Origin of the sequence: Halalkalibacter oceani (genome assembly GCF_023715605.1) — a bacterium.
In the GTDB taxonomy this organism is placed as follows: domain Bacteria; phylum Bacillota; class Bacilli; order Bacillales; family Bacillaceae_D; genus Halalkalibacter; species Halalkalibacter oceani.
In genome coordinates, this window is the sequence record NZ_JAMBOL010000002.1 from 173,015 (window position 1) to 230,685 (window position 57,671).

Sequence of the window (57,671 nt, forward strand, 5' to 3'; positions counted from 1 at the left end):
CTATGATGTGCCGATTGTTGCCAACGTTGCCGGAACGAATATTGATGACTATGTGGAGACAGTGGCCCGCCTTTCTGAAGCCGCCAATGTCGCCGCGATCGAGCTGAATATTTCCTGTCCGAACGTTAAGCAGGGCGGGATTGCCTTTGGAACGATTCCCGAAGTGGCCGCAGAGTTGACTCGTGAAGTAAAAAATGTATCAGCTGTGCCTGTCTATGTCAAGCTCTCCCCGAATGTCGCTGATATTGTCAGCATCGCCAAGGCGGTGGAGGCTGCCGGAGCGGATGGGCTTTCCATGATTAATACATTGTTGGGGATGCGGATTGATCTGAAATCACGCCGGCCGATTTTAGCGAATGGCTACGGCGGCTTGTCAGGACCGGCCGTCAAGCCTGTTGCGATCCGGATGATTCACCAGGTGAGTCAGGCCGTCGATCTTCCGATTATCGGAATGGGCGGGATTCAAACGGCTGATGACGTCATTGAATTCATGCTGGCCGGAGCGAGCGCAGTCGCTGTTGGAACGGCGAATTTCACCGACCCGTTAGTTTGTCCGACGATTATTGAACAACTCCCCCTTCGCTTAGATGAGCTTGGAGTCGAACACGTCACAGATCTTATTGGAGGGAGCTGGAAGGAAACATGCAACGTCCCCTTATGATCGCGTTGGATATTGATAGTAAGGAAAAACGTCGGCAGCTTTTAGCCGAGTTTGATGATGAACGGCTTTTTTTGAAAGTCGGAATGGAGTTATTTTACCGTGAAGGACGCGCGGTTGTGGAAGAGCTGAAGCAGGCAGGGCATCAGATCTTTCTCGACCTGAAGCTGCACGATATTCCAAATACGGTCTCACGGGCGATGAGAAGCCTTGCCGAGCTTGACGTCGATGTCGTCAATGTCCATGCGGCCGGCGGAAAGAAAATGATGACAGCGGCGCGTGAAGGACTGGAGCAAGGGACGCCAGCCGGCAAGCAACGTCCGCTTTTGATCGCGGTCACTCAATTGACAAGCACAAATGCGGAGATGCTTGCGAAAGAGCTGCTGATTGGCGAGCCTTTGCAGGATGTTGTCCGCGCTTATGCGAAATCAGCCGCAGAAAGCGGAATCGAAGGTGTCGTCTGCTCGGCGCAGGAGGTGCCGCTGATTCATGAAGCCTGTGGCCCGGATTTTTACACGGTTTGCCCCGGCATTCGCAGACAAGAGGATGCGGCCGGTGATCAAATCAGGATCGTCACCCCGGGTGAAGCGTACCGGCTTGGAAGCTCGGCAATCGTCGTCGGAAGAAGCATCACAACGGCTGAGCGCCCGTATGAGGTCTACCAAGAGATGAAAAACGAATGGGAGGGAAAAGCATGAGAGAACGTATTGCCCGTTATTTATTAGACATTGAAGCGGTTCATCTCCGCCCAAATCAACCATTTACATGGACATCGGGTATCCGGTCGCCGATTTACTGTGACAACCGCCTGACACTCTCGTACCCGGAAGTTCGCCGGACGATCATTCAAGGATTCGTCGACTATGTGAAAACAGAAAAGATTGACGTCGATGTCATTGCCGGCACGGCAACAGCCGGGATTCCGCACGCTGCCTTGTTAAGTGAGGCACTGGAACTGCCGATGATCTATGTCCGTGGAAGCGCGAAGGGACACGGCAAGCAGAATCAAATTGAAGGAAAAGTCGAGCCGGGACAGAAAGTGATCCTTGTGGAAGATTTGATTTCAACCGGAGGAAGCGTCATTCAGGCCGCTGAGGCACTCCGGGAGAATGACGTCGAAGTCGTAGGGGTTGTCGCTATTTTTACATATGAATTCAAAAAAGCGGAAGAGGCGCTCAAGGAAGCCAAGCTGCCGACGTACATTCTCACCTCTTATTCCGAGCTGCTGAAAGTCGCGATGGAAAACGGCACGCTGACCGAAGAAGAAATGGAACGCCTCGCCGAATGGCGCAAAGACCCAGCCTCCACAGACTGGATTAAAGTAAAGAAATAAAAAAGAGGTGACGTTCCTCTTTTTTATTTCTGAAGCCGCGAGCATAGGCAGCACCATGTTTTAAAGCGAGCAGGAAAACGGGTTTCTTTCCTGCTCGCACGTGCAAGCCGAAGCCGCGGTCTCCTTGGGACAGACTACTAAGTTGGATCAAAAAAAGAGGTGACGTTCCTCTTTTTTATTTCTGAAGCCGCGAGCATAGGCTGCACCATGTTTTAAAGCGAGCAGGAAAATGGGTTTCTTTCCTGCTCGCACGTGCAAGCCGAAGCCGCAGTCTCCTTGGGATAGACTACTAAGTTGGATCAAAAAAAGATAAGAGTCTTACTACATTTTTAGATGTAGCAAGGCTCTTTTGATTTGTTTATGCGATCTGAAAAATAATAGGGCGTCTTTTTTATTTCCGCAATGACCGGACGAGGTCTTCGTCGGGGGTGACGAACAGCGTTGTTTGCTGTTCATAAATGACAAAGCCGGGCTTGGCTCCGTTCGGCTTTTTGACATGGCGGATGCGCGTGTAGTCGACCGGCACAGAGCTTGACTGGCGCGCTTTGCTGAAGTAGGCGGCCACGGTGGCCGCTTCCTGCAATGTCGTCTCGTCAGGGTCGGTGCTGCGGATCAGCACATGAGAGCCGGGGATGTCCTTCGTATGAAGCCAAATTTCATCCTGGCGGCCGAGCGTGTTTGTTACATAATCATTTTGCTTGTTGTTTTTGCCGACAAAAAAGTCAATTCCGGTTGAAGAACAGTACTGCTCTACCTGCGGCTTCGTCTCTTTCTTTTTCTTCTTCGGCGCGTGACGGCGGCGAAGATAGCCCTCCTCCATTAGCTCTTCACGGATTTCCTCTATATCCCGAGGGGCGGCTGATTCGGTTTGCTGAATGAGCTGATCAAAATAAACGATTTCCTCTTCGGCTTTTTTGATTTGCTCTTCGACGACCTTCAGCGAATTTTTCGCCTTGTTATAACGCTTGAAATAGCTTTGCGCGTTTTGCGAGGCGGTTTTTTGCGGGTCGAGCGGAATGATGATCTTGCCCGCATTTTCGTCGTAATAGTCAATCACCTCGATCTCCTTCGCATGGCGTGGAACGAGGTGGAGATTGGCGGTCAACAGTTCGCCGAGCTTTTGATAGAGCGCGGCCTGCTCGGCCTGTTTCAGCGTTTTTTCGAGTTTCTTGATTTTCTTCTCGTTTTTTTGCTTTTCGTTGCGGAGAAAGCGTTCGAGATCATGAGCCTGCTGCTTGACGCGATCGCGCTCAGCCTTGCCGAAATAAAAGCGGTCGAGCAGCTCACTGACCGTGGCAAAATGTCTTCTCTCTCCGTCGACATGCTGCAAAGAAAAAGGGGAAAATAGCTCCTTGCCTTGCTTTGTGACGAGCATTTCCGGCTGATAGCGGTGCTCGCGTGCCATGGAAATGACGTCAAGCACGGCTGGCGGCAACGTCGCTTTATTAACGACAGAGCCGGCGCGGTACAGCATTTCAGCAGCGAGCTGCGGGGAAAGACCGGCAATTTGTTCGACGAGCTGGCGGTCGATTTTCCCGGCGTTGAAATCAATCCGCCGCAACAGCTGCTCCTCATCGAGCGCAAATGGATCAGCTTTCTCCTGGTTTGGCGGCAGCTTATACGCATGGCCCGGAAGCACGGTCCGGTAGCTGCTTTGGGACAGGCTGATATGCTTGATGCTGTCCAAAATAAGGCCTGACTCGGCATCGACGAGCGTGATGTTGCTGTGGCGTCCCATAATTTCCACATAGAGCTTTTTGAACGATTCGTCGCCAAGCTCGTCCTTGCTGCGCAACGTGAAAATGATGATCCGTTCCATCTCAAGCTGCTCGATGCTTTCAATCAGACTTCCTTCCAGATGCTTGCGCAGCAGCATGCAAAACATCGGCGGAACAGCCGGATTGTCATACTTCTCGGTCGTTACATGAATGCGCGCGAAATTGGCGTTGGCCGAAAGCAGGAGCTGGTGGTTTTTTCCGCGGGCGCGAATTGTAAAAAGCAGTTCCGTTTTAAACGGCTGATATATTTTAGAAATTCTTCCTGACGTCAACAAATGGGAGAGCTCGTTTGTGATCGCCCTTGTCATAAATCCATCAAATGACATGGCTTTTTCATCCTTCCTTATGTAAGCGGCGTATAAATTGCGATAATGAATTGCTTATCCGAGTATAGCATGTTTTTCAATTTGACTGAATAAGATGGCTTGTATAAGAAACAGAAAAACATGAGCCGTTCTATCATGGGGAAACAGAGGTGTCGCAATGAAGTGGTATCAAATGCCGGAAAATGACGTACTGCACGCATTACAAGTGGATAAGCATGACGGGCTGTCAGAGCAGGAGGTGAAGAAGCGGCTTCGCACATATGGCGGAAACAAGCTGGAGGAAAAGGAGCGTCCTTCGGCGTTATTCGTTTTTTTCGGCCAGTTTAAAGACTTTATGGTTCTTGTTCTGCTGGCGGCGACCTTGATTTCAGGCTTGCTGGGCGAGTATATCGACGCCCTGACGATTATGGTAATCGTTCTTTTAAATGGGATTTTGGGCTTCGTTCAGGAGCGCAAGGCGGAAAAGTCGCTCGATGCGTTGAAGGAGCTGTCGGCGCCGCAAATGACCGTGCTCAGGGAAGGGCGCTGGGTCAAGGTGCTTTCGACTCAGGTTGTGCCGGGAGATCTCGTCAAGCTGACGAGCGGGGACCGGATTGGGGCCGATCTTCGGCTGCTTGAGACAAGCGGTTTGCGGATTGAAGAATCCTCTTTGACAGGCGAATCTGTTCCTGTGTATAAAATGGAGCAAGTGCTTGTGCCGAGCAATGTCGAAATTGCCGATCAAAGTAATATGGCTTTTATGGGGACGCTTGTGACTCAGGGGAGTGGCGTCGGCGTCATTGTTGCGACTGGAATGAAAACGGAAATGGGAAAAATCGCCCATTTGCTGCAGGAAACGACAACGCTTGTCACGCCTTTGCAGCGGCGGCTTGAACAATTGGGCAAAATTTTAATCGCCGTCGCGCTCGTGCTGACCGCCTTAGTCGTCCTGATCGGGGTAGTCCAGGGGCATGCGCTTTATACGATGATTTTAGCGGGGGTATCGCTTGCTGTTGCGGCCATTCCGGAAGGCTTGCCGGCGATCGTCACCGTCGCTTTGGCGCTTGGTGTACAGCGGATGATCAAACGCAAGGCGATTGTCCGAAAGCTCCCGGCTGTTGAAACGCTCGGCTGCGCGTCGGTGATCTGTTCAGATAAGACAGGCACGTTAACGCAAAATAAAATGACCGTCACCCATCTGTGGGTCGGTGGTGCCGCATGGGAGGTGACGGGCGGCGGCTATGAGCCGGAAGGGACGTTTTTCAAGCATGGCAAGCAGGCTGATCCTCAGCAAAGCCGCAGGCTCCAGCAGCTGCTGAGCTACGGCTGGCTGTGCAACAACGCCACTCTTGAGCTCAGGACAGAAAAACAAGGATTGCTGCGCAGACAGAAGCAGGAATACGTGCTTGACGGTGATCCGACGGAAGGGGCGCTCGTCGTCGCGGCGATGAAGGCCGGCTACGATCAAGAAGAGCTTTCACAGCATTTTTCACGGGAAAAGGAATTTCCGTTTGATTCGACGAGAAAAATGATGTCGGTTATTGTGAAAGGACGGAACGGCCGGCGTTATGTCATAACAAAGGGAGCTCCCGACGTCATCCTGACCCAATGTAGGAGCCTCGTCTACGGGACAGCTGAGGAGCCGCTAACGCCAGCCAGAAAAAATGAAGTCGGCCAGGTTGTGAATCAGATGGCGGCTCAGGCGCTGCGGACGATCGCGATCGCCTATCGTCCGCTCGACCGGGAAGAGGATTGCCGTCAAGCATTTGAGGCGGAGCGCGGCTTAATCTTCATCGGCTTGCAGGGAATGATTGATCCGCCGCGGCCGGAGGTGAAGGAAGCGATTATGGAATGCCGCCAAGCCGGGATCAAAACGGTGATGATCACCGGCGACCATAAAGGGACAGCGGCGGCGATCGCCGGCCAGCTCGGGATTTTAACTGCGGGCGGCAAGGTGCTTGATGGCGCGACGTTATCCAAGTGGAGCGTTGCTGAGCTGGAGCAGGTTGTTGACGATGTTGCCGTTTATGCGCGCGTGTCGCCCGAGCATAAATTAAAAATCGTCAAGGCGCTCCAAGCGAGAGGTCATATTGTCGCCATGACGGGTGATGGCGTCAATGATGCCCCGGCGATCAAGGCGGCAAACATCGGGATTGCGATGGGAATCACCGGCACGGACGTCGCGAAGGAAGCGTCCTCGCTCATTTTGAGTGATGATAATTTCGCGACGATTAAAGCGGCGATTAAGGAAGGACGGAACATTTACGAAAACATCCGCAAATTTATCCGTTATATGATGGCGTCCAATGTCGGTGAAATTCTGGTGATGCTTTTTGCGATGATGCTCGGGATGCCGCTTCCTTTAGTGGCGATTCAGATTCTCTGGATCAATCTCGTCACTGACGGGCTGCCGGCGATGGCGCTCGGCATGGATCAGGCCGAAGGGGATGTGATGAAGCGTCCGCCTAGAAGTCCGACGGAGGGGGTGTTTGCCCGCGGCCTGACGTGGAAAATTTTAAGCCGGGGCTTTATGATTGGCGTCGTGACACTCGTCGCCTTCTCGCTGACGCTTGAGGCTCATCCGGATGAGCTGATTCGCGCGCAAACCGTCGCTTTCGTCACGCTCGTGATGGCGCAATTGATTCATGTATTTGATTGCCGCAGCGAATATTCAATCTATCATCGCAATCTTTTTGAAAATCGCTACTTGGTCGGGGCGGTCCTGATCTCGACATTGCTGATGCTCGCTGTCATTTATTATCCGCCATTGCAGGTGATCTTCCATACGGTCGCTTTGACAGAACGCGAATGGCTGCTCGTTTTGGCGATGGCCTCGATTCCAACCGTCGTCCTTGGCGGCCTTCAATTCATGAAAAGAAGCAAAGCGGCCAGCAAATGAGTGGTGTTGAGAACCGGGACAGAAGTCGGGGAGGAAGGGAAAAAACACGGCAGTCTCTCCGTTTCGTTCCTGCCTCGAGTTTGAGGCAAAACTAGTTAGCGCGGAAGTAGCAAGAAGGACAACATTTGCGGGCAGGCTGTTGTGAGAAACCCGCTTGAACGATCGTGGCGGTTCCGCACCCTGCTTCGAGGATGAGAAAAAAGGGAAAACCAACCTTTTTTTCATCCTCTTTTTGCTTTTCGAGCAGAAGGATTTATCCGGCTGGCGCAATATGATAAACTCCTTGTAGGATGAGCCCGCTCTTTACCACTTGTTCAAAAAAAATACAGCTGTGGATGTGATAATGTGAAAAGTATGACAGGCTATGGCACTGCCTCGGTCAAAACGAGCTTCGGTACGGTGACGGTGGAGCTGAAAGCGGTGAATCAACGTTTTCAGGAATGTCATATTCGTCTTCCCCACCACTTGCTGAAATGTGAAGAAGCGATTCGGAAGCAAGTGAAAAAGCAGATCTTACGAGGAAAAGTCGATCTTTTTGTGACGATTGAGCAGGATGCAACGAGCCTGAAGAAGCTGACGGTTGACACCGCGTTGCTCGACCAGTATATCGAAGCGGCGAATTTGATTGCCGGCCGGCTTTCTCATGGCGAATCGCAGCGGCTCGATGCGCAATCCCTGCTCTTACATACGGAAATCGCTACCGTCACTCTTGATACGGGGGAACGGGCCGAGGAAATGGAGAATGCGATTTTAGAAGCTGTCGCGCTCGCCCTGGCGTCTTTAAATGAAATGCGGCTGCAGGAAGGAGAGCATCTCTTCCATGATATTGCCGAATCGTTGCGGCAGCTTGCCTTGCTTTGTGACCAGGTTGAACGCCAGGCGGCAAGCATGCTCGGAGACTATCAGGAAAAAATCAAAGCGCGTTTGCAGGAGTATTTGAAGGAGGTCGAGCTTGATCACGATCGCCTGCTGACGGAGGTCGCCCTGCTGGCTGATAAAGCCGATATCCGCGAGGAAATTGTCAGGCTGCGCTCGCATCTAACCCAGTTCGACCATTATTGTCAGCTTGATGAGGCGATCGGCAGACGTCTCGACTTTCTCGTACAGGAAATGAACCGCGAAGTGAATACGATTGGCTCGAAGGCTCTTGACACGCAAATCAGGCAGCATGTCGTGGAAATGAAAGGCTTTATTGAGAAAATCAAAGAGCAGGTGCAAAATATTGAATAGACGCTAGAATTCGAACGAATTTTCGTATATAGTAAGATTAGTTTGGATAATACTGTTGAGAGTGTTGCTGCTCTCTGAAGTGGAGGGTATACCCATGAATATTAAATTAATTAACATCGGTTTTGGAAATATCGTCTCAGCAAACCGGATTATTTCGATAGTCAGCCCAGAGTCAGCACCGATTAAACGAATTATTCAAGATGCTAGAGACCGCAATATGCTGATTGATGCGACTTACGGCAGACGGACAAGAGCAGTGATCATCGCCGACAGCGACCATGTTATTTTAAGCGCGGTTCAGCCGGAAACAGTTGCTCAGCGCCTGACGACGAAGGAAGACGGAGCGGAAGAGGCCTAAGGCGCATTGATTCGCTAATCAGCGTTTCTTTTGCTAGAATACATATTAGATAGAGCGTGAAGGATGGTGTAGGAGGTTCCTATGAAGAAGGAGAAAGGTCTATTACTAGTATTATCGGGACCGGCAGGAGTTGGCAAAGGAACTGTCTGTGGGGCATTGCGTAAAGAGAAAACAGCGATTCAGTACTCGGTATCGGCGACGACGAGAGCTCCCCGGGCCGGCGAGGTCGACGGAATCAATTATTTTTTCAAGACAAGGGAGCAGTTTGAAAAAATGATTGAGCAGGATGAATTGCTTGAATGGGCGGAATATGTCGGCAATTATTATGGAACGCCGATCGACTATGTCAGGGAGACGATTAACAAAGGGCATGATATTATCCTCGAGATCGAAGTGCAAGGTGCCTTGAAGGTAAAGGAGCGTTTCCCGGAAGGCGTCTTTATTTTCTTAATGCCGCCGAGCCTGGCGGAGCTCCGCAATCGAATTGTTGGACGCGGAACGGAGACGGAGGATATTATTAATAAAAGAATGACCGTGGCGCGCGAAGAAATCGAGATGATGGAGAAATATGATTACGTCGTCGAGAACGACGAAGTCAATCTGGCGGTTGACCGCATAAAAGCGATTGTCACGGCCGAACATTGCAAGCGGGAACGCTTAATTGAAAAATATAAACAACTAGTGGAGGTTGACTAAATGCTATACCCTTCAATTGATTCATTGCTATCAAAGCTAGACTCAAAATATACGTTAGTGACGGTGTCGTCAAGACGAGCGCGTGAAATTCGCGAAAACGCCGCGCGCGGCCCGATGGTTGAACGTCCGGTCTCTCATAAGCCGGTCGGCGTAGCGCTCGAGGAAATTGTCGGCGATCACTTAAAGTATGAAAGAATTTCAGCAAACGAGAACGAATAGCAGTCTGGCACCCGATTTTTTAAGGGGCAGGGAAGCCGAATGCTATCCTGTTTGCCGCTTGGATATCCATCTGAGCGGCATCGCCGAAAAGCCTTGATGATGCTTGATTCGCAGGCTTTATGCGCTGATTTGAGGTTGTCTCAAAGGGTATCATGTGACCTGTTGAGACAGCCTCTTCTTTTTCTTACCTGGAGGAAGCTAAGGAAAGTAGGGGAAATGCTATGCTTAAAGGAAAGAAGGTATTACTTGCGGTAAGTGGTGGAATTGCCGCCTTTAAGGCAGCTGCGCTGACGAGCAAGCTCGTTCAGGCGGGGGCCGAGGTGAAGGTCATGATGACAAAATCCGCTCAGGAATTCGTCACGCCGTTAACGTTTCAGGCTTTGTCGCGTCAGCCGGTCTATCTCGATACGTTTCAGGAGCCTGATCCGACAAAAATCGCTCATATTGAGATCGCCGACTGGGCCGATGTTGTCGTGATCGCGCCGGCAACGGCCAATATGATCGCCAAGCTGGCACAGGGGCTCGCCGATGATCTTGTGACGACAACCTTGCTGGCGACGAAAGCACCCGTTTATCTCGCGCCGGCGATGAATGTCAATATGTACGAGCATCCGGCTGTCAGCCGCAATTTGGAGACGCTGCAAAAGGACGGGTATCGTCTTATCGAAGGAGAAGCCGGTTATTTGGCCTGTGGCTGGACGGGCCGCGGCAGAATGGCGGAACCGGACGTTTTTCTCGCTGTACTCGACAAGCATTTTGCGATGCTCGAACAGCCGCGACTGAAAGGGAAGAAAGTGGTTGTCACGGCCGGCCCGACACAGGAAAAAATCGATCCGGTCCGCTATTTTACGAACCACTCCTCAGGAAAAATGGGCTATGCGATTGCTGAACAAGCGCAGCGGGAAGGCGCTGACGTCATCTTAATATCCGGTCCGACGGCGCTTCCTTGTCCAAAGGGGGTCAAACGGGTGGCGGTTGAAACGGCGCAGGAGATGTACGAGGCCGTCACCGGTCAGTTTGCCGATGCCGATATCGTTATTAAAGCCGCGGCTGTAGCTGATTACCGGCCGAAGGAAGTGTTTACGGAGAAGCGCAAAAAGCAGCCCGGCGAATGGGCAATTGAAATGGAACGGACGATCGACATCCTGAAAACATTGGGAGAGCAAAAGCAGTCTCAGCTGCTCGTCGGCTTTGCGGCTGAATCGGAAAAGGTCGAAGAGTATGCGGCAAAGAAGCTTGAGGCGAAAAACCTTGATCTGATTGTCGCCAACGATATTTCTGCCAGCGGAGCGGGCTTTAAAGGAGATACGAATATCATTACAATTCTTACCCGTGATGGCAAAACGAAGCAATATCCGCTGCTGTCGAAGCAGGAAGCAGCCCGGCGGATTTTCGATGAACTGCTTGACTACATGAAAAGGCAGCAGCAGTCATGATCGCCCAAATTATTGTTGACGTCCCCAGCTCACAAACGGACCGCGTATTTGATTATTTGATTCCGGCAGAATGGGAAGGCGTGATCGAGCCGGGAATGAGAGTCGTCGTTCCGTTCGGTCCCCGCAAAATTCAAGGCTTTGTGATCGGGCTTTCAGACACGACAAACGTCGAAAAACCGAAGCCGATTTTTGATCTGCTTGATGCGACCCCGGTTTTAACAACGGAGCTGCTCGCGCTCGGCAGCTGGCTGTCAGAGCAAACGCTTTGCTTTAAGGTGTCGGCCTACCAGCTGATGATTCCGGCGGCGCTGCGGACGAAGGTCAAAAAGGAGCTGAAGCTCGCTGACGAACTGCATCAGCTGGCACCGGCGCTGCAGCCGCTGTTTCAGGAACGGGATGTCATGGCCTGGACGGAGGTGATCGGGCAAAATAAAGCGCTGGCGAAGGAGCTGAAGCGGGCGATTAAAGCGGGCCACATCGAGGTTCATTATCAAGTTGAGGAAAAAGGACGGAAAAAAACCGAACGCTATCTTCAGCTTGCCGCCAATTACGAGAAGCTTGAGCCATTGCCAAAGCGGGCGCTCAAGCAAGCCGAGCTGCTTGCATTTATGGAGCGGCAAACCGGGCCGCTTTCCATGGCAAGAGTGATGGCAGAAGGACAAACGACGAGACAGACGGTGAAAGCGTTGCTCGATAAAGGCTATTTGCAGGAAAGCGAGCAGGAGGTGTATCGCGATCCACTCGCTCATGTCGAGTACGAGCGGACGGAACCATTGCCGCTGACGGAAAAGCAGGCTGCTGTCATCCGGCCGATCCTTTCGTCGCTTGATGAAGAGCGGCATGAAACGTTTCTGCTACACGGGGTAACCGGAAGCGGCAAAACAGAAATATATTTGCAGGCGATCGACCATGCGCTGAAGCAAGGGAAGGAAGCGATCGTGCTCGTCCCGGAAATTTCGCTCACGCCGCAAATGGTGCAACGGTTCAAAGGGCGCTTCGGTTCGAAAGTCGCCCTGCTGCATTCCGCTCTTTCCGTCGGTGAAAAATACGATGAATGGCGCAAAATCCAGCGCCGGGAGGTTCAGGTCGTCGTCGGTGCTCGTTCGGCGATGTTTGCTCCATTTACGAATGTCGGCATCATCATTATTGATGAAGAGCATGAAACGAGCTACAAGCAGGAAGAAAATCCGCGCTACCATGCCCGCGATGTCGCGATTTTTCGCGGTCACTATTACAACTGCCCGGTCATTTTAGGGAGCGCGACACCGTCGCTTGAATCATACGCGCGGGCGCAAAAGCAAGTGTATCATCTCCTGCCTCTGACCGAACGGGTTCACAGTCGGGCGATGCCTGTGGTCGAAATCGTCGATATGCGCGAAGAGCTGCGCCGTGGCAACCGCTCGATGTTTTCCGTCCGGCTGCTGGAAGCGTTAAAGGACCGACTGGCGAAAAATGAGCAGTGCGTGCTTCTCTTGAACCGCCGCGGCTATTCGACATTTGTGATGTGCCGTGACTGCGGCTATGTCGCGACATGTGAGCATTGTGACATTTCGCTAACGTATCATCGCAGCCAGCACGCATTAAAATGCCATTACTGCGGGCATGAGGAGCGAATGCCGCAAACATGCGCCTCCTGCGGCAGTGAGCATATTCGCTTTTTCGGTTCCGGCACGCAAAAGGTTGAGGAAGAGCTGGCGAAAGTTTTGCCGGAAGCCCGCGTCATTCGGATGGACATTGATACGACGAGAAGAAAAGGGTCGCATGAGCGGCTGCTGTCCGCTTTTGGCCGGGGGGAGGCCGATATTTTGCTCGGCACGCAAATGGTCGCGAAAGGATTGGATTTTCCGCGGATTACGCTCGTGGGCGTATTAGCGGCTGATGCGATGCTCCATATTCCCGACTTTCGTTCGGCGGAACGAACGTTTCAATTGCTTGAGCAGGTTAGCGGCCGCGCGGGACGTCATGAACTTGAAGGGGAAGTCGTCATTCAATCCTATACTCCGGAGCACTACAGCATTGAGCATGTGAAAGCTCATGATTATGAGCATTTCTTTCAGGTGGAAATGGGTCACCGCCGGCAGGGGCTCTATCCGCCTTATGTCTTTATCGTGCTGATAAATGTTTCTCATCCGGAAATCACGAAGGTGATCGATGTCACGGAAAAAATCGTCGCCTTTTTGAAGCGGGAGCTGGCAGACGAAACGATCGTGCTCGGCCCTGTCGCTTCTCCGCTGGCGCGGATAAAAGATAGATATCGCTATCAATGCATGATAAAATACAGGAATGAACCAGAGTTACGGCAAACGCTGCGGGAAATCCAGCAGCATTTCATGCGCGACATCAATCAGGGGCACTTGCAAGTGTCGATTGACATGCATCCTTATTTGTTCGCGTAAGGAAAGGAACAGTGTTTGAAGAGAAAGGCAGGAAACAACTATGAAGATCATGTTTATGGGAACGCCGGATTTTTCTGTACCGATTTTACGGCAACTGCTTGAGCACGGCTACGAGGTGATTGCCGCTGTAACCCAGCCGGATCGACCCGTTGGCCGCAAACGTGTGTTGACGTCGCCGCCGGTTAAGCGCGAGGCTGAAAAGCACGGCATCCCGGTCTTGCAGCCAACAAAGGTATCAGAGCCCGGTCAGCTGGCGGAAGTGCTGGCTTACGAGCCGGATTTGATTGTGACGGCGGCCTTTGGCCAGCTGCTGCCGAAAGCGCTGCTGGACGCTCCGCGGTTCGGCTGCATTAATGTCCACGCCTCGCTTTTACCGAAATACCGCGGCGGGGCCCCGATTCACCAGTCGATTATCGATGGCGAGCAGGAAACGGGCGTGACGATTATGTACATGGTTGAAAAGCTCGATGCCGGTGCGATTCTCAGTCAGGTGAAAGTACCGATTGAAGAGAGGGATGATGTCGGCAGCATGCACGACAAGCTGAGCGAAGCCGGTGCGAAGCTGCTGCTTGAAACGTTGCCGCGTCTTGTCAAGGGCGAGCTTACTCCGCAGGAGCAGGATGAAAGCAAAGTCACATTTGCCCGCAACATTACGCGGGAAATGGAACAGCTTGATTGGAACAAAACGGGCGAAGCGCTTTACAACCACGTCCGTGGGCTCCATCCTTGGCCGGTCGCCTTTACGCTGCTTGAAGGAAAGCCGCTGAAAATATGGAAGGCCGACAAGGTGAGCGGACAAGCAGCGGAGCCGGGAACGATTATCGCGCTTGAACAGGATGGAATCGTCGTTTCGACCGGAAATGAAGTAGCGCTGAAAATAACCGAGCTGCAGCCCGCAGGAAAGAAAAAAATGCCGGCCGAATCTTTTATTAGAGGTGCGGGGGCTCATTTAACAATCGGAATGAAGCTAGGAGAATGAGATGAACAAAACGATTCGCGAGGTGGCCTTAGAGGTGCTGCTTCAAATTGAAAAAAATCAGGCTTACAGCAATTTGCTGCTAAACCAGACGGTCAAGCGGACAAAGCTTGAGCGGCGAGATGTCGGGCTGTTGACTGAAATTGTGTACGGCACGATTCAACGAAGGGATACGCTCGATTATTATTTGCAGCCATTTGTCAAAAAAGGGGTCAGCTCGCTTGATGACTGGGTCAAGGTGCTGCTCAGGCTTTCGATTTATCAGATCGTCTATCTCGATCGGATTCCGGAGCGCGCCGTCGTTCATGAAGCGGTTACGATCGCCAAAAAAAGAGGGCATAGTGGAATCAGCGGAATGGTCAATGGCGTGCTGCGCTCCTTTTTGCGTCAGGGTGTGCCGGAGCTGTCTGCTGTTAAAGAGCCGCTTGAACGGCTTGCACTGGAAACGAGCTTTCCGTTATGGCTCGTTCAGCGCTGGGAAAGCCAGTATGGCTATGAGGAAACGAGAAAGATGTGTGAAACAAGCCTGCGACCACCTGCTGTCACAGTCAGGGTCAACCGGGTACGAACGACGGTTGCTGAAGCGATCAGCCGGCTTGAGGCGGAAGGACTTGAGGTCCGAGCAGGCGATCTCGCTCCTGACGCGTTAGTGATCGAAAAGGGAAATGTATTCACCAGCTCTCTATATGAAGAGGGGAAGATTACAATTCAGGATGAAAGCTCGATGCTTGTCGCCGGAGCTGTCGGCGCCATGCCGGGGATGAACGTTCTCGATGCCTGTGCGGCTCCGGGAGGAAAGTCGACGCATCTTGCCGAACAAATGAACAATGAAGGAACCGTCTTTGCCTACGATTTGCACGAGCATAAAGTGAAGCTGATCCGCGAGCAGGCCATGCGCCTTGGATTGACCTCGATTCAAGCGGAGTCCTGTGATGCACGAGTACTGCCGCAGCGAACCGGGCCGGAGCAGTTTGATTGTGTGCTCGTTGACGCTCCATGTACGGGACTGGGTGTTATTCGGCGCAAGCCGGATATTAAATGGACGAAAAAAGAAGAAGATATTGGGAAGATCAAAGCCGTACAGGCCGACATTTTAGCTGCTGTTGCCCCGTTGGTCAAAAGCGGAGGGACGCTAGTCTATAGCACGTGCACGATTGAAAAAGAGGAAAATGAAGAGCAGATCCAGCACTTTTTAGCGGCTCATCCTGACTTTCAGCTTGATTCTTCCTTATCTGAACGATTGCCGCAGCGCGTAGTAGACGGTGGGCGATACCGTGACGGTTATGTGACGATTCTTCCTTCAGATTTTCAAACCGACGGCTTCTTTATTGCACGCTTACGCAAGCAATAATGCCCGTCGCAAACGGAAGCACGATTTCGTCATTTTGCCGGAAAGCAGGCTGTATGATAGAACAAAGGTAAAAAGAAGAAACGGGGTGAGCGCTTTATGGATTTTACGTTTCGAACGGATGTTGGCAAAAGCAGACCTCATAATGAGGATAGCGGCGGCGTTTTTAAAAACGAAACCGGAATTTTAGCAATCGTCGCAGATGGAATGGGGGGGCACCGGGCAGGAGATGTCGCCAGCTCGATGGCCACTGACTACTTCCGCTCAATCTGGGAAAAAAATACGACATTTTCTTCTGCGGCTGAAGTGGAGAACTGGGTACATGAGCAATGTATGCAGCTTAATGAGCGCTTGTATCAGCATGCCCAGACCTATGAAGACTGTCAAGGAATGGGGACAACGCTTGTCATCGCTGTTTGTACCGAGGAATTTGTCACGATTGCCCATATCGGCGATTCGCGCGCTTATATTAGCAATCAGCTAGGCTTTCAGCAAAAAACAGCCGATCATTCGCTTGTGCAGGAATTGGTACGCAAAGGCCAGTTGACCGAGGAGGAAGCAGAGGATCACCCACGGAAGAACGTGCTTTTGCGCGCCCTTGGGACCGAAGAGGAAATCGAGATTGATGTCGTGACTCTTCAGGTGGAGGAGCAGCAGAGGATTCTTTTATGTTCGGATGGGCTTTCCAATAAAGTAACTCAGGAAGAGCTTCGTGCCCATGTGCAAAGTGATGAGCCGATTGAGGAGATCGCCAAGCGACTGATTGCGATTGCGAACGAACGTGGAGGAGAAGACAATATTACGGTCGCGCTTGTCGATTATCGATCGCTTCCTGTTGAGGAGAACGAGGCATGATCGGGCAACGTATTAGTGGTCGTTATCAAATATTGGAAGCCATTGGCGGCGGCGGGATGGCCAATGTGTACAAGGCGCTTGATGTCATTCTTGATCGCTTTGTCGCCGTGAAAGTTCTTCAGCCTCAGTTTTCCGATGATGAGCAGTTCATCAAACGGTTTCGCCGTGAGGCTCAGGCGGCAACAAGTCTTGCTCACCCTAATGTAGTTAATATTTTTGACGTAGGTGAGGAAGGAAATACTTATTACATCGTGATGGAGTATGTTGAAGGGCAAACATTAAAAGAGCTGATTCAGTCAAATGGTCCGCTTCCGGTTGAAGAGGCCGTTGACTATATGGAGCAGATGCTCGCGGCGATTGCTCACGCTCATGCCAATCATTTTATTCATCGGGATATTAAACCGCACAATATTTTAATCAGCCATGACGGCACGTTAAAAGTGACGGATTTCGGAATTGCCAGAGCGATTTCCGCGGCGACGATTACGCATACAAATTCGGTGATGGGCTCGGTTCACTATCTGTCACCGGAGCAGGCGCGCGGCGGACATGTCACGTATAAATCGGACATTTATTCATTAGGAATTGTCCTCTATGAAATGGTGACTGGGCTTCTTCCTTTCTCCGGCGATACGGCGGTCTCGATCGCGATTAAGCATTTGCAAAATGATGTCCCTTCAGCGAAAAAGGTGATTCCCTCTTTGCCACAAAGCATTGAGAATATTATTCGCAAAGCAACGATGAAGGATCCACTGAAACGCTATGAAACGGTTCATGATATGGAAGAGGACATCGCGACTGCCTTGTCCCCTGAGAGAATCAATGAAGCGCCGCTTCAGGAAGCAGAGGAAGATGAGGAAGAAACAAAAGCGATCCCGATCATTCGTGATATTCCGGATGAGAAGGACCTGGAAAAGACGGTTGAAGCGCCGCCGGTAAAGACCGGACAAAATGGCGATGAAGCGACGATCCCTCCGGCAAGTAAGAAACCAAAGAAGAAAAGAAAACGTAAATGGCTGATCGTGCTGATCGTTGCCTTCGTCCTGCTTGCCGGGGCGGTCGCTGCTGCCTTTACCGTATTGCCGAGCCTGTTTCGCGTCGCGGAAGTGCAAGTGCCCGATGTGACGGAGTTTCCGTTTGAAGAGGCTGAGCAGGAGTTAACTCAATTGAACTTGACCGTCGTACGGGAGGATATCGAGGATAGCACGATTCCGCGCGATCATGTGGTCAGACAAAACCCGCAATCAGGCTCCGTAGTCAAAGAAAATGCGACCGTCACGCTGTTTGTCAGTCTCGGCGTGGAAGAAGTGGAGCTTGATAATTATGTCGGCCTGCCGATTGAGCGGGCAGAGCAGCTGTTAACCGACCTTGATTTCACGGTCGAAAAGATTGAGCAGGAGACGAATGAACAGCCGCCGGGTATTGTCCTCGCCCAACGGCCGGAAGAAGGCGAGCGAGTGATTGCGGAGGAAACGACGATTTATTTGACGTATAGCGTCGAATCGGAAATCCGCCTGCGCAACCTGGTTGGTGAGCGGGAGGAGGCGGTGCGATCTTATTTTGAATCAACTGGCCTGGTTGGCCGCTTCCAGTCGCAACACCACGCGTCCGTCGCTGCCGGTGAAGTCATCAGTCAAACGCCGGGTCCTTACACGATGCTGAAGCCGGGTGATGAAGTAACGATTGTCCTTTCGCAAGGTAGAGAGCCGGAGCGGCCACCTGAGCCGCCGCAACAGGAAGAAGAACCGACGCGTTTGTTTGAAGTGAACCAGGACGTTGTCGTGACAGAGGAAGACCAGGAAGCCGGAAAGACATTTGATATTCGCATTGTCTATCGTGATGCGACAACGAACGGGGAAGATCAAGTGTTTGTCGAGGAGACGATTCAGGAAACAAAGCATTATGCCGTGCCTCTTCGCGTCAGCCCATCCCAAAGCGGATCATTTGAAGTGTACGTCAATGGCCAGCAAATTCACACGTCCAGACAATACACGTATGAATAAAACAATGTTTCGGCGGTGCAAATGATACGGATAACAAATGAAGGAGGAATTCAGGTTCAGTGGCAAAAGGAATGATTGTGAAAGCATTAAGCGGATTTTATTATGTTCGAAATGAGGAAGGGCTGTTTCAATGCCGGGGACGGGGCAATTTCCGGAAGCGGCAAATTAAACCACTTGTTGGAGATGAGGTCGAATTTGAAGCAGAAAACCGGACCGACGGCTATATTCTTGACGTGTTTCCGCGAAAAAATGAGCTCATACGGCCGCCTATCGCGAATGTTGATCAGGCCATTCTTGTCTTCTCGGCGATTGAGCCCGACTTCAGTCCGCTACTGCTGGACCGCTTTCTCGTTCATATTGAAGTCAACCGGATCGAGCCGTTAATCGTCATTAGCAAGATGGATTTAGCCGATGCGGTCCTGCAGGAGAAGATGGAGCAGGAAAAGAAGCGCTATGAGAAAATCGGCTATCCTGTCCTGCTGTCTTCGACGGTGGAGATGAATGAAATGGAAGACCTTTTGCCGCATATCGCCAATAAGGTAAGTGTCGTCGCCGGGCAATCCGGCGTCGGCAAATCTTCCTTGCTGAACACGCTTCAGCCGGAGCTGAATATTGAAACGAATCATATCTCGACTCATCTCGGCCGCGGAAAGCATACGACCAGGCATGTCGAGCTGCTTTCAATCGGTGAAGGACTCGTCGCTGACACACCCGGATTTAGCTCGCTTGATTTTATCGGGATGGAGGTTCAGGATTTATCGGCCTGCTTTCCGGAAATGGAGGAGCGCGCCTCGGCCTGCAAATTTAGAGGGTGCACGCACATCGCCGAGCCGGGCTGCGCGGTGAAAGAAGCGGTAGAGGCAGGAGAGATTGAGGAATCAAGATATAAGCATTATCAGTTGTTTTTAAACGAAATTAAAAATCAAAAACGGAGGTATGATTCATGATAAAGATTGCCCCCTCGATTCTTTCAGCCAATTTTGCAAAATTGGGGCAAGAAGTAAAGGAAGTTGAACAAGGAGGTGCCGATTACATCCATGTTGATGTGATGGACGGACATTTCGTACCGAATATTACGATCGGCCCGTTAATCGTTGACGCGCTCCGGCCCGTTACCTCGCTTCCGCTTGATGTTCATTTAATGATTGAAAATCCTGATCTGTATATTCCGCAGTTTGCCAAGGCGGGAGCGGATATTATTTCTGTGCATGCCGAAGCGTGTCCTCATCTGCACCGGACGGTTCACCTGATTAAAGAGCAGGGGAAAAAGGCGGGGGTTGTCTTAAATCCGGCTACTCCTGTGACGATGATTGAACCAATTTTGGCCGATCTCGATTTAGTGCTGTTAATGACGGTCAATCCGGGCTTTGGCGGACAAAGCTTTATTGAATCAGTCCTGCCGAAAATTGAGCAGGTCGCCACGCTCGTCAACGAGCAGGGACTGGATGTCGAAATTGAAGTAGACGGCGGTGTTAACCAGGAAACAGCCAAGCGCTGTATCGCTGCCGGCGCTAATGTATTGGTCGCCGGATCGGCGATTTATAACAAACAGGACCGCGCCGCGGCCATTGCCGAGATTCGCGGATAGGGACAGAGTATGAAAAGGAAGTCTTTCTCTTTCGGCCCGACCGGCTCTAAAAGAATAGATTTGAAAAATCCTCGAACGTGACTAGCAAGCATTAGCAGTACAAACCATCGCCTTGGTTTGTACTGCTTTTTTTTCGTAGAAGGGAAGGAAGAAGTAGACGAAGACTCCAAGAAAAGGCTCACCAGCTTCCCGTGGAAAGGAAGTCTATTTCAGGAGGGGCGGATCTCCCTAGCACCCTTTGGAAACAAGCCTCGTTCAATCTTTTCATGAAACATACGCCCACCGTGCACACGCCGTATTCTTCTGACATATATTGAGGAGGAAGGCATAACATAAGGATAAGAAGACAAGGATGATGGACGCAAATATGATGAAGTGCAGCGAAACAATGAAAAAAGAGGAATAGTTTATCAGGTTTGCATATATTAGTTAAAAAGAGCACTAATCATTATCCTTCATTAATAAGTTGATGAGAGTGAGTATGTAGCCACATGAAGCCCTCTGGTCGTGAGTCATGTAAACGATTCTCCGGGCTATTCACGTTGAGGAGGAGGAGCTATGAAATTCTACACGATCAAGCTGCCTAAATTTCTGGGTGGAGTTGTCAGAGCGGTATTGAATTCATTCAAAAAGGGGTAATGGAGCATTCATGGCTCAACAGGGGGTGTGTCAGAGGTAGAGTGCGACACCTTTTGCCACACCCCGAAGCACAGGTGAAAAAGAGGGTGGCCTAAAAGCGAAAAAGCTTTTAGGCCACCCTCTAAGCAATGAACGGAGTCACTGCGGCACATAGTAATAGCAGATTGGGCAGTCTTAAAAAGAAAACGGCCTTTTAAGACAGGCCCGGATTAAACGCGTTCTACTTTACCTGATTTAAGTGCGCGTGTAGATACATAAACACGCTTTGGCTTTCCGTCAACTAAAATGCGTACTTTTTGAACGTTAGCACCCCAACGGCGTTTTGTTTTATTCAGTGCGTGTGAACGCTTGTTGCCGCTGCGAGCTTGTTTACCTGTAATGTAACATTTACGTGCCAATTCGATGCACCTCCTTATCCGACAGTCCAATACGATCCACTCTCGAAATCATACTTAGATATAGTAGCATAGCACCCCGGAGATTGCAAGAGCCTTAAGGAAAGTTTATCAAGTAAACTGGCTTGACAGTGGAATGATGGGAAACCGCTTTTAAATTAAGATATGTTATAGTAAAATGGCGATAACGCATGCAGTTTGTGCTATTGAAGGAGGAATTGAAATGGCAATTGAAATGAGAACCCAGCTTGGTCTTGTCGATGTTTCACGAGACGTCGTTGCCACGATTGCAGGCGGAGCGGCAATTGACTGCTATGGTATTATTGGAATGGCTTCACAAAAACAAATTAAAGATGGCATTACAGATTTATTAGGGAAGGAAAACTTTCGTCGTGGTGTCGTGATTCGGGAAGAAGACGACGAGATTCATATCGATATGTACATTATCGTAAGCTATGGGACGAAAATTTCTGAAGTGGCTTATAACGTTCAAACAAAAGTGAAGTACCAGTTAGAACAAATGTTAGGGCTTGATGTTGATTCCGTGAACATCTTCGTTCAAGGAGTCCGCGTCACGAATCCGTAGTGGCAGTGAGGAGGAACTATTCGTGGCAATAACACAATTAGAAGGAAAGATGCTCGCTCAAATGTTTATTGAGGGAGCATCCAATCTGTCAAGGCATGTAAAGGTCGTTGACTCATTAAACGTGTTTCCGGTACCTGACGGGGACACAGGAACTAATATGAACCTCTCGATTACATCAGGAGTGAAGGAAGTGAAGCAGCATGTTCAGGAAGACGCGAGCAAGGTAGCTGCTGCTTTTGCAAAGGGACTGCTGATGGGAGCAAGAGGAAATTCCGGCGTGATTTTATCCCAGCTCTTCCGTGGCTTCTCCAAACAAATAGAAGGGAAGAAGCAGATTACAGCAATCGATTTTGCAAAAGCGTTGGAAAACGGAGTGGAGACAGCTTATAAAGCGGTGATGAAGCCTGTTGAAGGGACCATTTTGACCGTGGCGAAGGATGCGGCGAGGCAGGCGAAGAAAGTCGCGCACAAAGATTCGACGCTAGTGGAAGTCGCCTCCGAAACGGTAAAGGAAGCGAAGGCGTCGCTTCAACGGACACCAGACCTGCTCCCGGTGTTAAAAGAGGTCGGAGTCGTTGACTCGGGCGGACAAGGACTCGTTTATATTTATGAAGGCTTTCTCGCCGTGCTGACGGGAGAGAAGCTCTCAGATGAAATAATCGAAGCGCCTTCGATGGAGGATTTGGTCAAGGTCGAGCATCATCATGCGCAAAGCCATATCGCCACTGAGGATATTGAATTTGGCTTCTGTACCGAGGTGATGGTTCGCTTTGACGAGGAAAAGCTGTCCGGCTCGCCATTTGATGAGGGTGCCTTTCGCCAGGAGCTAAGCATGCTCGGAGATTCCCTGCTCGTCGTCTCAGACGAAAATTTGCTGAAGGTCCATATTCATGCTGAGCAGCCTGGGGAAGTAGTAACAAAAGCGCAGCGCTTCGGGGAACTGATCAATATTAAGATTGAAAATATGCGTGAGCAGCACACCCATTTGCTTGATGAAACAAAGGCTGTATATGGAACGGAGCCCGAGCCGCAACGGGAAAAAAGTGAATTCGGCATCGTCACCGTATCGATGGGCGAAGGAGTGGCGAAATTATTCAAAGGGCTTGGAGCCGGCGTCGTCATTTCCGGTGGACAAACAATGAATCCGAGCACGGAGGATATTGTAAAGGCGATTGAAGAGGTTCATGCCGAAAACGTTATCATCCTGCCGAACAATGGAAACATCGTGATGGCTGCTGAACAGGCTGCTGAAGTCGCTACTGTCAATGCGGTCGTCGTCGCTTCCAAGACGGTTCCGCAAGGGCTGTCGGCGTTGCTTGCCTTTAACCCGGCCCAAGGGCTAAAAGAAAACGCGGCGAATATGGAGGAAGCGATGTCCGTTGTCACGTCGGGACAAGTGACCTTTGCCGTCCGCGATACAGCGATTGACGGCGTCACAATCAAAAAGGATGATTTTATGGGAATCATCGAGAAGAAAATTGTCAGCTCCGGCGCGGACATGCTTGACGTCACGAAGGAGCTTTTGACGAAAATGATTACAGACGAAAGTGAGATCGTCACGCTGCTTCAGGGAGAAGACGCTACTTCGGCACAAACGGAGGAGCTTGTTGCTTATTTGGAGGAGCTTTATCCGGAGCTCGAAGTTGATGCCCATGTCGGCGACCAGCCGCTATACTCCTATATTGTCTCAGTAGAGTGAAAGGAGGAGGAAAAAGGATGGCAAAAGTAACGATTGTGACAGATAGTACGGCGGATATTCCGCAAGAGCTCGCTGAAGAGCTCAACATTACGGTCGTTCCGTTAAATGTTATTTTTTCCGAAGAGGAAACGTATCAGGATGGCGTCGATCTATCAGCGGAACAGTTTTATAACAAGGTCGGACAGCTGCAGGTTATTCCTTCCACGTCCCAGCCGACTCCTTATCAATTTGAGGAAGTGTACCGTTCTTTGCTTGAGGACAATACCGACATTTTGTCGATCCACTTATCCTCAAAGCTTAGCGGAACGTACCAGGCGGCAACGATCGCGGCGCAGTCAATGGAAGCAGAGCAGGCGATCACCGTTGTTGATTCGAAGAAAGCGTCTTACGCGATTGGCATTATCGTCGTCGAAATAGCAAAGATGGTCAAGGCGGGGAAAACGAAGGAAGAATGTTTGGCGAGGCTCGAGCAGCTGCTCGAAGATACAACCGTCTTGTTTCTTGTTGATACGTTGGACTATTTGCAAAAGAACGGTCGGATCGGCAAGGCGTCAGCTCTGCTTGGCTCGATGCTGAAAATCAAACCGATTCTCTCGCTGACTGCTGAAGGGGAGGTCTATTCGTCTGAGAAGGCGCGGGGCCAAAAGAAAGCAGTAAGCCGGCTAATTGAACTATTGAAAGACAAGTACGGCTCAGCTCCGGTTCATCTCGGGATTTCTCATGCGATCAATCCGTCGCTCGCGAACGAGATGGAAGAAAAGCTGAAGCAGGAGTTTCAGGTTGAATCAACGGTTACGACTGTGATCGGGGCAGTGATTGGCGCACATGTCGGCCCGGGTACGATTGCCATTTCGATGACAAAAGCTTAGCCGCCTTGAAATTGTGCAAAGCCAGAAGCGACACCATAGCCTCGCTTCTGGCTTTTTTAGTTGGCGGGCATTGGCGCGAGGAAAGGAGGGTGGCGACTTTTGGCAGCTTTTTTTCAAAAAAGCTCGTTGTCGCTTAGAAAAAATGAATGAAATCATCAAACAGCCTGTGACGGCGGTGAAAGGCATTGGCGAGGAGACGGCTAAACTGCTGGAAGGGCTCCGGATTTATACGGTGGAAGACCTGCTACATCATTTTCCTTTTCGCTACGAGGACTACAAGCATAAAGAGATTCATGACGTAAAGCACGAGGAGCGGGTTACCGTCGTCGGACGCGTGCAAAGTGAGCCGTCCGTCCGCTATTACGGGAAAAAGAAAAACCGGCTGACCTTCCGCCTCCTCGTCAATCAGGTGCTTGTGACCGTCGCCTTTTTTAACCGCGCTTTTTTAAAAAACCAAATTCGTCCGGGAGAAGAAGTGACCGTTACTGGAAAATGGGATCAGCACCGGATGACGATTGCCGGAAGCGAGCTGCGTCAAGGAAGAGTCGAACGGGAGGAAACGATAATGCCGATTTATTCCGTGTCCGGCAGCTTAACGACGAAGGCTATCCGCAAGTACATCAAGCAAGCGCTCGTTCAATTTGGCAGCTATTTACCGGAGCTGATACCGGCAGAGCAGCGCAATGCCTATAAGCTGCCGCCGAAGGCTGAAGCGGTAAAAGCCCTGCACTTTCCCGATGATGCCGAGGCGATGAAGCACGGGCGTCGCCGAATGGTCTATGAGGAGTTTCTATGCTTCCAGCTGAAAATGCAGGCGTTTAAAAAAGCGAATCGTGAACAGGGAGAGGGCCGGGAAATTGTCGTCGCGACTGAGAAGGTCAACTCCTTTATCCGTCAGCTGCCGTTTCCGCTGACGAATGCCCAGCAAAAAGCTGTCGATGAAGTTCTGGCCGACCTGGCTTCTCCGTATCGGATGAATCGCCTTTTACAGGGGGATGTCGGCTCGGGGAAAACCGTCGTCGCGGCAATTTGTATGTATGCCGTCATCGAAGCCGGCTATCAGGCAGCCCTGATGGTTCCGACTGAAATTCTGGCAGAGCAGCACGTCGGCTCAATGAAAGCTCTGTTTGAGCCGCTCGGCATTCGCGTAGAGCTTTTAGCCGGCTCTGTCAAAGGGAAAAAGCGTCGGGAACGGCAGGCGGCAATTGAAGCGGGAGAGGTCGAGGTGATCGTGGGAACCCATGCGCTTATACAGGAGGATGTCCGCTTTCATAATCTCGGGCTTGTCATCACCGACGAGCAGCATCGTTTCGGGGTTGAGCAGCGCCGGATTCTGCGCAACAAAGGGGAAAATCCCGATGTGCTGTTTATGACGGCGACACCGATTCCGCGGACATTGGCCATTTCCGTCTTCGGCGATATGGATGTTTCGATCATTGACGAGATGCCGGCAGGAAGGAAAGTGATTGAAACCTATTGGGCTAAGCCTGATATGCTGGAGCGAGTGCTGGAGTTTATTGCCAAAGAGGTCGAAGCCGGCCGGCAGGCGTACGTCATCTGCCCGTTGATCGAGGAATCGGATAAAATTGATGTGCAAAACGCGATTGATGTGTACCATCTGCTTCAGCAATACTTTCAGGATAGATGTGAGGTCGGCCTGATGCACGGTCGGTTGTCTGCGGACGAGAAAGAAACAGTGATGGAGGCGTTTAGCAAAAATGACGTCCAGATTCTCGTCTCGACGACGGTCGTCGAAGTAGGGGTTAATGTGCCGAATGCGACCGTGATGGTCATTTATGATGCGGAGCGATTCGGGCTGGCCCAGCTTCATCAGCTTCGCGGCCGTGTCGGTCGCGGTGATCAACAGTCCTACTGCATTCTTCTCGCTGATCCAAAATCAGAGGTCGGCAAGGAGCGGATGAGGATCATGACGGAGACAAACGATGGTTTTGTCCTGTCCGAGCGCGATCTTGAATTGCGCGGGCCGGGGGACTTTTTTGGCGCAAAGCAGAGCGGGCTTCCTGATTTCAAAGTGGCTGATGTCGTTCATGATTATCGCGCGCTTGAAGTGGCGCGACAGGATGCTAGGGCGTTGCTTGACTCGCCGCAGTTTTGGACGGAAGAACGCTTTGCCGGCTTGCGTCATTATTTAGAGGAGCAGGGCGTGTTCGACGGGGAAAAGCTAGATTAAGAGAGACTGTTTCGTGTAAAAAAGGGCAAGGCCGTCATAGACGGCAAAAAAAGCGGAAAAAGCCGCTTTTGCCCGAGCCCGCTCTTGAAAAGATTGCCAAGCAACTATATACTACTCTTAGTACCTAGTCATATAATAAGTGGATGGTGCATGCCGTGAAACGAAAAAAGAAGGAACGTCAAGGATTATTAAAGAAAACGCTTGAGTCGAACCCGTTTATGACAGATGAAGCGCTGGCCGAGCAATTTGCGGTCAGCATCCAGACGATTCGTCTTGATCGGATGGAACTGGCCATCCCCGAATTGAGAGAGCGAATCAAGGATGTCGCCAAGCAGCAGCTTGATGACGTTAAGGCACTTTCCCCGGATGAAGTGATTGGGGAAATTGTGGACCTTCAGTTGGACAAAAGAGCGATTTCGATTTTAGATGTAAAGAGTGAACATGTTTTCTCCCGTAGTGGAATTGCTAGAGGCCATCATTTATTTGCCCAGGCCAATTCTCTTGCAGTCGCGATTATAAACGACGAATTGGCATTGACGGCCAAAGCAACGATTCGTTTCACAAGACAAGTCCAGGCCGGTGAAAGAGTAGTCGCTAAAGCGCAGGTGCGCGGCAGTGATTCGGGCTTTACGACAGTTGAAGTCAAAAGCTATGTAGAACAAGAGCTTGTTTTCTCTGGGGAGTTCGTGATGTATCGCACGAATGAAAAGAGCAAAAAAGGAGAGAGACAGAATGAAAATCGCGATTGACGCCATGGGCGGTGACCATGCTCCGAAGGTCCAGGTCGAAGCAAGTCAGGATGCTATCAAAGCTTTTCCTGAATTAGAAATTGTGTTAGTCGGTGACGAAGAGGAGATTAAGAAGCACGTCAATGATGAGACGCGGATCAGCATTTTACATACGAAAGAAAAGATTGAAGACACGGATCAGCCAACGACCGCCGTCCGCCGCAAAAAGGATTCCTCGATGGTGCTGGCGGTGCGCGAGGTGAAAGAAGGGCGGGCTGATGCGGTGATTTCCTCCGGCAACACCGGGGCTTTGATGACCGCCGGCCTCCTGCATATCGGCAGAATTAACGGCATTGATCGGCCGGGACTGGCACCAATGCTGCCGACGATTGACGGACAAGGTTTTCTGCTGCTTGATGTCGGGGCGAATATGGATGCGAAGCCTGAGCATTTGCTGCAATATGCCGTCATGGGTCATACCTATTTACAAATGGTGCGGGGGATCAAGCAGCCGCGGATCGGTTTATTAAATGTAGGAACGGAAAATGGCAAAGGAAATGAGCTGACGAAGGAAGCATTTCCGCTGCTTGAAGCGGCTGATTTTCATTTTGTCGGCAATGTTGAGGCGCGGGAGCTGCTGAATGGAGTCGCCGATGTCGTTGTCTGTGACGGCTTTGCCGGCAACCTCGTCTTAAAAACAATCGAAGGAACGGCAGGTACCTTATTCACGTTGCTGAAAAAAGAATTAACAAGCTCGCTGTTTAATAAAATGGCGGCCGGTGTGCTGCGCGCCAGCTTTAAAAATATTCATCAGCAGCTCAGTTATTCAGAGTATGGCGGAGCAGGGCTATACGGTTTAAAGGCTCCGGTTATTAAAGCGCACGGCTCGTCTGACCGCACGGCGGTGTTTCATGCGATTCGTCAGGCGAAGGAAATGGTTGAGCAGCAGGTCGTGACGATTATGAAAAACGAAGTAGCAAAATTAGGACAAGAACAGGAGAGAGTATGATGGGGAAAATCGCCTTTTTATTTCCGGGTCAGGGTTCACAGGCCGTCGGAATGGGACAGGACTTACTGGAAACAGAAACGAGCAGTCGGGACATTTTTCAGCGCGCTGACAGCCGACTCGGGTATTCATTATCAAGCATCATGCTGGAAGGCCCGGAGGAGACGCTGAGACGCACAGAAAATACTCAGCCGGCGCTCGTGACGATGAGCACGGCGGTCTTGCGGCTGCTTGAAGAGGAAGGCATTCGTCCGGATTATGTAGCCGGTCACAGTCTGGGAGAGTACAGCGCCCTCGTGGCTGCTGGCGCGATGTCATTCGAGGATGCCGTCTATGCGGTCCATCATCGCGGTTTGTTTATGGAAGAGGCTGTCCCGTTTGGCGAAGGAGCGATGGCGGCCATTCTTGGCATGGAGCAATCAGCTTTGCAGGATGTTTGTACTGCGGCTTCCGTGGAAAGCGGACAAACGGCTGAGCTGGCGAATTTGAATTGCCCTGGACAAATCGTGATTTCCGGCTCGGCGGAAGGAGTCGAATTAGCGGGGGCGAAGGCAAAGGAAGCGGGGGCGAAGCGCGTCATTCCGCTTCAGGTCAGCGGACCATTTCATTCATCGCTGATGAAGCCGGCAGCGGCTAAGCTTGAAGGAGTGCTCGACGAGCTGGAAATCAGCAACGCCAACATTCCGGTTGTTGCCAATGTTAGTGCCCGCGCCGTGCAGGATTCTTCGGAAATACGTCAAAATTTAATAGAGCAGGTGTATTCTCCGGTTCGTTGGGAGGAAACGATCCGGACTTTATTGGCGCACGGCGTCGATACATTTGTTGAAGTTGGCTCAGGAAACGTCTTAACCGGATTAGTGCGGAAGGTGGAAAGAAGAGCCAAGGCGGTAGCCGTCAGCAACCGTGAAGGAATTGCCAAAGTAAAGGAAGTAACAGAGGGGGCGGACGAATAATGCTGCAAGGACAAACCGCGATTGTTACCGGGGCTTCCCGTGGAATTGGAAAAGCGACCGCATTGGAGTTAGCCCGCAATGGCGCCAATGTCGTCATTAACTACGCCGGGAATCAGGCGCGCGCAGAAGAAGTCGTTGCCGCCGCGAAGGAACTTGGTGTTGACGCACTCGCCATTCAGGCTAATGTCGCTGACAGTGAGCAGGTGACGAATATGGTCAAGGAAGCGATCGCGGCATTCGGCCGGGTTGATATCCTCGTCAACAATGCCGGGATTACCCGCGATAATCTCGTGATGAGAATGAAGGAAGAAGAATGGGACGACGTCATTGATACGAATTTAAAAGGTGTGTTCAATTGTGCGAAAGCTGTCACAAGACAGATGATGAAGCAGCGCTATGGGCGGATTATCAATGTCGCTTCCGTCGTCGGTGTGCTCGGAAACGCCGGACAGGCGAACTATGTGGCGGCGAAGGCCGGGGTGATCGGCTTGACGAAAACGCTGGCGCGTGAGCTGGCAAACCGCAATATTCATGTCAATGCTGTGGCTCCCGGGTTTATCGAGACGGATATGACCGATGAGCTTGGCGAAGAGACAAAAGCCCAGCTGCTTGGGCAAATTCCGCTCGCAACGCTTGGCCGTCCTGAGCATATTGCCAATGTCGTCCGTTTCCTGGCGAGCGCGGATGCCGATTATATGACCGGGCAGACGTTGCATGTCGATGGCGGGATGGTCATGCCGTAAGCAGCACGAAAGGACAAGGAGAAGGCTTGACAGATGAGACGTTCATCGGTAAAATTCTCCTAGCTTTCATCAACCCTTGAGAGGAGGTGAACGGAATATGGCAGATACATTATCACGTGTCAAAAAAATCGTTGTTGATCGTCTTGGTGTCGAAGAAGCAGAAGTAACAGAAGAGGCATCGTTTAAAGATGATTTAGGAGCAGATTCATTGGATGTCGTTGAGCTAGTTATGGAGCTTGAAGACGAGTTTGATTTAGAAATCTCTGATGAAGAGGCTGAGAAGATCTCTACGGTTGCTGATGTCGTTAATTACATAAACAGCCGTCAGTAACGATTAAGAGGATATCTCCTGGCCCTTCAAGGTGATGGAGATATCCTTCCTTACATGTTTTTCATCTCTATTATGATGTTGGAGGTTATCATGCCACAATCTTCAAAGTATCAGCGGAAACCAAGAGTCTATCAATCAAATGAGCGTAGACGTGGACCGAGAAAGATGGTTTTGACCGAGGATCAGAAGCAACAATTTGTTAAGCTGCAAGAACGAATGGAGCTGACTTTTGAGAATAGAAAGCTGTTGACCCAGGCTTTCACCCATTCATCCTATGTGAATGAGCACCGTATTTATTCGTTTCAAGATAACGAGCGCCTGGAATTTCTCGGGGACGCCGTTCTTGAGCTCGCTGTTTCCCAATTTTTATTTAAGAAATTTAATACGATGAGCGAAGGGGATATGACGAAGCTGCGCGCTTCAATCGTCTGTGAGCCGTCTCTCGCCAAATTTGCCGAAGAGCTGGAATTTGGAAAAGCTGTTCTGCTTGGAAAAGGGGAAGAGATGACAGGGGGACGGGAACGGCCTGCTTTGCTTGCCGATGTGTTTGAGGCATTTGTCGGCGCGCTCTATCTGGATCAGGGCCTTGAGGCTGTTTATCAATTTCTTGATAAAACGATGTATCCACAGATAAATGATGGTGCTTTTTCGCATATGATGGATTTTAAAAGTCAGCTGCAAGAATACATTCAACGGGATAATTTAGGTCAAATCAAATATTTGATTGTGCAAGAGCGGGGACCTGCGCATAATCGCGAGTTTGTCTCTGAGGTTCAGTTAAATGAAGTCGGGCTTGGAGTCGGCACCGGACGCTCGAAAAAAGAAGCTGAGCAGCACGCCGCGCAGCAGGCGCTGATGAAGCTGAGCGAACAGGGAAAGCCGAAATAAAGAGCGGGGATGGCCCGGTACCGGGGAAAGATGTACAAAATCGAGAACAGAGTGGCGACGCTGTCCTGAGCCGGGCTGGAAGGAAAGAAGCCCGTTTCCTTTCCAGCCTTGAAAATGCTGCGCAGACTCGCTGCTTCGGACTTGTCTCAAAGGGAAACGCTGACCTTTTGGGACAAGTCTTTATTTGCGTAAGCGGCCCAGTTCGGAAACGATCGCGTCAAGTTCACTGACAGAAAACGATTGTTTTTTCTCCACTAATTCATAAATATCGCGAAGATCCTCATATTGATCCGTGTCAAAGCTTTTGGCATTCAGCGCGCCGGCATTGACGATTTGCAGCTTGTTTTTCATTTCTTCAAGCATAAATTCAATATTTTCACGTGATTGTTTCGATAAATCCATTTCTTCACTCCTCTTTGCTTCCCATTTCTCCTATCGTATCATAGAGGAGAAGTAATGTCGAAGCTGCATTTTGCCGGGATTCCGAGCGGCAGACCCATTTCAAATGACGAATAGGAACAAAGCGTTTGATATGATAAAATAGTAAAGTTGTTAATTGAAGTTAGGGGGAAAAAAGATGTTCCTCAAGCGACTGGAAGTTGCAGGATTTAAATCATTTGCTGAACAGGTTAATATTGAGTTTGTCTCAGGGGTCACGGCGGTAGTCGGACCAAACGGCAGCGGAAAAAGCAATATTTCGGACAGCATCCGTTGGGTGCTTGGTGAGCAATCCGCCAAATCATTGCGCGGAAGCAAAATGGAAGATATCATTTTTGCCGGCAGTGACAGCCGGAAGCCGCTGAATTATGCTGAGGTCAGTCTCGTATTGGATAATGAAGACCAGCATCTGGCGATTGATTACAGCGAGGTCAGTGTAACGCGCCGTGTCTATCGCTCGGGTGATAGTGAATATTTTATTAATAAGCAAGCATGCCGCTTAAAAGATATCGTCGACCTGTTTTTGGATTCCGGTCTCGGCCGTGAAGCCTATTCGATTATCGGACAGGGAAAAGTTGAGGAAATTTTAAGCAGCAAGCCGACCGACCGCCGGGTCATTTTTGAGGAAGCGGCCGGAGTGCTCAAATACAAAACGCGAAAAGAAAAAGCTGAAAAGCGTCTCGCGGAAACCCAGGAAAACCTATGGAGAGTTGAAGATATTTTGCACGAGCTTGAGGGACAGGTCGAGCCGTTGCAAATTCAGGCGTCGATTGCTAAGGATTATTTACATAAGCGCGAAGAACTGAAAGAGGTGGAAATCGCGCTGCTCGTTCATGAAATTCATGAGCTGCACGGTCAATGGGAGGAAGAAAAGGAGAAGCTCGGCCAACTTAGAAGCAGCTATGAAGAGCATCAAGAGCGGCTCGGCGCTCTTGAAGAAGAACGGCTTTCTTTACGGGAAGAAACGGAAGCGTTGAACGAACGCTATCAAAGCGCGCAGGAGGAACTGCTCGTCACCAGCGAGGAGCTTGAGAAAAAGGAAGGAATGCGTCAGCTGCTCGATGAGCGGAAAAAGCATGCCTCGCAAAACAAGAAGCAGCTTGAAGAGGCCTGCCAGGAAAAAGAAGCCCAGCTGAAAGCGGTAGAAGCCAGCTGGCGGCAGGAAGCGGAGCAGCTGAGGCAGGCAACAGCGCGCGTTAAGGAGCTTGAACAGACAGTGACGAGCAAAGAGCAGCTGCTGGTAAAGTTCGACGCGACGAGCGAGGAAGAAATGGAGCAGCACAAAGCCGATTACATCGAAGTGCTGAATGAGCAGGCGAGCATCCGCAACGAAAAGCGTTATCTTGAGGAGCAGCTTCGTCAGCAGCAGGTTAAGCAGGAGCGCTTATTGCAGGAGAATGAAGGTCTTGTCGCGGAGCGGGAAAAGCTGGCAGAGCAGCTGGCGGCGGCGACCGAGCAGGCCGCAGCGCGCACAGCGGCGCTGGAACAGGCCGGTGAAGCGTACCGCAGGAAGCAGCGCGAATATGAATCGGTAAAGGACAGATACCATAAGCAGGAAACGAAGCTTTATGAAGGCTATCAAATGGTTCAGCGGCTGCAGTCACGAGCCGATGTGCTGACGGAAATGGAGGCTGATTTTTCCGGCTTCTTCCAGGGGGTAAAGGAAGTCCTCAAGGCGCGCGGGAAGCTGTCCGGTGTTGTCGGCGCGGTGGCCGAGCTGATTGAGGTGCCGAAGGAATATGAGACCGCGATTGAAATCGCATTAGGAGGGGCTTCGCAGCATGTCGTAACACGATCGGAAGCCGATGCGCGCAAGGCGATTCAATTTTTGAAGCAAAATCGCAGCGGCCGGGCGACTTTTTTGCCATTGCCGGTCATCAAGCCGCGCCATATTCCAGCTTCCACCCTACAGCAGGTAGAAGGTCATCCGGCCTTTATCGGCGTTGCCGCTTCGTTAGTAAATTATGAGCGGACATATGAGTCTGTTTTGTCCAATTTGCTCGGTCACGTGCTGATTGCCCGTGATTTGCCGGGAGCCAATCAGCTTGCCGCTTTAACGGGTCACCGCTTTCGTGTCGTCTCACTTGAAGGCGATGTCGTCAATCCGGGGGGCTCGATGACAGGCGGAGCGCTCAAGCAAAAGCAAAGTCCGTTATTAGGAAGAAAACGCGAGCTTGAGGAGCTGAAGCAAAAGCTGGACAAGCTGACGAAGATGACGGTTCAGCTTGAGCAGGAGGTCCGGCAGGATAAAGAGACAATGAAGCAGCTTGAGCAGGAGCTTGAGCAGCTTCGGCAGCAGGGTGAGGAGGCGCGCTACACGTTGCAGGAGGCGAAGACGGCCGTTCAGCAGCTCGAAAAGGAGCTTGAGCGCTCACACGACCAATTCTCCCGCTTTGACCGCGAACAAGCGACATTTACCGATGAAGTCGAACGGATTAAAGCGAAACAGCAGGAATTGGATCAACGCTATGAGACGGCTGTCAGCGAGGCGGAAGCGCTTGAGCGGAAAGTGAAGGAGCTTGAGGAGCTTCAGGTTGCCGAGCGTCATTCCAAAGAAACGATGCAGGAGGAGCTTGTCGCCGATAAAATTGCTTTGGCGACCGCCAGAGAGCGACTCGCCGCCGTCAAAGAGCAGGAGCAGAGGCTGAAAAAAGAACAAACGGCGCTTGATAAAGAGGTGTCCGAGCTTGAAGAGCATCTGCAATTGCTCACAGGTGAAATGACCGATCGTTCCCAAGGAGAAAGCGGGCTTGCTGAGCAGATTGACTCCTATCGCCGGAAAAAGGGCGAGTTGACGGAGCTGATTGCGACGATGAAGGAAAAGCGGGCCTCGCTCGATCAGGCGTATGTCAACCTCGAGGCGGCGCTGAAAAAGCAGCAGGATGCTCATGCCTTGCTTGCTGACGACTGTCGAAAAATTGAAGTGAAGGTCAACCGGATGGATGTTGAGCTTGACAATCGGCTCGAGCAGCTTCGAGAGGAGTACGAGCTGTCGTTTGAAGCGGCGCGCGCGCACTATCAGCTGACGATTGATCCCGAGGAAGCGCGGACGAAGGTTAAGCTGATTAAGCTGGCGCTGGCCGAACTTGGCACTGTCAATCTCGGCTCGATTGACGAATACGAACGCGTCCGTGAACGGTTTGATTTTCTGAGCAGCCAGCGTCAGGACTTAATGGAAGCAAAGCAGACGCTCCACGATGTGATCGCTGAAATGGATGAGGAAATGACTAAGCGCTTTTATGAGACGTATTTGCAAATCCGCACTCATTTTCAGAAGGTATTCAAGCAGCTGTTCGGCGGGGGTGAGGCCGATTTGGTGCTGACGGAACCAGATCATTTGCTTGAATCAGGTGTCGATATCGTCGCCCGGCCGCCAGGAAAGAAGATGCAGAGTCTCGGCCTGCTTTCCGGCGGTGAACGGGCGTTAACGGCGATCGGCCTGCTATTTGCCATTTTGTACGTCCGTCCCGTTCCGTTTTGCGTGCTTGATGAAGTCGAAGCGGCGCTTGATGAGGCCAATGTCAGCCGCTTCGCCCATTTTCTGAAAAGCTTCAGCTCAGAGACGCAATTTATCGTGATCACGCATCGCAAAGGGACGATGGAGGAAGCGGATGTTTTATACGGCGTGACAATGCAGGAATCTGGTGTCTCGCGCATCGTCTCGGTTAAACTGGAAGAAACGAAAGAATTAATCGAAAGCTAGGTGAAGCAGATGAGCTTTTTTAAGAAACTGAAGGAAAAAATTACGACGCAAACGACGGAAGTAACGGATAAGTTTAAGAACGGACTTGAAAAGACGAGAGATTCCTTTGTCGGCAAAATGAACGAGCTTGTCTACCGCTACCGCAAAGTCGATGAGGATTTTTTCGAAGAGCTTGAAGAGCTGTTGATTAGCGCTGATGTCGGCGTGCCGACGGTGATGGAATTGATCGATACGTTAAAGGATGAGGTTCGTCTGCGCAACATTAAGGATACGGCTGATATTCAGCCGGTCATTTCCGAGAAGCTGACCGAGCTGCTTGAGAAAGAGGGAGAAGATACGACGCTTGCGCTGCAGGAAAATGGGATGACGGTAATCCTTGTCGTCGGCGTGAACGGAGTCGGAAAGACGACGAGCATCGGCAAGCTCGCTCACTATTTGCAGCAGGAGGGCAAGTCGGTGATGCTTGCGGCGGGCGATACGTTCCGGGCCGGAGCGATCGAACAGCTTGAAGTATGGGGCGAGCGCGTCGGCGCAGACGTGATCAAGCAGCAGTCCGGCTCAGACCCGGCGGCGGTGATGTATGATGCGCTGCAAGCCGCGAAGGCGCGTCAGGTCGATGTGTTAATTTGCGATACGGCGGGCAGACTGCAAAATAAGGTCAATTTGATGAAGGAGCTTGAGAAGGTCAAGCGCGTCATCGAAAGAGAAGTGCCGGGAGCACCGCATGAAGTGCTGCTTGTGCTTGACGCAACAACCGGACAAAATGCAATGTCGCAGGCGAAAACGTTCGGTGAAACGACGGAAGTATCGGGCATTGTCTTAACGAAGCTTGATGGGACGGCGAAGGGCGGAATTGTGCTGGCGATACGCCATGAGCTTGACATTCCGGTGAAGTTTATCGGGCTCGGTGAGAAGATGGATGATCTCCAGCCGTTTCAGGCCGAACAGTTTGTCTACGGGCTGTTTAAAGATATTTTGGAAGCGGAACAGGCCGAGCAGGACTAGCGTTTTGCTTTGTTAAGAAAAAAACTTGACAGTTAGGCGGAGCATGTTGTAATATGATATCTCGTAAAGGGAAATCACTTAACAAGGGGTTGGTGATGTGTTAGATAAGACGCTCCGAATGAATCTTTTATATGATTTCTATCAATCCTTGCTAACACAAAAACAGCGGAAATACATGTCCTTGTACTATCTTGATGATTTCTCCTTGGGCGAGATTGCTGAAGCATTTGAAGTCAGCCGCCAGGCGGTGTACGATAATATTAAGCGGACAGAGGCGATGCTTGAGGAATATGAAGCAAAGCTGATGCTGCTGGCGAAATTCGAGCAGCGGACCGAACTGCTGACTCAGATCAAGGAAGCAATCGAAAGCAATGCGACTCCTGAAGAGATCATGTCGATGCTTGACTCTCTTGAGAAATTAGACTAGGAGGCGACAACATGGCATTTGAAGGTTTAGCGGAGCGACTGCAGGATACATTAACAAAAATCCGCGGCAAAGGAAAGGTCAGTGAGCAGGACGTCAAGGAAATGATGCGTGAGGTTCGCCTTGCCTTACTGGAAGCGGATGTTAACTTTAAAGTGGTGAAGCAATTCATCGCCAGCGTGAAAGAAAAGGCGCTCGGGCAGGAAGTGATGAAAAGCTTAACGCCGGGGCAACAGATTATTAAGGTCGTCAACGAAGAACTGACCGCGCTTATGGGGGGCGAACAAAGCAAGATCGCCGTCGCTTCAAAGCCGCCGACTGTCGTGATGATGGTTGGGCTTCAAGGTGCCGGTAAAACGACGACGACGGCCAAGCTTGCGAACCATTTGCGCAAAAAGCATAATCGTCAGCCTTTGCTCGTCGCGGCCGATATTTACCGCCCGGCGGCGATCAAGCAGCTTGAAACGCTTGGAAAGCAATTGAATATGCCGGTGTTCTCGCTCGGCGATCAGGTGAGCCCGGTGGAGATTGCCAAGCAGGCAATTGCCAAGGCAAAGGAAGACCATCATGATTATGTCTTAATCGATACGGCCGGCCGGCTTCATATCGATGAAACATTAATGGATGAGCTTAAGCAGCTAAAGGAGCTTGCCAGCCCTGATGAAATTTTGCTCGTCGTTGATGCGATGACAGGGCAGGATGCCGTCAACGTTGCCGAAAGCTTTAATGAACAGCTCGATATTACCGGGGTTGTGCTGACAAAGCTCGACGGTGATACACGCGGTGGTGCGGCGATTTCCGTCAAATCTGTCACCAATACGCCGATTAAGTTTGTCGGGATGGGCGAGAAAATCGACCAGCTCGAGCCGTTCCATCCGGAGCGGATGGCTTCGCGGATTCTTGGAATGGGCGATGTGCTGACATTGATCGAGAAAGCACAATCGAATGTCGACGCTGAAAAAGCGCGCGAGCTTGAAAAGAAGATGCGGAATATGGATTTCACCTTTGATGATTTTCTTGAACAGCTTGACCAGGTTCGCAGCATGGGACCGCTTGATGAAATCCTGAACATGATGCCCGGCATGAACAAGATGAAGGGCATGAAGGATTTGCAGGTCGATGATAAGCAAATCGGCAAGGTCGAAGCAATCGTCCGTTCGATGACGAAAAAGGAAAAGCAGGAGCCGAGTATTATGAATGCCAGCCGCCGCCGCCGCGTTGCCGCCGGCAGTGGAACGACGATTCAGGATGTTAACCGGCTGCTGAAGCAGTTTGAAGACATGAAGAAGATGATGAAGCAGATGACCGGTATGGCCTCCGGCAAAGGGAAGAAAAGAGGCAAAGGTCTTGGAGGCTTTAAGCTTCCATTTTAAGAAGGAAGTCGCTTTTCCTGGTGAGGCGGGCAAGAAAGTTGGATGGACAGCCATTTATCTTTTTGTTGATTACTAGGAGAATTGATGATAATATAAAAAATTGTGTGAACTATTTTTGGAGGTGTCCCACGAATGGCAGTAAAAATTCGTTTAAAGCGTATGGGTTCTAACAAAGCCCCATTCTATCGTGTAGTAGTAGCAGATTCTCGCGCTCCGCGTGATGGTCGTTTCATTGAAGAGATTGGAACGTACAATCCATTAACACAACCGGCAAAGGTGAATATCGAAGAAGAGAAAGCTCTTGACTGGATGCTTAAAGGAGCGAAGCCGTCTGATACGGTTCGCAACCTGTTCTCAAAAGCAGGCTTAATGGAAAAGCTTCACAACGCGAAAAACCAGAAGTAAGAGAGTGTGACAACTCTCTAGCAATGAACTCATTGCGCTCTTTCCCTTTTTGATGATGAGTGAAAAGGAGAATCGTATGAAGGCGTTAGTTGAACACATTGTAAAAGCACTTGTAGACCAGCCTGAGCATGTTCAAGTTGAAGAAGTACAAGAGGGAGCAACCCTATGCTTGCGCCTGATGGTCCATCCTGATGATGTCGGGAAGGTCATCGGTAAGCAAGGTCGGACCGCGAAAGCGATACGCTCGGTTGTTTATGCCGCTGCGGTTTCGCCGTACAAGCGAGTGCGATTAGACATCGTGGATTAGCAACGCAGAGAAGAAGGAGTTGTCTCAAAGCCTAGCTTTTGGGACAGCTCCTTTTGCTATTGTAACCATTTGAAAAGGAAGGGCGAAGGACATGAAAATACTTCGTACAGTTGTTGTCAAACAAGTTGTCACCGAAGCGAAAAAGCAGAGCATCGTGCAGGAGTTTAAAAGTGAAATTCTGCAATGTGAACGCGAGCTGGAACAGCTTACCTTTCATTTACATAAAGCGACGAAGGATGTCGCCAGCAAGCATGAACAACAAACGCTTCGAGCACGCTATAAAGAGGAGATCAAGCAGCGAAAAGAAAAGCTCGCTGAACTGTCCTTTAAAGTCGATCAGCTGAGCAAGCTCGAAATTGGAACGGAGCTACGGGAAGGAACGGTCGAGACGATTGTTGAAATCAAGGAAGGAGATCCTTGGCCGGCCCCGGAGACGGAAATTGTCGTCAAAGACGGAGTGGTGGAGCAAATTCGCAGAAAGAAGGAATGAACAATGACAAATTGGTATAAAGTCGGAAAAATCGTCAATACGCATGGGATCAGGGGAGAGGTGCGCGTTATTTCCTCGACGGACTTTGCCGAGGAACGCTATGCGCCGGGCGTCGGGCTTCTGATCCGTCAGACGGCTGATGAACAGGGAACACCGGTCGTTGTCAAGCATCATCGCCGTCATAAAAACTTTGATCTTCTTCAATTTGAAGGCTATGACTCGATTAATGACGTGGAAGCATTTAAAGGGTCAACGTTGTTTGTGTCGGAGGAGCAGCTCGATGAATTGGATGAGCATGAATATTATTACCATGAAATCATCGGCTGTACCGTCGTCACAGAAGAGGGAGAAACGCTCGGAAACGTGAAAGAAATCTTTGAAACAGGGGCGAATGATGTCTGGGTCGTGCAGCGCGCCGGTGGAGGCAAGGATATTCTGCTGCCTTATATTGAAGATGTCGTCAAAGAGATCGATGTCGAAGAAAAGCAGATTACCGTTCGGCTGTTAGAGGGACTTGTCGATGAAGATTGATGTCCTCTCACTCTTTCCGGAGATGTTTACAGGAGTGATCAACACGTCGATTTTAAAGCAGGCGCAGGAACGGGAAGCGGTTAAGATTCAGGTCGTTGATTTTCGCGCTTATGCCGACAATAAGCACCGGAAGGTCGACGATTATCCGTATGGTGGCGGAGCGGGGATGGTGTTAAGCCCGCAGCCGCTGTTCGACGCCGTCGAGGCGCTGAAAGAAGAGAGCCACACGAAGCCGCGCGTCATTCTTCTTTGCCCGCAGGGAGAGCGCTACAGCCAGCAAAAAGCCGAGGAGCTGGCTGGCGAAGAGCACTTAATCCTTTTATGCGGTCATTATGAAGGCTATGATGAGCGGATTCGCGAGCATCTCGTTACTGATGAAATCTCAATTGGCGATTATGTGCTGACAGGCGGAGAGCTCGGGGCGATGGTCATTATCGACAGCGTCGCCCGCCTTTTGCCTGGTGTGCTTGGAAATGAAGAATCGTCGGTGACGGATTCCTTTTCGACCGGTCTGCTTGAGCATCCCCATTACACTCGCCCGGCTGATTTTCGCGGAATGAAGGTGCCTGACGTTCTTTTGTCGGGGCATCATAAAAACATCGAAGCGTGGCGGGAAAAAGAAGCGCTCCGCCGGACGTGGCAAAGGCGGCCGGATTTGCTTGTGCAGGGGCCATTATCTGAACAGCAGCGGCGCTGGCTGAAGGAGTTTCAAGAAAAGCGTTAAAGGGAGTTGTGTTCCCCTCTGCTCTATGCTATTATAGTCTTTGTGGCTAATAGCCAGTGATTACGATGTTCCGCTGCAGGCAGCCTGTTATGAGCATCTGTATGGAAGGAGTGGAATTATACGATGAACAACATTATCCGTGAAATTACAAATGATCAGCTTCGCAGTGACCTGCCGGCGTTTCGTCCTGGTGACACTTTACGTGTACACGTAAAGGTTGTTGAGGGAACTCGCGAGCGTATCCAGGTTTTTGAAGGCGTCGTGATCAAGCGTCGTGGTACTGGTGTAAGTGAAACTTTCACAGTGCGTAAGATCTCATACGGTGTAGGTGTTGAACGTACATTCCCATTACATTCACCAAAGATCGAGAAGATCGAAGTGAAGCGTCGCGGTAAAGTACGTCGTGCGAAACTTTACTACTTGCGTAATCTGCGCGGTAAAGCGGCCCGTATTAAAGAAATCCGATAACACACGAAGAGAGGCTGCCTGATGCGCAGCCTCGAAACAGCGGGTAACGAAAAACGCTGTTTCCCTTGGGGTTTTCCCATACAAAAGAGGGTGTCCCCCAAAGCCAAGGCTTTTGGGACACCCTCTTTTTGTTTTAAAGAGATATTACAGGTTGAAAAAAGGGTAGAGGATTGTCAGAGCTTCGATATTCATAAGGAAGCAAGCATGTGATAAACTATGGCATAGTCAGGTAAATGTTTGTAATGGAGGCATGGGTATGAGTGAGAAAAAAAAGGAATCATGGGAATGGCTAAAAGCGGTAATTGTAGCCCTTGTTCTCGCTTTTTTGATTCGGCAGTTTTTGTTTGCCCCGGTGATCGTCGATGGGGAGTCAATGCTTCCGACATTGGAAGACAGCGATCGCTTAATTGTCAATAAAATCGGTTATGTTTTTGGGGAGCCGGAGCGCTTTGATATTATCGTTTTCCATGCCCCGGCCGGCAAGGACTATATTAAGCGGGTAATCGGTTTACCTGGTGATCGCGTCGAGTATCGCGATGATACGCTTTATATTAATGGAGAGCCGTTTGAGGAACCCTATTTAGATGAACTGCGGCCGTTGTATCAGGATGGTCTGACCGGTGATTTCGAGCTCGATGGTGTCGTGCCGGAGGATGAATTGTTTGTCCTTGGAGACAACCGCTGGCATAGCCGTGACAGCCGCGATATTGGCACGGTTCATATTGATGAAGTGATCGGCAAGGCGAATGTCGTGTTTTGGCCGATCTCAAATATACGAATTGCAAAGTAGGTGAAGCAGCATGACGATTCAGTGGTTTCCCGGACATATGGCCAAAGCGCGCCGTGAAGTAACAGAGAAGCTCGGCTTTATCGACGTCATTATTGAGCTGCTAGATGCGCGTGTCCCGCTTGCATCGAGAAATCCGATGATTGATGAAATCGTCGCCCATAAACCAAGGCTCGTGCTATTAAATAAAGCAGATTTAGCCGATCCGGCGATCACGGAGCGCTGGAAACAGTATTTTGAAGAAAAAGGGGCGCTCGTGCTGGCGATCAATGCGCAAACGGGAAAAGGAACCGAAAAAATCGCCGCTGCCTGCACAAAGCTGGCACAGCCGCTCATTGAGAAATGGCGTTCAAAAGGAATGAAGCCCAGAGCGATCAGGGCGATGATTCTCGGGATCCCGAATGTCGGAAAATCGACGCTCATTAACCGGCTGGCGCAAAAGCGGACAGCGCAGGTCGGGGATCGTCCTGGCGTGACGAAGCGGCAGCAGTGGATCAAAGTAGGAAAAGAGCTGGAACTGCTCGATACGCCCGGGATATTATGGCCTAAATTTGAAGATCAGATAATTGGCTACCGCTTGGCGGCGACCGGAGCGATTAAGGATGAACTCCTTGATTTTCAAGATATCGCGCTGTTCGTCTTACGTTATATGAAGGACGCCTATCCAACATTGATTCAAAGCCGTTACAAGCTTGATGAGATACCGGAAGACGGGTTAGCTTTATTTGAAGAGATTGGGCGAAAGCGCGGCTGTCTGCTGCCTGGTGGCGCGGTTCATTATGACAAGGCGGCTGAAATTATCCTGCGGGAAACAAGAGCAGGAACGATAGGCCGGATTTCTTTGGAAAGGCCTGATCAGCAGTAAAAAAGCGCAGCTGTCCGGCTGCAAAAGAGAGGGACGAGGGCTGGCAGGCTTGGCGTTGGCCTCTCTTTTTTGTTTCAACGGTTCCTGCTTTAGATAAGCTGAAGAAGAACCGATATAGAAAATAAGAAGAAAAATTAGCCGGTTAGATGTAAGGAAAAATAAGGAGATAAAATGAAACAATCGATTCAGCATATTAGACAACTACTTGAACAGCCGGAAGTTGAACAGGAGCAGCTTGACAGGCTGGCCGGAGACGAACGCAAAGGAGTTCAAACGTTACTGAAGCAATATAGGAAGCGGCAGGAGCAACGGCAGCAGTTGCTGGCGATGCATGAGCGAATGAACGAGTACGAGCGACAGTTGCGCTCACAGGGCTATCATGCGCTGGCGGGAATCGATGAAGTCGGTCGTGGCCCGCTCGCCGGTCCGGTCGTCGCCGCAGCCGTCATTCTTCCTCCGGACTTCAGGCTGCTCGGCTTAACCGATTCGAAAAAGCTGTCGAAACAAAAACGTGAGGCGTTTTCTGAAATAATCAAACGGGAAGCGATCGCTTATTCCATTGAAATGGTGCATGCTGCTGAAATTGATCGGATCAATATCTATCAAGCTACGAAAACAGCGATGCAGACGGCCATCTCGACGTTACATAAAGAGCCGGACTATCTTTTGCTTGACGCAATGAGTCTTCAGCTCGACATTCCGCAAACAAGCCTGATCAAAGGCGATGAAAAAAGCATCACGATCGCCGCCAGCTCCGTTATCGCCAAGGTGGCGCGTGATACATATATGGCTGAGCTTGAAACGAAATATCCGGGCTACGGCTTTTCACACCACGCCGGGTACGGGACGAAGGAGCATTTGGAGGCGATCGACCGCCTCGGCGTGACGCCCGAGCATCGCCGTTCGTTCAGACCGGTGCAGGAAAGAGCGTAAGAACAGCTAGGAGGGAAGAAGATGATACAGTCGCGCATTCATAATGAAGGGATCGGTCAGCCATCCCAGCCTCGGCCATTACACCTTACCCAAGGCCAGGTGTTTCAGGGACGGATCGCTAAGCTTTATCCGCAGAACATGGCCGCCTTACAGGTTCACGGGACGACGGTGACAGCTCGTCTGGAAGCCGCTCTGACAGCAGGTCAGCGCTATTGGTTTGAAGTCCAGGAAAGCGCGGGGATCCCGCGGCTGCGCGTCTTAGATGATAACGCGATCAGACAACGGGAAGGGCTTGGCGACCAGCCTTCGATCCAAAAGCTGATCCAGCAGCTCTCCCTCCCGGCTTCAAAGGAAACAGAAGCATTTGTCCGCCACCTGTCGGAACAGCAGCAGCCCTTTACCCGGCAAACGGTCGTCAGTGGCTCGCAGCTGTTGACCGAGCTGCAGCAATTTAATCAAAGAGGCTTTCAGACACTGATTGAGATGATGCAACGTCAGCTTCCTTTAACGAAAGAGACGTTTCAGGCTTACCAGTCGCTTACATTGAGCCCTTCGCTGACCCAGCAGCTGCAGCAGCTAAGTCAGATGCTGGAACAAAGCACGCATCCCGCCACCGGTCAGCTTAGACAGCTAACAGCTGCGCTCGTTCATCCTGATCAGCAGGCGAAACCGTCGCCGATTGTTCAGCTGTTGGCCCAATTTGCCACCGAAGGAGAAGGAGACGTAAGCCGGGGCGCCGGCCAGCTTCTCGCTCGTCTTGGCATTATCGAGGCAGGAGCAAGCCGTTCGCAGCTTGCCAGTCAATTTCAGACCGCGGTGCTTCATCCGGCGAATCGTGAAATCGTCGCTTCACTTTGGCCGGATTTGAGGAGCGGACAGGGAGCCGAACTGAGCAGGCTTGAACCGCGGCAATTTCTTGAAACGATGCTCGGCCGTCTGTCGATACCGGCAGGGAAAGAAGGGGAGCCAGCCTTGCAGCAGTTGCTCCAGCTTTTGCAAAGCAAAGAACCGGCGGCAGCTATTCATAGCCGCTGGCTGACGTTGCCGCAGCAGGAGCTGTCAGCAAGCGAGAGGGCGGCTTTTCTCCAGGTGCTTGAATCAGGCTCCCCGTTTGCTCAGGAGAAGGGCGGAGCCGCCAAGCATTTGCAACATGTACTCCAGCTGCTTGGCTATCAGCATGAACGCGATGTTAGTCGCCTGCTACAGGGAGAGCTGACGAGAGAGACGATCGTGACGGATCGTGTAAAGGCGCAATTGCTCCAGCTTCAGCAACAGGATCTTCCGGCGGGACTGAAGGAGCAGGTCAATCAGACGCTTCAGCGGCTGACCGGTCAACAGCTGCTCGCTCAGGAGCAAAATGGCCCGTATCAGCAGTTGATTCTCCAGCTTCCGTTAACCCTCGGTGCGTGGCAGACCGACATGACGGTTCAATGGGAAGGGAAAAAACAGCAGAACGGGGAGCTGAATCCCGATTACTGCCGCATTCTCTTTTATTTAACACTTGAACAGCTTGAGGAGACCATTGTCGATGTCCAGATTCAAAACCGAATTGTGGCGGTGACCGTTTATAATGAACACGAAAGCCCCGATGCGCTGATCAATGTATTAGTACCGACCTTGAAAAAGGGTCTTGCCGAGCACAATTATCAATTGCTTTCGGTAAAATGGCGCAAGATGAAGGATGCGCAGGCGAGCTCGCAGCAGGCAAATCATTTGTATAAGCCCCATGTGCATTATCAGGGAGTGGATGTGAGAATATGAAGCAGGAACGAAAAAAGCAGGCTGTCGCCCTCCGTTATCAGGCTGAAACAGATGTTTCGCCGAAAGTGGTTGCTAAAGGGAAAGGCTATATCGCGGAGGAACTGATTGCGAAGGCGAAGGAAAACGACGTTCCGATTCAGGAGGATCCTTCCCTTGTCGAAATGCTCGCTCAGCTTGAGGTGAATCAGGCGATTCCGCCGGAGCTTTATGAAGTCGTTGCCGAAGTGTTTTCTTTTATTTATAAAATTGACCAGCACCAAAAATAAGTCTGATAGTGGGTCAATCAAAAGGATATACTATGCCCATAACGTCTTACTATAGGAGGGCTGGTCGATGAAGGAAAATAAATTGCTTGTCCCTGAAGCGATCTCTTTTATGGAAAGCTATCAGGAGGAATACGCGCAGGAATTCGGCGTGCATTTTTCCGTCCAGGAGACAGACGCCAAGGCGAAAGATATGACAAAGGAAATGCTCAAGAAACAAAGCAAGGAATCAAAAAAGAAAGCGGATAAGCAGCAATAAGGGGATGCCTTAACAGAAGCATCTCCCTTTTGGCGTACTTCCACAAATGGTGACCGCAGCTAGTGCGGCCGCCCCCCTTTTTTGATCATCTAATCATTTCTTCTCAGGCCGACCGAAAAGCCCCCTCTTCCTTTTTGCGCCGGCCCTTTAATTTATTTAGCATCTACTTGGATTTCCCCTCCCAAAAAGACGAAATAAGTGCTAAAATAGAAGAGGATTTTGCCGGACATGATCGATTTTTATCAGACGGCTTAAATTACATGCATTGATAGGAGGCTGGAGAGAGAATGAATATCCATGAGTATCAAGGAAAAGAGCTCCTTCGTCAATACGGCGTTGCAGTTCCCAATGGGAAAGTAGCGTTCTCTGTTGAAGAAGCAGTAGAAGCAGCAAAAGAGTTAGGAACAGACGTTTGTGTCGTGAAAGCACAAATCCATGCAGGTGGCCGTGGTAAGGCTGGAGGAGTCAAGGTTGCGAAAAATCTTGACGAAGTACGTACATATGCTGCTGATATTCTTGGTAAAACGCTAGTCACTCACCAGACAGGTCCAGAAGGTAAGGAAGTAAAGCGCTTACTAATCGAAGAAGGCTGCGATATTAAAAATGAATACTATATCGGGCTCGTTCTTGATCGCGCGACATCACGCGTCGTAATGATGGCTTCTGAAGAAGGCGGAACGGAAATTGAAGAAGTAGCAGAAGCAACTCCGGAAAAGATTTTTAAAGAGGTCATTGATCCGGCTGTTGGCCTGCAAGGTTTCCAGGCACGCCGACTCGCTTTTAACATTAACATTCCAAAGGAGCTTGTTGGTCAAGCTGTTAAATTTATGATGGGCTTGTATAAAGCCTTTGTTGAAAAGGATTGCTCGATTGCCGAGATCAACCCGCTTGTGACAACTGGCGACGGAAAAGTAATGGCGCTTGATGCGAAGCTGAACTTTGACTCCAACGCGCTTTATCGTCAGAAGGATGTGCTTGAGTACCGCGATTTGGAAGAAGAGGATCCGAAGGAAATCGAAGCTTCCAAATATGACTTAAGCTATATTTCATTGGATGGCAACATCGGATGTATGGTCAACGGTGCCGGTTTGGCGATGGCAACGATGGACATCATCAAGCATTACAATGGTGACCCGGCCAACTTCCTTGATGTAGGGGGCGGTGCTACTGCCGAGAAAGTAACGGAAGCATTCAAGATCATTCTTTCCGATGATAACGTAAAAGGAATCTTCGTCAACATTTTCGGTGGAATTATGAAATGTGACATTATCGCGGAAGGCGTCGTCGAAGCGACGAAGCAAGTAGGCTTGGAAATTCCGCTTGTCGTACGTCTTGAAGGAACAAATGTTGACTTAGGGAAAAAGATTCTTAAAGAATCCGGCTTAAACATCACAGCTGCTGATTCGATGGCTGACGGCGCACAAAAAATTGTTTCATTAGTGAAATAGAAAGGCGGGGACACGATAATGAGCATCCTAATTAATAAAGATACGAAAGTAATCGTTCAAGGGATTACAGGAGCAACCGGCTTGTTTCATACACAGCAGGCGGTTGAATATGGAACGAAGATTGTCGGCGGCGTAACGCCGGGTAAAGGCGGCACAGAGGTTGAAGGGATTCCGGTCTTTGATACCGTTGAGCAGGCTGTAAAAGAAACAGGAGCAAATGTAACGGTTATTTATGTACCGCCGGCGTTCGCTGCCGATGCGATTATGGAAGCGGTCGATGCGGAGCTTGATTTGGCGATTTGTATTACAGAAGGCATTCCTGTGCTCGATATGGTCAAGGTTAAACGTTTCATGGAAGGCAAAAAGACGCGTTTAATCGGTCCGAACTGCCCTGGGGTTATTACTCCTGATGAATGTAAGATCGGAATTATGCCTGGCTATATTCATAAAAAAGGTCATGTTGGTGTTGTGTCGCGTTCCGGTACATTAACGTATGAAGCGGTTCACCAATTATCAACAAACGGAATCGGTCAATCTTCCGCCGTCGGAATCGGGGGAGACCCGGTTAACGGCACAAACTTTATTGATGTTCTTCAGCTTTTCAACGAGGATCCAGACACGTATGCGGTGATCATGATTGGAGAGATCGGCGGAACAGCAGAGGAAGAGGCAGCCGAGTGGATTAAAGAAAATATGACAAAGCCGGTTGTCGGCTTTATCGGCGGTCAAACAGCCCCTCCTGGAAAGCGGATGGGTCATGCCGGTGCGATTATTTCCGGAGGAAAAGGAACAGCGGCTGAAAAGATCAAAACGTTGGAAAGCTGCGGCGTAAAAGTAGCGGAAACTCCATCTGTTATGGGACAAACGCTGATCTCTGTTTTGGAAGAAAAAGGTATTCTGGAAAAGTGTAAAACACACAGCTAATTTCCAAAAAAAATTGTCATAAAATTGTCGATTTCTCATTTTGAGAGAATAAGACAAAAGTAGCGCAGAGGCCGGGCAAAAGGGAAAAAACAACCTTTTGCCTAGCCTCTGTAATAAATTCCGCCTATCGTTTACTGATAACAAGGAGGGATATGCGGCGTATGACGACGTTTCGGATGAAATGGATTCATCTCCACAGCTGCTTTGGAGCAAACAGAAAGCTTTTTCAGAAAATAATCGACGATGATCCAGAGCTTCATTTCATTTATCAGTATAGACCGGCCGATCTCGAGAAAGTATTTACTCTTCCCCCAACTAAAGCGATGATGCTTCATCAGACCCTTCACCGAATATCTCCAGCTCAGCTTGAGCAACTTTTCCAAGAACAGGGCATTTGCCCGATCACCTTGCACGATTCCACCTATCCATGTTTGTTACAGCATATTTATGATCCCCCTTTTGTGTTATATACGCAAGGCTTGCAGCATATTCTGGCAAATAAGCGGACGGTCGCTGTCGTCGGAACGAGAAAGCCGACTGAGGCAGGGATGAAAAGCGCTGCCTATTTTGTTCACGCTTTGGTAGAAAACGACTGGACCATTGTCAGCGGTCTCGCCCGCGGGATTGATGCGCACGCCCACCAACAGGCGATCCGGACGAACGGCCGGACGATCGCCGTACTCGCCTCAGGGTTCCATTTTCCTTATCCGCAAGAAAGCAAATCATTATTTCAATATATGGCAAAATGGCAGCTGCTTGTCAGTGAATATCCCCCATGGGTCAGGCCGCGCAAATGGCATTTCCCAGTCAGAAACCGGATTGTCAGCGGCCTCTCGCAGGCTGTTGTCGTCATAGAGGCGAAGAAAAAAAGCGGATCCCTGATTACAGCGGATCAGGCGCTCGAACAGGGGCGGGATGTGTTCGCCGTGCCGGGCTCGATTTTTTCCGCTGAATCAGAAGGGACGAATCGCCTGATCCAGCAAGGAGCAAAGCTGATTTTAACAAAAGAGGACCTGCTTCAGGAGCTGCCAAATGTTACCGGAAAAAGCTGACGACAGCTGCTCATTTTGAGCGATTTTCGGAAAAGAATTTAAGCTGCCGTTTGACAAATGGAGAAAGTCTGTTTAATAATAGGGAAGATTTTAATATATTCTTCGAGAGAGGGAGCTGCTTACATGGCCGATTATTTAGTAATCGTGGAATCTCCCGCCAAAGCAAAGACCATTGGAAAGTATTTAGGTAAAAAATATATTGTAAAGGCTTCAATGGGACATGTTAGAGACTTACCGAAAAGTCAAATGGGAGTAGATGTTGAGAAAGGTTTTGAACCAAGGTATATTACCATTCGCGGAAAAGGCCCTGTATTAAAAGAGTTGAAATCAGCTGCCAAAAAAGTAAAACGAATTTACTTAGCGGCTGACCCTGATAGAGAGGGTGAAGCCATTGCCTGGCATTTGGCTCACAGTTTAAATATTGACGAAAATTCGGAATGCAGGGTTGTTTTTAATGAAATTACGAAGCAGGCAATAAAAGATGCCTTTAAAAATCCCCGCTCCATTAATATGGATCTCGTCGATGCCCAGCAGGCAAGACGGATTTTAGACCGGCTTGTCGGCTATAATATAAGTCCATTACTATGGAAGAAAGTGAAAAAAGGGTTAAGCGCGGGGCGTGTGCAATCAGTTGCCGTTAAAATGATTATTGAGCGTGAAAAAGAGATCAAAGCGTTTGTTCCGGAAGAATACTGGAGCATTCAGGCGCAGTTTTCACTTGAAAATGAGCCGTTTGAAGCAAGATTTTACGGAGTGGACGGGCAGAAGCAGGAGCTTGCTTCTGAGGAGGATGTCAACAACGTATTAGCGCGGCTGCAATCCGATCAGTTTCAAGTGACATCCGTCAAGAAGAAGGAACGGAAACGAAATCCAGTCACCCCGTTCACGACGTCGTCGCTTCAACAGGAAGCGGCACGGAAATTAAACTTCCGCGCCAAGAAAACGATGATGATCGCCCAGCAATTATATGAAGGGATTGATCTTGGCAAGAAAGAAGGGACAGTCGGGTTAATTACGTATATGCGTACCGATTCCACCCGGATTTCCGAGACGGCGCAGGCGGAGGCGAAGGAATACATTACGGCGACATACGGCGAGGAGTACAGCCGGAAAGAAAAGCGAGTCGTCAAAAAAGATAAAAAAGCCCAGGATGCGCATGAAGCGATCCGCCCAACATCGGTTTGGAAAGATCCGAAAGCGGTAAAGAGCTATTTATCACGAGACCAGTTCAGACTGTATAAGCTGATTTGGGAACGGATGGTTGCCAGTGAAATGGCACCGGCAATTATGGATACGATGACGGTCGACATCGAACAAAACAATGTTCAATTCCGGGCAACAGGCTCGAAAGTGAAATTTGCCGGTTTCATGAAGGTGTACATCGAAGGCAATGATGACGGTAAGAAAGAAGAAGACCGCTTGCTGCCGAATTTGCAGGAAGGGCAATCGGTGAAAAAGCTTGAGATTGAACCGAATCAGCATTTTACCCAGCCGCCGCCGCGTTATACAGAGGCGCGTCTTGTCAAAACGATGGAGGAGCTTGGAATCGGGCGTCCATCCACCTATGCGCCGACGCTCGACACGATCCAAAAAAGAGGGTATGTCGCCTTGGAGGACAGACGGTTCGTCCCGACCGAATTAGGTGAAATCGTGCTTGAGATGATCGTTGAATTTTTCCCGGAGATTCTCGATGTGGAATTTACGGCGAAGATGGAAAATGATCTCGATTCCATCGAGGAAGGCAAGCAGCGCTGGATTTCAATTATTGATGAGTTTTACCAGGGATTTGAAAAGCGGCTGTCGCACGCCGAAGAAGAAATGAAGGAAGTCGAAATCAAGGATGAGCCGGCCGGCGAGGATTGCGAGAAATGTGGACATGAAATGGTCTATAAAATGGGTCGTTTCGGAAAGTTCATGGCTTGCTCGAATTTCCCTGAGTGCCGGAACACGAAGGCGATCGTCAAAGAAATCGGGGTCAAATGTCCAACGTGTAAAGAAGGCAATGTCGTCGAGCGGAAAAGCAAAAAACGCCGCGTCTTTTACGGCTGCGACCGCTATCCGGAATGCGACTTTATTTCATGGGATAAGCCGATTGCCAGACCGTGTCCGAAATGCGGCAAAATGCTGGTGGAGAAGAAAACGAAAAACGGCGTCCATGTGGAATGCTCGGCTTGCGATTATAAAGAGGAAGCCAATTAGCGTTTAGCATTCGGTGATCGCCTGCCTCGCGGACGTAAAAAAACATAAAAAGCAAAATAGTTGAAAAAAAGACCGGCTCGTATTATGATGGTAGTCGGATAAGAGACAATAGCCTTCACCTTTACGGTGAAGGCATTTCTACTGTTTGTAAAGCAAGTTGGAGGGATTAGACGACGTGACACAACAACATGTAAACGTAATAGGAGCGGGGCTGGCCGGCAGTGAAGCGGCCTGGCAGCTGGCGAAACGCGGCATTCAGGTTCATCTTTATGAAATGCGCCCGGTGAAGCAGACGCCCGCCCATCATACAGATAAATTTGCCGAACTCGTTTGCAGCAATTCTTTACGTGGCAATTCATTAACAAATGCCGTCGGCGTGCTGAAGGAAGAAATGCGGCAGCTTGATTCCGTCATTATTCGTTCCGCCGATGACGCGTCCGTTCCGGCAGGAGGAGCGCTTGCTGTTGATCGCCATGAGTTTGCCGGAGCGGTAACCAAGCAGGTGAAGCACCATCCGAATGTAACGGTATTTACCCAAGAGGTGACCGCGATTCCGGAAGGGCCGACGATTATCGCGACAGGTCCATTAACGTCGCCTGGGCTTTCCGCTGAATTAAAAGCATTAACGGGCGAGGAGTATTTATACTTTTATGATGCGGCAGCGCCCATAATTGAAACAGATTCCATTGATATGGACAAAGTCTATTTGAAATCGCGCTACGACAAAGGGGAAGCGGCTTATGTAAACTGCCCGATGACCGAGGAAGAGTTCGATCGCTTTTATGAAGCGCTCATTTCAGCAGAAACGGTGCCGCTAAAAGAATTTGAAAAAGAAATCTTTTTTGAAGGCTGTATGCCGATTGAAGTCATGGCGAAGCGCGGACGGAAGACGATGCTTTTTGGGCCGATGAAACCGGTTGGACTTGAACATCCGGAAACAGGAAAGCGTCCGTTCGCCGTCGTCCAGCTGAGACAGGATAATTCATCTGGAACGCTATACAACATTGTCGGCTTTCAGACACATTTGAAATGGGGACCGCAGAAGGAAGTCATTCGCCTGATTCCCGGTTTGGAAAATGCGGAAATCGTGCGCTACGGCGTCATGCACCGCAATACGTTTATTAATTCGCCTAATTTGCTTGAGCCGACTTATCAATACAGGAAGCGCGACGATTTATTTTTCGCCGGGCAAATCACTGGTGTCGAAGGCTATGTAGAATCGGCGGCGGCCGGATTAATTGCCGGGATCAACGCTGCGCGCTATGTCCAGCAGCAGGATTTACTGACATTTCCTGATGAAACGGTTATCGGCAGTATGGCCGGCTATATTACAACGGCCAACGCCAAAAATTTTCAGCCGATGAATGCGAATTTTGGTTTACTTCCGCCATTAGAGGTAAAAATTAAGAATAAACAGGAACGATACGAGCAGCTGGCTAAGCGCGCATTGGGCACAATTCAGAATTTTGTGAAAAAAATGTAAACATCGTTGTCAGGGCTACTAAATCATGTTAGAATTTAGTAGCTCTAGAGGCGAGAGGGGTGTTTTGTGTTGGGAAAGCAGTCCTGGCTCGAGCAATTTGTCGTCTATTTGCAAATGGAAAAAAACAGCTCCTTACATACGATTCGGAGTTATAAGCGGGATATTGATGATTTTTATCAGTTTATGAAAGCAAGGGGTGTGCTGGACTTCCCCGCGGTGACAAGAGCTGATGTTCGCGCTTATTTAACGATGCTATATGAGAAGAACTATGCAAGAAAAACGGTATCACGGAAAATTTCTGCATTAAGAAGCCTCTATAATTTTCACATGCGTGAAAAGCGTGTGTCGGAGAATGTCTTTTCCACTGTATTCCTTCCCAAAAACGAAGGTCGGCTGCCGACTTTCCTCTATGAAGAAGAAATCCAGGAATTATTTTATTCCTTACAGGGTAATGAGCCGCTCGATCAACGCGACCGTGCCTTGCTGGAACTGTTGTATGCGACTGGAATGCGCGTGAGTGAATGTGCAGGTCTCACCGTCCAGGATCTTGACCTGTCGATTGGTACGGTGCTTGTCCATGGGAAAGGACGGAAAGAACGCTATCTCCCTGTCGGTTCTTTCGCTCTTGAAGCGATTGAGCGCTATATGGAGGGTGGACGGAAGAAGCTGGAAAAAAGGACGTCGCCCGACGCGCTTTTTCTCAATTACAAAGGTGGTCAGCTGACGGACCGCAGCATTCGGACGATTGTTAAAAAACGGATGGAACAGGCCGCTCAGCATAAGCATTTGCGCCCGCATGACATCCGCCATTCCTTCGCGACTCATTTGCTTAATAATGGCGCTGATTTACGGGTTGTGCAAGAGCTGCTTGGTCATGAGCATCTGTCCACAACGCAAATGTACACGCATGTAACGAAGGAACGGTTGCGGCATGTCTATCAGGCGCATCATCCTCGGGCTTAAGTAAATAGAAGAAGGAGGAAGGACATGAGTCAATTCCATGCAACGACGATTTTTGCGATTCAGCACAACGGCTCCTGCGCGATGGCGGGTGACGGTCAGGTGACGTTTGGAAATGCTGTTGTGATGAAGCATACAGCGAGAAAAGTGCGGACGATTTATCAGGGAAAGGTGCTGGCGGGATTTGCTGGCTCAGTCGCTGATGCTTTTACGTTGTTTGAAAAATTCGAATCCAGGTTAGAAGAGTATAACGGGAATTTGCAGCGGGCCGCTGTGGAAGTTGCAAAAGAATGGCGAAGTGACAAAGTGCTAAGACGACTTGAAGCGATGCTGATTGTGATGAATCAAGATCATCTTCTGCTCGTTTCAGGAACGGGTGAAGTCATTGAGCCCGATGACGGCATTTTGGCGATCGGTTCTGGCGGGAACTATGCATTGGCGGCTGGACGCGCGCTAAAAAAGCATGCTCCAGCAATGTCCGCCAAGGAAATTGCCACTGCCGCGCTTGAGACAGCAGGTGACATCTGCGTCTACACAAATGACAACGTCGTCGTTGAAGAACTAAGCTGAGCCGAAAGCAATTAATTCCCAATGGAGAGTGATCGTTATGAAAACAGCCCTTACCCCACGCGAAATTGTTGAACGTCTTAATCAATTTATCGTCGGACAGGAGCAGGCGAAAAAGTCGGTTGCCATTGCCCTCCGGAATCGCTATCGCCGCAGCTTGCTTGACGACAAAATAAAAGACGAAGTCACCCCGAAGAATATTTTAATGATTGGGCCAACTGGAGTTGGGAAAACGGAAATCGCCCGGCGGCTCGCCAAACTGGTCGGCGCTCCATTTGTCAAAGTGGAGGCCACGAAATTCACGGAAGTGGGCTATGTCGGTCGCGATGTCGAGTCGATGGTAAGAGACCTCGTCGAAACGAGCGTCCGCATCGTCAAGGCGGAAAAAATGGCTGCTGTCCGTTCCCAGGCAGAAGAGCAGGCGAATCAGCGGATCGTTGATTTGCTCGTCCCTTCGAAAAAAAAGCAGTCAACGTATAAGAATCCTTTTGAAATGTTGTTCGGCCAGCAGGAAGCAGAGCAGCCTGTTGAACAGGAGTCATCGCAGGAAAACACGAGAGAGCAGCAGCGTCGTCAGCTCGCTCACCAGCTTGCCTTAGGGGAGCTGGAGGATCGGATGGTGACGATCGAGGTGGAAGAGCAGTCGCAAAGCTTTATGGATATGTTTCAAGGAGCCGGCATGGAACAGATGGGAATGAACATGCAGGAAATGCTTGGCGGGATGCTGCCGAAGAAGCGCAAAAAAAGACGGCTGCCGATCTCCGACGCGCGTAAAGTGCTGACGGAAGAAGAAGCACAGAAGCTGATTGACATGGATGAGGTGACGCAGGAGGCTGTCGACAAAGCCGAACAGCTCGGTATCATCTTCATTGATGAAATTGATAAGGTCGTCGGCAAAGGTCAGCAATCAGCTGATGTTTCACGCGAGGGCGTTCAGCGCGACATCCTTCCCATTGTCGAAGGCTCGACGATCGTGACTAAATACGGCCCGGTGAAAACGGATCATATTCTTTTTATCGGGGCGGGGGCCTTTCATATCGCCAAGCCATCTGATTTGATTCCGGAGCTTCAGGGCCGCTTTCCAATCCGGGTCGAGCTGGCGAATCTAACAGTTGATGATTTTGTCCGGATTATGGTCGAGCCAAATAATGCGCTCATCAAGCAATATTGTGCGCTTCTTGAAACAGAAGGTATAAAAATCAAATTTTCTGACGAAGCTGTTCGTAAGATTGCGACTATTGCTACAGAGGTTAACCAGGAGACGGAAAATATCGGCGCGAGACGGTTGCATACGCTGCTAGAACGCCTGCTGGAGGATTTATCGTTCGAAGCTCCTGATATTACGTTGGAAGAAATCGTGATCACACCAGAATACGTCGACGAAAAACTAGTATCTATTGCCAAGAATCGAGATTTAAGTCAATACATTTTGTAAACAAATAGGAGGAGAGAACAAAAATGAATTTATTATCAAGGACAAGGAAAATCAACGAAATGTTACAAAAGTCAGGAGGGCAGCACGTCAGCTTCCGGGCGATGGCGGAGACGCTTCGCGATACGATTAGCTGCAATATTTTCGTGCTTAGCAGACGCGGGAAAGTGCTCGGCTATGCGATTAAGCAGGAAATTGAAAATGAGCGTATGAAAAAGATGCTTGAAGACAGACGCTTTCCGGAAGAGTACACAGACAATCTCTTTAAAATTGAAGAAACTTCTGCGAATTTGGATATCGACAGTGAATTCACGGCGTTTCCTGTTGAAAATAAAGACCTGTTTCAAAGCGGCTTAACGACAATTGTGCCGATTCAAGGCGGAGGCCAGCGTCTTGGTACGTTAATCCTGGCGCGCTTGCATGAGTCTTTCAGCGATGATGACTTAATCCTTGCTGAATATGGAGCAACGGTAGTCGGGATTGAAATTTTGCATGAGAAAACCCAGGAAATTGAAGAGGAAGCGAGAAGCAAGGCGGTTGTGCAAATGGCGATCAGCTCGCTTTCATACAGCGAATTGGAGGCTGTTGAGCATATTTTCCACGAGCTGGATGGCAAGGAAGGCTTACTTGTTGCCAGTAAAATTGCCGATCGCGTCGGCATCACCCGCTCGGTAATCGTTAACGCTCTCCGCAAGCTGGAAAGCGCCGGTGTGATTGAATCCCGCTCTCTTGGCATGAAAGGAACCTATATCAAAGTATTAAATGATAAGTTCCTCCTGGAGCTTGAAAAGTTAAAAGCAAAATAAGAGAAAGAAGAGTATACGGCAAAAGCGGAATTTGCTTTTGCGCAAGGCTTGTCATCCCGGAGCGCTTTCGGAACGGTCGAAAAGTTTCCGAACAGCAAAACAGGAAGCGTCATTATTAAGAACGTGGCGGTTCCGCTCCTTGCTTAGAGGCACGAGCAAAAGGTAAAAAAACAACCTTTTGACCGTGCCTTTTTTTGTATTCAGTTTGAAACGAGTTGTCACTGTTATCATCAGGATGAGGCGCAATGACTGAAAGGGGACAGAACAAAGAAGGCGAAATGGATGATTTTCGCAATTTTATAGGATTTTTTGGCAGATTTTTTCTGTATTGTATAGCCTGAACGTAACAAATATGATACAAATATTACATCGCTGTTAAAACAGTGGTTTTTTTGTTGTATTTTGTTCGTTATCTAAAAATTCATATAAGTTCTTGCTAAAATAGTGCGTTTGTGTCGGTATTTGTACTATAATGTAGATTATGGCTGATAGTTTTTGTATAGTTTTGCGACAAAAGTCCACAATTCTCTCTAGTTCTTTTATATCGAATTTCCTATTATTACAAACGGTATTAGACTTTTCCTGTGACTTTGTTTACAATTTCATTGAGAGCTTATGTGAAAATATGAATAATTCTATAAGATACTGTCGAAAGGTGGAATAATAGATGGATCTTTTTGGGGGCTCGACGTTCAGAGTGCTTGAGCGCGGGCTTGATGGAGCTCAGTTAAGACAAAATGCAATTTCGCAAAACATCGCCAACGTCGACACACCTTATTACAAGGCGAAGGATGTTTCTTTTAAGGAGACATTGCAGCAGGCGATGAATGAACCGAAACTAAAGGCTTATCGAACGAATGAAAAGCATCTTGAATTCTCTTCGACAAGCACGGGGCCTGTCATTGAGACAACACGAAATACGATGTACAACCATAACCAGAATAATGTCGATATTGAT

56 protein-coding genes (2 of these 56 running past the window's edge) are annotated in these 57,671 nt (G+C 49.9%); 53 read left to right on the plus strand and 3 right to left on the minus strand.

Annotated features, from left to right (window positions below; all coding sequences use genetic code 11):
• The 3 genes in view from M3202_RS03485 to pyrE are tightly spaced (each overlapping or abutting the next) and all read left to right on the plus strand, a layout consistent with a single transcriptional unit that may run on beyond the window.
• Positions 1 to 661 carry the 3' portion of a dihydroorotate dehydrogenase gene (locus tag M3202_RS03485; RefSeq protein ID WP_251221962.1) on the plus strand. 272 nt of this gene lie to the left of the window's left edge, so only the last 661 of its 933 coding nucleotides appear in the window; its start codon lies off the left edge, out of view; its stop codon occupies positions 659 to 661.
• Entirely contained in the window at positions 643 to 1,356 is a 714-nt protein-coding gene (gene pyrF, locus M3202_RS03490; RefSeq protein ID WP_251221963.1) for an orotidine-5'-phosphate decarboxylase, read from the plus strand. The genes M3202_RS03485 and pyrF overlap by 19 nt, the downstream gene beginning before the upstream one ends.
• Positions 1,353 to 1,991 (plus strand): orotate phosphoribosyltransferase, encoded by a 639-nt coding sequence (pyrE, locus tag M3202_RS03495; RefSeq protein WP_251221964.1) that lies wholly within the window; start codon positions 1,353 to 1,355, stop codon positions 1,989 to 1,991. Before pyrF ends, pyrE begins: the two co-directional genes overlap by 4 nt.
• A gap of 391 nt (positions 1,992 to 2,382) precedes the next feature.
• On the opposite strand, the gene M3202_RS03500 is transcribed toward pyrE, so the two are convergent.
• A complete protein-coding gene (locus M3202_RS03500; protein ID WP_251221965.1) occupies positions 2,383 to 4,095 on the minus strand; it encodes an Rqc2 family fibronectin-binding protein in 1,713 nt (570 codons plus the stop codon).
• Between the two features lie 157 nt (positions 4,096 to 4,252).
• On the opposite strand from M3202_RS03500, the gene M3202_RS03505 reads away from it, so the two are divergent.
• From M3202_RS03505 to spoVM, 14 genes are all read left to right on the plus strand, one after another.
• Entirely contained in the window at positions 4,253 to 6,973 is a 2,721-nt protein-coding gene (locus M3202_RS03505; protein WP_251221966.1) for a calcium-translocating P-type ATPase, SERCA-type, read from the plus strand.
• Positions 6,974 to 7,327: 354 nt separating this feature from the next.
• Positions 7,328 to 8,203, plus strand: a complete 876-nt coding sequence (locus M3202_RS03510) for a YicC/YloC family endoribonuclease (RefSeq protein WP_251222232.1) — start codon at positions 7,328 to 7,330, stop codon at positions 8,201 to 8,203.
• A 94-nt stretch (positions 8,204 to 8,297) separates the two neighbouring features.
• A complete protein-coding gene (gene remA / locus M3202_RS03515) occupies positions 8,298 to 8,561 on the plus strand; it encodes an extracellular matrix/biofilm regulator RemA (protein ID WP_251192096.1) in 264 nt (87 codons plus the stop codon).
• Positions 8,562 to 8,642: 81 nt separating this feature from the next.
• Positions 8,643 to 9,257, plus strand: a complete 615-nt coding sequence (gene gmk / locus M3202_RS03520) for a guanylate kinase (protein WP_251221967.1) — start codon at positions 8,643 to 8,645, stop codon at positions 9,255 to 9,257.
• Positions 9,258 to 9,476, plus strand: coding sequence for a DNA-directed RNA polymerase subunit omega (gene rpoZ / locus M3202_RS03525; RefSeq protein WP_251221968.1), 219 nt, complete (start codon positions 9,258 to 9,260; stop codon positions 9,474 to 9,476).
• 221 nt (positions 9,477 to 9,697) lie between these two features.
• Positions 9,698 to 10,912, plus strand: a complete 1,215-nt coding sequence (gene coaBC, locus M3202_RS03530) for a bifunctional phosphopantothenoylcysteine decarboxylase/phosphopantothenate--cysteine ligase CoaBC (protein ID WP_251221969.1) — start codon at positions 9,698 to 9,700, stop codon at positions 10,910 to 10,912.
• Positions 10,909 to 13,308, plus strand: coding sequence for a primosomal protein N' (gene priA / locus M3202_RS03535; RefSeq protein WP_251221970.1), 2,400 nt, complete (start codon positions 10,909 to 10,911; stop codon positions 13,306 to 13,308). The genes coaBC and priA overlap by 4 nt, the downstream gene beginning before the upstream one ends.
• Positions 13,309 to 13,348: 40 nt before the next feature.
• Positions 13,349 to 14,287 carry a methionyl-tRNA formyltransferase gene (fmt, locus tag M3202_RS03540; protein WP_251221971.1) on the plus strand — a complete coding sequence of 313 codons (939 nt, stop codon included), beginning with the start codon at positions 13,349 to 13,351 and terminating at the stop codon, positions 14,285 to 14,287.
• A gap of 1 nt (position 14,288) precedes the next feature.
• On the plus strand, positions 14,289 to 15,635 hold the full coding sequence (gene rsmB / locus M3202_RS03545; protein WP_251221972.1) for a 16S rRNA (cytosine(967)-C(5))-methyltransferase RsmB: 1,347 nt from the start codon (positions 14,289 to 14,291) through the stop codon (positions 15,633 to 15,635).
• A gap of 96 nt (positions 15,636 to 15,731) precedes the next feature.
• Positions 15,732 to 16,487 (plus strand): Stp1/IreP family PP2C-type Ser/Thr phosphatase, encoded by a 756-nt coding sequence (locus tag M3202_RS03550; RefSeq protein ID WP_251221973.1) that lies wholly within the window; start codon positions 15,732 to 15,734, stop codon positions 16,485 to 16,487.
• Positions 16,484 to 18,490 carry a Stk1 family PASTA domain-containing Ser/Thr kinase gene (gene pknB, locus M3202_RS03555; RefSeq protein ID WP_251221974.1) on the plus strand — a complete coding sequence of 669 codons (2,007 nt, stop codon included), beginning with the start codon at positions 16,484 to 16,486 and terminating at the stop codon, positions 18,488 to 18,490. The genes M3202_RS03550 and pknB overlap by 4 nt, the downstream gene beginning before the upstream one ends.
• Positions 18,491 to 18,549: 59 nt before the next feature.
• Entirely contained in the window at positions 18,550 to 19,437 is an 888-nt protein-coding gene (gene rsgA / locus M3202_RS03560; protein WP_251221975.1) for a ribosome small subunit-dependent GTPase A, read from the plus strand.
• The gene (gene rpe, locus M3202_RS03565; protein ID WP_251221976.1) at positions 19,434 to 20,078 is read left to right on the plus strand and encodes a ribulose-phosphate 3-epimerase; all 645 of its coding nucleotides are present in this window, start codon (positions 19,434 to 19,436) and stop codon (positions 20,076 to 20,078) included. The genes rsgA and rpe overlap by 4 nt, the downstream gene beginning before the upstream one ends.
• A 558-nt stretch (positions 20,079 to 20,636) precedes the next feature.
• Entirely contained in the window at positions 20,637 to 20,717 is an 81-nt protein-coding gene (spoVM, locus tag M3202_RS03570) for a stage V sporulation protein SpoVM (RefSeq protein WP_010898652.1), read from the plus strand.
• A 209-nt stretch (positions 20,718 to 20,926) separates the two neighbouring features.
• Here spoVM and rpmB read toward each other — a convergent pair whose 3' ends face one another.
• Positions 20,927 to 21,115 carry a 50S ribosomal protein L28 gene (gene rpmB, locus M3202_RS03575; RefSeq protein ID WP_251192107.1) on the minus strand — a complete coding sequence of 63 codons (189 nt, stop codon included), beginning with the start codon at positions 21,113 to 21,115 and terminating at the stop codon, positions 20,927 to 20,929.
• A gap of 220 nt (positions 21,116 to 21,335) precedes the next feature.
• Between rpmB and M3202_RS03580 the strand changes: the two genes are divergently transcribed.
• The 10 genes from M3202_RS03580 to rnc all read left to right on the plus strand — a co-directional run bounded on the left by M3202_RS03580 (position 21,336) and on the right by rnc (position 31,106).
• Positions 21,336 to 21,698 (plus strand): Asp23/Gls24 family envelope stress response protein, encoded by a 363-nt coding sequence (locus tag M3202_RS03580; RefSeq protein ID WP_251192108.1) that lies wholly within the window; start codon positions 21,336 to 21,338, stop codon positions 21,696 to 21,698.
• A 22-nt stretch (positions 21,699 to 21,720) separates the two neighbouring features.
• Entirely contained in the window at positions 21,721 to 23,397 is a 1,677-nt protein-coding gene (locus M3202_RS03585; protein ID WP_251221977.1) for a DAK2 domain-containing protein, read from the plus strand.
• 17 nt (positions 23,398 to 23,414) lie between these two features.
• Positions 23,415 to 24,266 carry a DegV family protein gene (locus M3202_RS03590; RefSeq protein WP_251221978.1) on the plus strand — a complete coding sequence of 284 codons (852 nt, stop codon included), beginning with the start codon at positions 23,415 to 23,417 and terminating at the stop codon, positions 24,264 to 24,266.
• A 142-nt stretch (positions 24,267 to 24,408) separates the two neighbouring features.
• A complete protein-coding gene (gene recG, locus M3202_RS03595; protein ID WP_251221979.1) occupies positions 24,409 to 26,457 on the plus strand; it encodes an ATP-dependent DNA helicase RecG in 2,049 nt (682 codons plus the stop codon).
• 155 nt (positions 26,458 to 26,612) lie between these two features.
• A complete protein-coding gene (fapR, locus tag M3202_RS03600) occupies positions 26,613 to 27,206 on the plus strand; it encodes a transcription factor FapR (protein ID WP_251221980.1) in 594 nt (197 codons plus the stop codon).
• On the plus strand, positions 27,190 to 28,194 hold the full coding sequence (plsX, locus tag M3202_RS03605; RefSeq protein WP_251221981.1) for a phosphate acyltransferase PlsX: 1,005 nt from the start codon (positions 27,190 to 27,192) through the stop codon (positions 28,192 to 28,194). The genes fapR and plsX overlap by 17 nt, the downstream gene beginning before the upstream one ends.
• On the plus strand, positions 28,194 to 29,144 hold the full coding sequence (gene fabD / locus M3202_RS03610) for an ACP S-malonyltransferase (protein ID WP_251221982.1): 951 nt from the start codon (positions 28,194 to 28,196) through the stop codon (positions 29,142 to 29,144). Before plsX ends, fabD begins: the two co-directional genes overlap by 1 nt.
• Positions 29,144 to 29,887 (plus strand): 3-oxoacyl-[acyl-carrier-protein] reductase, encoded by a 744-nt coding sequence (gene fabG / locus M3202_RS03615; protein ID WP_251221983.1) that lies wholly within the window; start codon positions 29,144 to 29,146, stop codon positions 29,885 to 29,887. The genes fabD and fabG overlap by 1 nt, the downstream gene beginning before the upstream one ends.
• Before the next feature lie 97 nt (positions 29,888 to 29,984).
• Positions 29,985 to 30,218, plus strand: a complete 234-nt coding sequence (locus tag M3202_RS03620) for an acyl carrier protein (protein WP_251192115.1) — start codon at positions 29,985 to 29,987, stop codon at positions 30,216 to 30,218.
• Between the two features lie 165 nt (positions 30,219 to 30,383).
• Entirely contained in the window at positions 30,384 to 31,106 is a 723-nt protein-coding gene (gene rnc, locus M3202_RS03625; RefSeq protein ID WP_251222233.1) for a ribonuclease III, read from the plus strand.
• A 180-nt stretch (positions 31,107 to 31,286) separates the two neighbouring features.
• On the opposite strand, the gene M3202_RS03630 is transcribed toward rnc, so the two are convergent.
• The gene (locus M3202_RS03630; RefSeq protein WP_251221984.1) at positions 31,287 to 31,508 is read right to left on the minus strand and encodes a DUF1128 domain-containing protein; all 222 of its coding nucleotides are present in this window, start codon (positions 31,506 to 31,508) and stop codon (positions 31,287 to 31,289) included.
• A gap of 175 nt (positions 31,509 to 31,683) precedes the next feature.
• On the opposite strand from M3202_RS03630, the gene smc reads away from it, so the two are divergent.
• From smc to flgB, 26 genes are all read left to right on the plus strand, one after another.
• Entirely contained in the window at positions 31,684 to 35,247 is a 3,564-nt protein-coding gene (gene smc, locus M3202_RS03635; RefSeq protein ID WP_251221985.1) for a chromosome segregation protein SMC, read from the plus strand.
• A 9-nt stretch (positions 35,248 to 35,256) separates the two neighbouring features.
• Positions 35,257 to 36,252, plus strand: a complete 996-nt coding sequence (ftsY, locus tag M3202_RS03640; protein ID WP_251221986.1) for a signal recognition particle-docking protein FtsY — start codon at positions 35,257 to 35,259, stop codon at positions 36,250 to 36,252.
• Between the two features lie 97 nt (positions 36,253 to 36,349).
• Complete coding sequence (locus M3202_RS03645) at positions 36,350 to 36,679, plus strand: putative DNA-binding protein (RefSeq protein WP_251221987.1); 330 nt, start codon at positions 36,350 to 36,352, stop codon at positions 36,677 to 36,679.
• Between the two features lie 11 nt (positions 36,680 to 36,690).
• Positions 36,691 to 38,049, plus strand: coding sequence for a signal recognition particle protein (ffh, locus tag M3202_RS03650; RefSeq protein ID WP_251221988.1), 1,359 nt, complete (start codon positions 36,691 to 36,693; stop codon positions 38,047 to 38,049).
• Between the two features lie 132 nt (positions 38,050 to 38,181).
• A complete protein-coding gene (gene rpsP, locus M3202_RS03655) occupies positions 38,182 to 38,454 on the plus strand; it encodes a 30S ribosomal protein S16 (RefSeq protein ID WP_251192121.1) in 273 nt (90 codons plus the stop codon).
• 76 nt (positions 38,455 to 38,530) lie between these two features.
• On the plus strand, positions 38,531 to 38,761 hold the full coding sequence (locus M3202_RS03660) for a KH domain-containing protein (protein WP_251221989.1): 231 nt from the start codon (positions 38,531 to 38,533) through the stop codon (positions 38,759 to 38,761).
• Positions 38,762 to 38,852: 91 nt separating this feature from the next.
• Positions 38,853 to 39,251, plus strand: a complete 399-nt coding sequence (locus M3202_RS03665; protein WP_251221990.1) for a YlqD family protein — start codon at positions 38,853 to 38,855, stop codon at positions 39,249 to 39,251.
• Positions 39,252 to 39,254: 3 nt separating this feature from the next.
• A complete protein-coding gene (rimM, locus tag M3202_RS03670) occupies positions 39,255 to 39,782 on the plus strand; it encodes a ribosome maturation factor RimM (protein ID WP_251221991.1) in 528 nt (175 codons plus the stop codon).
• Positions 39,772 to 40,506 carry a tRNA (guanosine(37)-N1)-methyltransferase TrmD gene (gene trmD, locus M3202_RS03675; RefSeq protein WP_251221992.1) on the plus strand — a complete coding sequence of 245 codons (735 nt, stop codon included), beginning with the start codon at positions 39,772 to 39,774 and terminating at the stop codon, positions 40,504 to 40,506. Before rimM ends, trmD begins: the two co-directional genes overlap by 11 nt.
• Positions 40,507 to 40,629: 123 nt before the next feature.
• Positions 40,630 to 40,974, plus strand: a complete 345-nt coding sequence (rplS, locus tag M3202_RS03680; protein ID WP_251221993.1) for a 50S ribosomal protein L19 — start codon at positions 40,630 to 40,632, stop codon at positions 40,972 to 40,974.
• 256 nt (positions 40,975 to 41,230) lie between these two features.
• A complete protein-coding gene (gene lepB / locus M3202_RS03685; protein WP_251221994.1) occupies positions 41,231 to 41,764 on the plus strand; it encodes a signal peptidase I in 534 nt (177 codons plus the stop codon).
• Positions 41,765 to 41,774: 10 nt separating this feature from the next.
• On the plus strand, positions 41,775 to 42,626 hold the full coding sequence (ylqF, locus tag M3202_RS03690) for a ribosome biogenesis GTPase YlqF (RefSeq protein ID WP_251221995.1): 852 nt from the start codon (positions 41,775 to 41,777) through the stop codon (positions 42,624 to 42,626).
• A 171-nt stretch (positions 42,627 to 42,797) separates the two neighbouring features.
• The gene (rnhB, locus tag M3202_RS03695) at positions 42,798 to 43,559 is read left to right on the plus strand and encodes a ribonuclease HII (RefSeq protein WP_251221996.1); all 762 of its coding nucleotides are present in this window, start codon (positions 42,798 to 42,800) and stop codon (positions 43,557 to 43,559) included.
• Positions 43,560 to 43,580: 21 nt separating this feature from the next.
• Complete coding sequence (locus M3202_RS03700) at positions 43,581 to 45,320, plus strand: TP0910 N-terminal domain-containing protein (RefSeq protein ID WP_251221997.1); 1,740 nt, start codon at positions 43,581 to 43,583, stop codon at positions 45,318 to 45,320.
• The gene (locus M3202_RS03705; RefSeq protein WP_251221998.1) at positions 45,317 to 45,586 is read left to right on the plus strand and encodes an EscU/YscU/HrcU family type III secretion system export apparatus switch protein; all 270 of its coding nucleotides are present in this window, start codon (positions 45,317 to 45,319) and stop codon (positions 45,584 to 45,586) included. Before M3202_RS03700 ends, M3202_RS03705 begins: the two co-directional genes overlap by 4 nt.
• Positions 45,587 to 45,653: 67 nt before the next feature.
• Positions 45,654 to 45,842 (plus strand): small, acid-soluble spore protein, alpha/beta type, encoded by a 189-nt coding sequence (locus M3202_RS03710; RefSeq protein WP_251221999.1) that lies wholly within the window; start codon positions 45,654 to 45,656, stop codon positions 45,840 to 45,842.
• Positions 45,843 to 46,129: 287 nt separating this feature from the next.
• A complete protein-coding gene (sucC, locus tag M3202_RS03715; protein WP_251222000.1) occupies positions 46,130 to 47,290 on the plus strand; it encodes an ADP-forming succinate--CoA ligase subunit beta in 1,161 nt (386 codons plus the stop codon).
• Between the two features lie 18 nt (positions 47,291 to 47,308).
• Positions 47,309 to 48,214 carry a succinate--CoA ligase subunit alpha gene (gene sucD, locus M3202_RS03720; protein ID WP_251222001.1) on the plus strand — a complete coding sequence of 302 codons (906 nt, stop codon included), beginning with the start codon at positions 47,309 to 47,311 and terminating at the stop codon, positions 48,212 to 48,214.
• Positions 48,215 to 48,375: 161 nt separating this feature from the next.
• Positions 48,376 to 49,266: a DNA-processing protein DprA gene (dprA, locus tag M3202_RS03725; protein WP_251222002.1), complete on the plus strand. Its 891-nt coding sequence runs from the start codon at positions 48,376 to 48,378 to the stop codon at positions 49,264 to 49,266.
• A gap of 123 nt (positions 49,267 to 49,389) precedes the next feature.
• Positions 49,390 to 51,465: a type I DNA topoisomerase gene (gene topA, locus M3202_RS03730; RefSeq protein WP_251222003.1), complete on the plus strand. Its 2,076-nt coding sequence runs from the start codon at positions 49,390 to 49,392 to the stop codon at positions 51,463 to 51,465.
• A gap of 175 nt (positions 51,466 to 51,640) precedes the next feature.
• A complete protein-coding gene (gene trmFO, locus M3202_RS03735) occupies positions 51,641 to 52,948 on the plus strand; it encodes an FADH(2)-oxidizing methylenetetrahydrofolate--tRNA-(uracil(54)-C(5))-methyltransferase TrmFO (RefSeq protein ID WP_251222004.1) in 1,308 nt (435 codons plus the stop codon).
• Positions 52,949 to 53,017: 69 nt separating this feature from the next.
• Complete coding sequence (gene xerC / locus M3202_RS03740; protein ID WP_285890144.1) at positions 53,018 to 53,911, plus strand: tyrosine recombinase XerC; 894 nt, start codon at positions 53,018 to 53,020, stop codon at positions 53,909 to 53,911.
• Positions 53,912 to 53,935: 24 nt separating this feature from the next.
• Positions 53,936 to 54,478 (plus strand): ATP-dependent protease subunit HslV, encoded by a 543-nt coding sequence (hslV, locus tag M3202_RS03745; RefSeq protein ID WP_251222005.1) that lies wholly within the window; start codon positions 53,936 to 53,938, stop codon positions 54,476 to 54,478.
• Positions 54,479 to 54,515: 37 nt separating this feature from the next.
• Positions 54,516 to 55,910, plus strand: a complete 1,395-nt coding sequence (hslU, locus tag M3202_RS03750) for an ATP-dependent protease ATPase subunit HslU (protein ID WP_251222006.1) — start codon at positions 54,516 to 54,518, stop codon at positions 55,908 to 55,910.
• A gap of 23 nt (positions 55,911 to 55,933) precedes the next feature.
• The gene (codY, locus tag M3202_RS03755) at positions 55,934 to 56,713 is read left to right on the plus strand and encodes a GTP-sensing pleiotropic transcriptional regulator CodY (RefSeq protein ID WP_251222007.1); all 780 of its coding nucleotides are present in this window, start codon (positions 55,934 to 55,936) and stop codon (positions 56,711 to 56,713) included.
• A gap of 667 nt (positions 56,714 to 57,380) precedes the next feature.
• A protein-coding gene (gene flgB / locus M3202_RS03760) for a flagellar basal body rod protein FlgB (RefSeq protein ID WP_251222008.1) crosses the window boundary here: on the plus strand, positions 57,381 to 57,671 show its 5' portion. It continues 108 nt past the right edge of the window; only the first 291 of its 399 coding nucleotides appear in the window; the start codon lies at positions 57,381 to 57,383; its stop codon lies beyond the right edge, outside the window.

Excerpts from the sequence above, each read along its gene's own strand:
- M3202_RS03505 (WP_251221966.1), top strand. The coding sequence starts at position 4,253 with ATGAAGTGGTATCAAATGCCGGAAAATGACGTACTGCACGCATTACAA.
- sucC (WP_251222000.1), top strand. The coding sequence starts at position 46,130 with ATGAATATCCATGAGTATCAAGGAAAAGAGCTCCTTCGTCAATACGGC.
- fmt (WP_251221971.1), top strand. The coding sequence starts at position 13,349 with ATGAAGATCATGTTTATGGGAACGCCGGATTTTTCTGTACCGATTTTA.
- coaBC (WP_251221969.1), top strand. The coding sequence starts at position 9,698 with ATGCTTAAAGGAAAGAAGGTATTACTTGCGGTAAGTGGTGGAATTGCC.
- M3202_RS03705 (WP_251221998.1), top strand. The coding sequence starts at position 45,317 with ATGAAGCAGGAACGAAAAAAGCAGGCTGTCGCCCTCCGTTATCAGGCT.
- pyrE (WP_251221964.1), top strand. The coding sequence starts at position 1,353 with ATGAGAGAACGTATTGCCCGTTATTTATTAGACATTGAAGCGGTTCAT.
- ftsY (WP_251221986.1), top strand. The coding sequence starts at position 35,257 with ATGAGCTTTTTTAAGAAACTGAAGGAAAAAATTACGACGCAAACGACG.
- M3202_RS03550 (WP_251221973.1), top strand. The coding sequence starts at position 15,732 with ATGGATTTTACGTTTCGAACGGATGTTGGCAAAAGCAGACCTCATAAT.
- plsX (WP_251221981.1), top strand. The coding sequence starts at position 27,190 with ATGAAAATCGCGATTGACGCCATGGGCGGTGACCATGCTCCGAAGGTC.
- rsmB (WP_251221972.1), top strand. The coding sequence starts at position 14,289 with ATGAACAAAACGATTCGCGAGGTGGCCTTAGAGGTGCTGCTTCAAATT.
- ffh (WP_251221988.1), top strand. The coding sequence starts at position 36,691 with ATGGCATTTGAAGGTTTAGCGGAGCGACTGCAGGATACATTAACAAAA.
- rpsP (WP_251192121.1), top strand. The coding sequence starts at position 38,182 with ATGGCAGTAAAAATTCGTTTAAAGCGTATGGGTTCTAACAAAGCCCCA.
- M3202_RS03510 (WP_251222232.1), top strand. The coding sequence starts at position 7,328 with ATGACAGGCTATGGCACTGCCTCGGTCAAAACGAGCTTCGGTACGGTG.
- M3202_RS03580 (WP_251192108.1), top strand. The coding sequence starts at position 21,336 with ATGGCAATTGAAATGAGAACCCAGCTTGGTCTTGTCGATGTTTCACGA.
- M3202_RS03700 (WP_251221997.1), top strand. The coding sequence starts at position 43,581 with ATGATACAGTCGCGCATTCATAATGAAGGGATCGGTCAGCCATCCCAG.
- remA (WP_251192096.1), top strand. The coding sequence starts at position 8,298 with ATGAATATTAAATTAATTAACATCGGTTTTGGAAATATCGTCTCAGCA.
- ylqF (WP_251221995.1), top strand. The coding sequence starts at position 41,775 with ATGACGATTCAGTGGTTTCCCGGACATATGGCCAAAGCGCGCCGTGAA.
- hslU (WP_251222006.1), top strand. The coding sequence starts at position 54,516 with ATGAAAACAGCCCTTACCCCACGCGAAATTGTTGAACGTCTTAATCAA.
- gmk (WP_251221967.1), top strand. The coding sequence starts at position 8,643 with ATGAAGAAGGAGAAAGGTCTATTACTAGTATTATCGGGACCGGCAGGA.
- rnc (WP_251222233.1), top strand. The coding sequence starts at position 30,384 with ATGGTTTTGACCGAGGATCAGAAGCAACAATTTGTTAAGCTGCAAGAA.
- M3202_RS03590 (WP_251221978.1), top strand. The coding sequence starts at position 23,415 with ATGGCAAAAGTAACGATTGTGACAGATAGTACGGCGGATATTCCGCAA.
- trmD (WP_251221992.1), top strand. The coding sequence starts at position 39,772 with ATGAAGATTGATGTCCTCTCACTCTTTCCGGAGATGTTTACAGGAGTG.
- topA (WP_251222003.1), top strand. The coding sequence starts at position 49,390 with ATGGCCGATTATTTAGTAATCGTGGAATCTCCCGCCAAAGCAAAGACC.
- smc (WP_251221985.1), top strand. The coding sequence starts at position 31,684 with ATGTTCCTCAAGCGACTGGAAGTTGCAGGATTTAAATCATTTGCTGAA.
- hslV (WP_251222005.1), top strand. The coding sequence starts at position 53,936 with ATGAGTCAATTCCATGCAACGACGATTTTTGCGATTCAGCACAACGGC.
- fabG (WP_251221983.1), top strand. The coding sequence starts at position 29,144 with ATGCTGCAAGGACAAACCGCGATTGTTACCGGGGCTTCCCGTGGAATT.
- M3202_RS03620 (WP_251192115.1), top strand. The coding sequence starts at position 29,985 with ATGGCAGATACATTATCACGTGTCAAAAAAATCGTTGTTGATCGTCTT.
- priA (WP_251221970.1), top strand. The coding sequence starts at position 10,909 with ATGATCGCCCAAATTATTGTTGACGTCCCCAGCTCACAAACGGACCGC.
- M3202_RS03500 (WP_251221965.1), bottom strand. The coding sequence starts at position 4,095 with ATGTCATTTGATGGATTTATGACAAGGGCGATCACAAACGAGCTCTCC.
- fabD (WP_251221982.1), top strand. The coding sequence starts at position 28,194 with ATGGGGAAAATCGCCTTTTTATTTCCGGGTCAGGGTTCACAGGCCGTC.
- rplS (WP_251221993.1), top strand. The coding sequence starts at position 40,630 with ATGAACAACATTATCCGTGAAATTACAAATGATCAGCTTCGCAGTGAC.
- recG (WP_251221979.1), top strand. The coding sequence starts at position 24,409 with ATGAATGAAATCATCAAACAGCCTGTGACGGCGGTGAAAGGCATTGGC.
- rpoZ (WP_251221968.1), top strand. The coding sequence starts at position 9,258 with ATGCTATACCCTTCAATTGATTCATTGCTATCAAAGCTAGACTCAAAA.
- pknB (WP_251221974.1), top strand. The coding sequence starts at position 16,484 with ATGATCGGGCAACGTATTAGTGGTCGTTATCAAATATTGGAAGCCATT.
- rpe (WP_251221976.1), top strand. The coding sequence starts at position 19,434 with ATGATAAAGATTGCCCCCTCGATTCTTTCAGCCAATTTTGCAAAATTG.
- pyrF (WP_251221963.1), top strand. The coding sequence starts at position 643 with ATGCAACGTCCCCTTATGATCGCGTTGGATATTGATAGTAAGGAAAAA.
- codY (WP_251222007.1), top strand. The coding sequence starts at position 55,934 with ATGAATTTATTATCAAGGACAAGGAAAATCAACGAAATGTTACAAAAG.
- M3202_RS03630 (WP_251221984.1), bottom strand. The coding sequence starts at position 31,508 with ATGGATTTATCGAAACAATCACGTGAAAATATTGAATTTATGCTTGAA.
- M3202_RS03660 (WP_251221989.1), top strand. The coding sequence starts at position 38,531 with ATGAAGGCGTTAGTTGAACACATTGTAAAAGCACTTGTAGACCAGCCT.
- spoVM (WP_010898652.1), top strand. The coding sequence starts at position 20,637 with ATGAAATTCTACACGATCAAGCTGCCTAAATTTCTGGGTGGAGTTGTC.
- sucD (WP_251222001.1), top strand. The coding sequence starts at position 47,309 with ATGAGCATCCTAATTAATAAAGATACGAAAGTAATCGTTCAAGGGATT.
- M3202_RS03665 (WP_251221990.1), top strand. The coding sequence starts at position 38,853 with ATGAAAATACTTCGTACAGTTGTTGTCAAACAAGTTGTCACCGAAGCG.
- M3202_RS03710 (WP_251221999.1), top strand. The coding sequence starts at position 45,654 with ATGAAGGAAAATAAATTGCTTGTCCCTGAAGCGATCTCTTTTATGGAA.
- rimM (WP_251221991.1), top strand. The coding sequence starts at position 39,255 with ATGACAAATTGGTATAAAGTCGGAAAAATCGTCAATACGCATGGGATC.
- dprA (WP_251222002.1), top strand. The coding sequence starts at position 48,376 with ATGACGACGTTTCGGATGAAATGGATTCATCTCCACAGCTGCTTTGGA.
- lepB (WP_251221994.1), top strand. The coding sequence starts at position 41,231 with ATGAGTGAGAAAAAAAAGGAATCATGGGAATGGCTAAAAGCGGTAATT.
- rnhB (WP_251221996.1), top strand. The coding sequence starts at position 42,798 with ATGAAACAATCGATTCAGCATATTAGACAACTACTTGAACAGCCGGAA.